The organism is Desulfosporosinus shakirovi, assembly GCF_020595055.1.
In the GTDB taxonomy this organism is placed as follows: Bacteria; Bacillota; Desulfitobacteriia; order Desulfitobacteriales; family Desulfitobacteriaceae; genus Desulfosporosinus; species Desulfosporosinus shakirovi.
The window spans coordinates 1-57,671 of the sequence record NZ_JAJDOO010000020.1 but is presented as its reverse complement, the minus strand read 5'-3'; the positions used below and the strand labels follow the sequence as shown (position 1 = coordinate 57,671).

At 42.2% G+C, this 57,671-nt stretch carries 51 protein-coding genes and 1 pseudogene (1 of these 52 running past the window's edge); 9 read left to right on the top strand and 43 right to left on the bottom strand.

What is annotated here, in order from left to right; translation table 11 throughout:
* Positions 1–384 carry the beginning of an acyl-CoA dehydrogenase family protein gene (locus tag LJE72_RS16640; RefSeq protein WP_229248963.1) on the bottom strand. The gene continues 774 nt to the left of window position 1, outside the view, so 384 of the gene's 1,158 nt are visible here — the first part of the coding sequence; its start codon is at positions 382–384; its stop codon lies off the left edge, out of view.
* Between the two features lie 492 nt (positions 385–876).
* Here LJE72_RS16640 and LJE72_RS16635 point away from each other — a divergent pair, with 492 nt between their 5' ends.
* Complete coding sequence (locus LJE72_RS16635; protein ID WP_229248962.1) at positions 877–1,680, top strand: biotin--[acetyl-CoA-carboxylase] ligase; 804 nt, start codon at positions 877–879, stop codon at positions 1,678–1,680.
* A gap of 154 nt (positions 1,681–1,834) precedes the next feature.
* The gene (locus LJE72_RS16630; protein ID WP_229248959.1) at positions 1,835–3,937 is read left to right on the top strand and encodes a sigma 54-interacting transcriptional regulator; all 2,103 of its coding nucleotides are present in this window, start codon (positions 1,835–1,837) and stop codon (positions 3,935–3,937) included.
* 161 nt (positions 3,938–4,098) lie between these two features.
* Here LJE72_RS16630 and LJE72_RS16625 read toward each other — a convergent pair whose 3' ends face one another.
* The 9 genes from LJE72_RS16625 to LJE72_RS16585 form a co-directional block, all read right to left on the bottom strand.
* A complete protein-coding gene (locus tag LJE72_RS16625) occupies positions 4,099–6,117 on the bottom strand; it encodes a methyl-accepting chemotaxis protein (RefSeq protein ID WP_229248957.1) in 2,019 nt (672 codons plus the stop codon).
* 573 nt (positions 6,118–6,690) lie between these two features.
* Positions 6,691–7,470 (bottom strand): energy-coupling factor transporter transmembrane component T family protein, encoded by a 780-nt coding sequence (locus LJE72_RS16620; protein ID WP_229248956.1) that lies wholly within the window; start codon positions 7,468–7,470, stop codon positions 6,691–6,693.
* On the bottom strand, positions 7,463–8,338 hold the full coding sequence (locus LJE72_RS16615) for an energy-coupling factor transporter ATPase (RefSeq protein WP_229248954.1): 876 nt from the start codon (positions 8,336–8,338) through the stop codon (positions 7,463–7,465). Before LJE72_RS16615 ends, LJE72_RS16620 begins: the two co-directional genes overlap by 8 nt.
* 16 nt (positions 8,339–8,354) lie before the next feature.
* Positions 8,355–8,891 (bottom strand): biotin transporter BioY, encoded by a 537-nt coding sequence (locus LJE72_RS16610; RefSeq protein WP_229248953.1) that lies wholly within the window; start codon positions 8,889–8,891, stop codon positions 8,355–8,357.
* A 249-nt stretch (positions 8,892–9,140) separates the two neighbouring features.
* Positions 9,141–10,124 (bottom strand): biotin--[acetyl-CoA-carboxylase] ligase, encoded by a 984-nt coding sequence (locus tag LJE72_RS16605; protein WP_229248952.1) that lies wholly within the window; start codon positions 10,122–10,124, stop codon positions 9,141–9,143.
* An 87-nt stretch (positions 10,125–10,211) separates the two neighbouring features.
* A complete protein-coding gene (locus tag LJE72_RS16600; RefSeq protein ID WP_229248951.1) occupies positions 10,212–10,610 on the bottom strand; it encodes a PaaI family thioesterase in 399 nt (132 codons plus the stop codon).
* A gap of 182 nt (positions 10,611–10,792) precedes the next feature.
* Positions 10,793–11,611, bottom strand: a complete 819-nt coding sequence (locus LJE72_RS16595; RefSeq protein ID WP_229248950.1) for an EFR1 family ferrodoxin — start codon at positions 11,609–11,611, stop codon at positions 10,793–10,795.
* Between the two features lie 19 nt (positions 11,612–11,630).
* On the bottom strand, positions 11,631–13,712 hold the full coding sequence (locus LJE72_RS16590) for a sigma-54-dependent Fis family transcriptional regulator (protein WP_229249002.1): 2,082 nt from the start codon (positions 13,710–13,712) through the stop codon (positions 11,631–11,633).
* A 35-nt stretch (positions 13,713–13,747) separates the two neighbouring features.
* A complete protein-coding gene (locus tag LJE72_RS16585) occupies positions 13,748–14,623 on the bottom strand; it encodes an enoyl-CoA hydratase/isomerase family protein (RefSeq protein ID WP_229248949.1) in 876 nt (291 codons plus the stop codon).
* Positions 14,624–15,592: 969 nt separating this feature from the next.
* Between LJE72_RS16585 and LJE72_RS16580 the strand changes: the two genes are divergently transcribed.
* The 4 genes from LJE72_RS16580 (at position 15,593) to LJE72_RS16565 (ending at position 19,416) form a co-directional block, all read left to right on the top strand.
* A complete protein-coding gene (locus LJE72_RS16580) occupies positions 15,593–16,894 on the top strand; it encodes an SLC13 family permease (protein WP_229248948.1) in 1,302 nt (433 codons plus the stop codon).
* Between the two features lie 173 nt (positions 16,895–17,067).
* Positions 17,068–18,027, top strand: coding sequence for a CoA transferase subunit A (locus LJE72_RS16575; protein ID WP_229248946.1), 960 nt, complete (start codon positions 17,068–17,070; stop codon positions 18,025–18,027).
* Between the two features lie 6 nt (positions 18,028–18,033).
* Positions 18,034–18,798 carry a CoA-transferase subunit beta gene (locus LJE72_RS16570; protein ID WP_229248944.1) on the top strand — a complete coding sequence of 255 codons (765 nt, stop codon included), beginning with the start codon at positions 18,034–18,036 and terminating at the stop codon, positions 18,796–18,798.
* Positions 18,799–19,056: 258 nt separating this feature from the next.
* Complete coding sequence (locus LJE72_RS16565) at positions 19,057–19,416, top strand: hypothetical protein (protein ID WP_229248942.1); 360 nt, start codon at positions 19,057–19,059, stop codon at positions 19,414–19,416.
* A 245-nt stretch (positions 19,417–19,661) separates the two neighbouring features.
* Here the strand turns inward: LJE72_RS16565 and LJE72_RS16560 are convergent, their stop codons facing one another.
* The 12 genes from LJE72_RS16560 to LJE72_RS16505 all read right to left on the bottom strand — a co-directional run bounded on the left by LJE72_RS16560 (position 19,662) and on the right by LJE72_RS16505 (position 32,705).
* Positions 19,662–19,919, bottom strand: coding sequence for a hypothetical protein (locus tag LJE72_RS16560; RefSeq protein WP_229248940.1), 258 nt, complete (start codon positions 19,917–19,919; stop codon positions 19,662–19,664).
* Positions 19,920–20,289: 370 nt separating this feature from the next.
* Positions 20,290–21,774 (bottom strand): stage IV sporulation protein A, encoded by a 1,485-nt coding sequence (spoIVA, locus tag LJE72_RS16555; protein ID WP_229248938.1) that lies wholly within the window; start codon positions 21,772–21,774, stop codon positions 20,290–20,292.
* Between the two features lie 231 nt (positions 21,775–22,005).
* A complete protein-coding gene (locus LJE72_RS16550; protein ID WP_229248937.1) occupies positions 22,006–23,019 on the bottom strand; it encodes an NAD(P)H-dependent glycerol-3-phosphate dehydrogenase in 1,014 nt (337 codons plus the stop codon).
* Positions 23,020–23,138: 119 nt separating this feature from the next.
* The gene (gene plsY / locus LJE72_RS16545; RefSeq protein ID WP_229248936.1) at positions 23,139–23,726 is read right to left on the bottom strand and encodes a glycerol-3-phosphate 1-O-acyltransferase PlsY; all 588 of its coding nucleotides are present in this window, start codon (positions 23,724–23,726) and stop codon (positions 23,139–23,141) included.
* A gap of 3 nt (positions 23,727–23,729) precedes the next feature.
* Positions 23,730–25,061, bottom strand: coding sequence for a ribosome biogenesis GTPase Der (gene der / locus LJE72_RS16540; RefSeq protein ID WP_229248935.1), 1,332 nt, complete (start codon positions 25,059–25,061; stop codon positions 23,730–23,732).
* Complete coding sequence (locus LJE72_RS16535) at positions 25,054–26,385, bottom strand: DUF512 domain-containing protein (protein ID WP_229248934.1); 1,332 nt, start codon at positions 26,383–26,385, stop codon at positions 25,054–25,056. The genes der and LJE72_RS16535 overlap by 8 nt, the downstream gene beginning before the upstream one ends.
* Before the next feature lie 114 nt (positions 26,386–26,499).
* Positions 26,500–27,129: a hypothetical protein gene (locus tag LJE72_RS16530; protein WP_229248933.1), complete on the bottom strand. Its 630-nt coding sequence runs from the start codon at positions 27,127–27,129 to the stop codon at positions 26,500–26,502.
* Positions 27,130–27,179: 50 nt separating this feature from the next.
* Positions 27,180–28,334: a putative lipid II flippase FtsW gene (ftsW, locus tag LJE72_RS16525; RefSeq protein WP_229248932.1), complete on the bottom strand. Its 1,155-nt coding sequence runs from the start codon at positions 28,332–28,334 to the stop codon at positions 27,180–27,182.
* Positions 28,335–28,603: 269 nt separating this feature from the next.
* Positions 28,604–30,595 carry a bifunctional 4-hydroxy-3-methylbut-2-enyl diphosphate reductase/30S ribosomal protein S1 gene (locus LJE72_RS16520; RefSeq protein ID WP_229248930.1) on the bottom strand — a complete coding sequence of 664 codons (1,992 nt, stop codon included), beginning with the start codon at positions 30,593–30,595 and terminating at the stop codon, positions 28,604–28,606.
* A gap of 90 nt (positions 30,596–30,685) precedes the next feature.
* The gene (locus LJE72_RS16515; protein WP_229248927.1) at positions 30,686–31,282 is read right to left on the bottom strand and encodes a lysophospholipid acyltransferase family protein; all 597 of its coding nucleotides are present in this window, start codon (positions 31,280–31,282) and stop codon (positions 30,686–30,688) included.
* Positions 31,269–31,964 carry a (d)CMP kinase gene (gene cmk / locus LJE72_RS16510; RefSeq protein ID WP_229248925.1) on the bottom strand — a complete coding sequence of 232 codons (696 nt, stop codon included), beginning with the start codon at positions 31,962–31,964 and terminating at the stop codon, positions 31,269–31,271. The genes LJE72_RS16515 and cmk overlap by 14 nt, the downstream gene beginning before the upstream one ends.
* Positions 31,965–31,979: 15 nt before the next feature.
* Entirely contained in the window at positions 31,980–32,705 is a 726-nt protein-coding gene (locus LJE72_RS16505) for a CPBP family intramembrane glutamic endopeptidase (RefSeq protein ID WP_229248923.1), read from the bottom strand.
* 83 nt (positions 32,706–32,788) lie between these two features.
* Between LJE72_RS16505 and LJE72_RS26785 the strand changes: the two are divergent.
* Positions 32,789–33,016 (top strand): annotated as a pseudogene (locus tag LJE72_RS26785) (hypothetical protein); the annotation flags it as partial.
* 184 nt (positions 33,017–33,200) lie between these two features.
* Here LJE72_RS26785 and LJE72_RS16495 read toward each other — a convergent pair.
* Positions 33,201–33,863, bottom strand: coding sequence for an HAD hydrolase-like protein (locus tag LJE72_RS16495; protein WP_229248922.1), 663 nt, complete (start codon positions 33,861–33,863; stop codon positions 33,201–33,203).
* Positions 33,864–33,950: 87 nt separating this feature from the next.
* Here LJE72_RS16495 and LJE72_RS16490 point away from each other — a divergent pair, with 87 nt between their 5' ends.
* The gene (locus LJE72_RS16490; protein ID WP_229248920.1) at positions 33,951–34,148 is read left to right on the top strand and encodes a hypothetical protein; all 198 of its coding nucleotides are present in this window, start codon (positions 33,951–33,953) and stop codon (positions 34,146–34,148) included.
* Between the two features lie 560 nt (positions 34,149–34,708).
* Here LJE72_RS16490 and ftsH read toward each other — a convergent pair.
* Both ftsH and LJE72_RS16480 read right to left on the bottom strand, forming a co-directional pair.
* The gene (gene ftsH / locus LJE72_RS16485; protein WP_229248918.1) at positions 34,709–36,523 is read right to left on the bottom strand and encodes an ATP-dependent zinc metalloprotease FtsH; all 1,815 of its coding nucleotides are present in this window, start codon (positions 36,521–36,523) and stop codon (positions 34,709–34,711) included.
* Between the two features lie 7 nt (positions 36,524–36,530).
* Entirely contained in the window at positions 36,531–36,995 is a 465-nt protein-coding gene (locus LJE72_RS16480; RefSeq protein WP_229248916.1) for a MarR family winged helix-turn-helix transcriptional regulator, read from the bottom strand.
* Positions 36,996–37,233: 238 nt separating this feature from the next.
* Here LJE72_RS16480 and cls point away from each other — a divergent pair, with 238 nt between their 5' ends.
* Positions 37,234–38,769: a cardiolipin synthase gene (gene cls / locus LJE72_RS16475; RefSeq protein WP_229248914.1), complete on the top strand. Its 1,536-nt coding sequence runs from the start codon at positions 37,234–37,236 to the stop codon at positions 38,767–38,769.
* A gap of 86 nt (positions 38,770–38,855) precedes the next feature.
* Here the strand turns inward: cls and LJE72_RS16470 are convergent, their stop codons facing one another.
* The 18 genes from LJE72_RS16470 to LJE72_RS16385 all read right to left on the bottom strand — a co-directional run.
* Complete coding sequence (locus LJE72_RS16470; RefSeq protein WP_229248912.1) at positions 38,856–39,176, bottom strand: AzlD domain-containing protein; 321 nt, start codon at positions 39,174–39,176, stop codon at positions 38,856–38,858.
* Between the two features lie 30 nt (positions 39,177–39,206).
* Entirely contained in the window at positions 39,207–39,956 is a 750-nt protein-coding gene (locus LJE72_RS16465) for an AzlC family ABC transporter permease (protein ID WP_229248910.1), read from the bottom strand.
* 4 nt (positions 39,957–39,960) lie between these two features.
* The gene (gene aroA, locus LJE72_RS16460; protein WP_229248908.1) at positions 39,961–41,247 is read right to left on the bottom strand and encodes a 3-phosphoshikimate 1-carboxyvinyltransferase; all 1,287 of its coding nucleotides are present in this window, start codon (positions 41,245–41,247) and stop codon (positions 39,961–39,963) included.
* Between the two features lie 46 nt (positions 41,248–41,293).
* Positions 41,294–42,190: a prephenate dehydrogenase gene (locus tag LJE72_RS16455; RefSeq protein WP_229249000.1), complete on the bottom strand. Its 897-nt coding sequence runs from the start codon at positions 42,188–42,190 to the stop codon at positions 41,294–41,296.
* A gap of 13 nt (positions 42,191–42,203) precedes the next feature.
* Positions 42,204–43,241, bottom strand: coding sequence for a 3-deoxy-7-phosphoheptulonate synthase (gene aroF / locus LJE72_RS16450; protein WP_229248907.1), 1,038 nt, complete (start codon positions 43,239–43,241; stop codon positions 42,204–42,206).
* A gap of 560 nt (positions 43,242–43,801) precedes the next feature.
* Entirely contained in the window at positions 43,802–45,229 is a 1,428-nt protein-coding gene (locus LJE72_RS16445; protein ID WP_229248906.1) for a 4-hydroxyphenylacetate 3-hydroxylase family protein, read from the bottom strand.
* Positions 45,216–46,079, bottom strand: coding sequence for a 3-hydroxyacyl-CoA dehydrogenase family protein (locus LJE72_RS16440; RefSeq protein ID WP_229248905.1), 864 nt, complete (start codon positions 46,077–46,079; stop codon positions 45,216–45,218). The genes LJE72_RS16445 and LJE72_RS16440 overlap by 14 nt, the downstream gene beginning before the upstream one ends.
* A gap of 135 nt (positions 46,080–46,214) precedes the next feature.
* The gene (locus LJE72_RS16435) at positions 46,215–47,042 is read right to left on the bottom strand and encodes an enoyl-CoA hydratase-related protein (protein ID WP_229248904.1); all 828 of its coding nucleotides are present in this window, start codon (positions 47,040–47,042) and stop codon (positions 46,215–46,217) included.
* A 76-nt stretch (positions 47,043–47,118) separates the two neighbouring features.
* Complete coding sequence (locus LJE72_RS16430) at positions 47,119–47,877, bottom strand: SDR family NAD(P)-dependent oxidoreductase (RefSeq protein WP_229248902.1); 759 nt, start codon at positions 47,875–47,877, stop codon at positions 47,119–47,121.
* Positions 47,878–48,010: 133 nt separating this feature from the next.
* Positions 48,011–48,790 carry an enoyl-CoA hydratase/isomerase family protein gene (locus LJE72_RS16425; RefSeq protein ID WP_229248901.1) on the bottom strand — a complete coding sequence of 260 codons (780 nt, stop codon included), beginning with the start codon at positions 48,788–48,790 and terminating at the stop codon, positions 48,011–48,013.
* A gap of 148 nt (positions 48,791–48,938) precedes the next feature.
* A complete protein-coding gene (locus LJE72_RS16420; protein WP_229248899.1) occupies positions 48,939–49,721 on the bottom strand; it encodes an enoyl-CoA hydratase/isomerase family protein in 783 nt (260 codons plus the stop codon).
* A 320-nt stretch (positions 49,722–50,041) separates the two neighbouring features.
* Positions 50,042–52,120 carry a sigma 54-interacting transcriptional regulator gene (locus tag LJE72_RS16415; RefSeq protein ID WP_229248898.1) on the bottom strand — a complete coding sequence of 693 codons (2,079 nt, stop codon included), beginning with the start codon at positions 52,118–52,120 and terminating at the stop codon, positions 50,042–50,044.
* A gap of 289 nt (positions 52,121–52,409) precedes the next feature.
* Positions 52,410–53,264, bottom strand: a complete 855-nt coding sequence (locus tag LJE72_RS16410; protein ID WP_229248897.1) for an amidohydrolase family protein — start codon at positions 53,262–53,264, stop codon at positions 52,410–52,412.
* Positions 53,265–53,430: 166 nt separating this feature from the next.
* Positions 53,431–54,732, bottom strand: coding sequence for an acetyl-CoA hydrolase/transferase family protein (locus tag LJE72_RS16405; protein ID WP_229248896.1), 1,302 nt, complete (start codon positions 54,730–54,732; stop codon positions 53,431–53,433).
* Positions 54,733–55,302: 570 nt separating this feature from the next.
* Positions 55,303–55,614 (bottom strand): hypothetical protein, encoded by a 312-nt coding sequence (locus LJE72_RS16400; RefSeq protein ID WP_229248895.1) that lies wholly within the window; start codon positions 55,612–55,614, stop codon positions 55,303–55,305.
* Entirely contained in the window at positions 55,592–56,029 is a 438-nt protein-coding gene (locus LJE72_RS16395) for an MBL fold metallo-hydrolase (protein ID WP_229248894.1), read from the bottom strand. Before LJE72_RS16395 ends, LJE72_RS16400 begins: the two co-directional genes overlap by 23 nt.
* A gap of 101 nt (positions 56,030–56,130) precedes the next feature.
* Positions 56,131–57,321, bottom strand: coding sequence for a thiolase family protein (locus LJE72_RS16390; protein ID WP_229248893.1), 1,191 nt, complete (start codon positions 57,319–57,321; stop codon positions 56,131–56,133).
* 169 nt (positions 57,322–57,490) lie between these two features.
* Positions 57,491–57,671 (bottom strand): hypothetical protein (locus tag LJE72_RS16385; RefSeq protein ID WP_229248892.1); only part of this gene is annotated, 181 nt, incomplete at its 5' end.

Sequence of the window (57,671 nt, the reverse complement as noted above, 5' to 3'; positions counted from 1 at the left end):
AGCTTCGGTTATAGCAAAGCTACCTACAAATGAACCATCTACCAGCCCTGGGATATACTTTTGCTTTTGCTCTTCAGTACCATACTGATTTATCGTCATAGCAGGCCCCCAGCAGTTGCCGCTGATTGCCAGTCTCCAAGAAGTATGAACCTTGCCTATTTCATATAGAGCTAGAACGCCCTCCATCCAACCCATGCCATTTCCGCCGTACTCCTCTGGTATACTCCAACCCAACAGACCTAAATCACCCAATTTGCTCAGTATCTCTCTGCGGTAGTAGTGGTTTTCTTCATCCTCTTCGACAAAAGGAGCTATTTCCTTTTGAGCAAAGTTACGAGCCATATCTTGTATCATTTGCTGATCTTCCGTTAATCCGAAATCCATTATTTCCTCACTCCCTAGTTATTATTTATTTCACTTTAGTTATGCAATTTCCAGACGTAACGCAGTAATTATTATTATATGATAATGTTTCTTACTACATCCACCTCCGCCTATTTGTTATTTGCGTTTGCCTTATAACTTTTTCATAAACATCCATAAAGACACCTGCGTCACTGCGTCCCAATGATTTAGTAAACAAGTACAGTCCTGTTTCTACATAAAATAATGCAATAATTGTGCCAAATATGATTAACCTCATTAGATATTCGATAAATCCCCTTGCCTATGTGGAAATTCAATATTTATTATTGATTTTCTTTGGTTGAAATTCAAAATCTATTCTGTAAATTGTATGGTTAAGTGGACATCTTTTTCCGGTTTTACGAACACATTTGCTTCAATGTTACAGACTTGACAGTTTGACGCAAGCGTAAGAAGGTGATATTTTAATTTCAATTACTATGCGCAGCCAAGAAGGAGGATCTAGTTTTTATGGTACATAAATCTATTGGCAAAGAGGTTTGCTCACGACATAAGCACTTTAGCCTGCTAGGCAAGGAAATATATTATTATCGGGAGTTAACTTCAACCAACAGTATTGCAAGACAAATGGCCATATCCGGCGCTACCGATGGCAGCGTAGTTATGAGCAGATCCCAGTCCTCCGGCCATGGCAGAATGCAACGCCAGTGGCACTGCCCACCTGGTAAGGGACTTTTGTTGTCCATGATTTTGAGACCCCAAATCAGCGTGCAATTTGTACCTCAACTTACCCTATTAACCGCAGTGGTTGTTGCTGAAACTATAAAAATAGTTACCGGCTGTGCAGCTGGAATCAAATGGCCTAACGATATTTTCATAAACGGCAAAAAAGTCTGCGGCATACTTGCCGAGAGCAATTTTTCCAAATCCAATTTTGAGTACGTAATCATAGGCCTAGGGATAAATGTGAATTTGGAAACCATTCATCTCCCATCCGATTGCCAGGAAACCAGCACTTCACTAAGCATAGAACTGGGCCAAAACGTTTCTCGCTTTAAACTGCTTAAACAGTTTATTATTAGCTGGGACGAACATTTCCAGGGCTTTGTAAGAGCTGGGCATCCTTATCTTCGCAACAAGTGGATTAAGAACAATGTCACCTTAGGAAGAAACGTAACTGTTAACAAAGGAAACTATTCCATCCACGGATCAGCCGAAGATGTCAGTGAAAAGGGAGGACTCATAGTGCGTTTATCAGATGGATCGCTGCAGGAATTCCTGGCTGAAGATGTTAGTATAAGAAGAAGATTTTAATTGTCTTCCCTAATAGAAGGTAAATACGACCTTAGTAACAGTTGCAGAAAATACATTTTACAATACTGGATTCTATAGTATAATTTAATTATTCAGAAGAATATGACTGTAAAATTTAAGTATTCTGAAAAGGCAACGGGAGGAGAATAGCATAATGGTGGTTCCTGAAAACTTAAACTACACTTCATGGCTAACCGTTAAGCAGATGATGAATAAACATTTTATTGTTATTCATCCAAGTGATTCTCTGCGAACTGTAGTCCAATATTACCAGGATTCTAGGCTGGATACTCTTCCAGTCGTTGATACAGACGAGAAGTTAATTGGGGTCTTTCCCAAAAAAAGGTTATATAAGGCACTGCTGGATGGTTCGTGCCTCGATGATCCTTGCACTCCTTACATAGTTAATGAACCAATTTCTGTACCATGCGACCTGTGCTATGATGAAATATCAATGGTGGTGCGCTCCAGCCAAAGCCTGGTTGATTATGTAGTTGTTGTTGATCAACAAGGTTCGCCAGTTGGAATGATTGGAACGGCAGAATATCTTAGGGGAAGTCAGAAATTGATTATGACATCTAACGTTCTGCTTGAGTCTATCTTCAACGCAAATTATGAAGGCATCATTGTTATTGACAATAACGGGAAAATATTGCGGATCAATCCTGTCGCTGAAACGATGTTCGGACTAAACTCTGCCGAGATCAAGGGTTTACACTTGGAATTTGTGTTGCCTGATCTTAAGATATTCAGTAATCGCAGCCGGGGAATAAAGCAGATAATACAGACCCTTCCAGTCATTGTTAGCCAAATGCCGATTATTGCAGATGATGTTCAGATTGGCACAAAAATTGCTTTTATTGATATCTCGGATATGGAAGAAATGGCCCGAGAACTGGAAATCGTTAAAGACTTGCAGACCAGTCTTGACGGAGTCCTTAATGCTTCTTCTGACGGTGTTTTTGTTTCAGATATCTCAGGTTCTGTAAAATATGTTAATGAAAGTGGATGCCGACTCATTGCTGACAATGCTGAAGCAATGATTGGAATGCCTATCAAAAAACTTTTAACAAGCGGGGTTCCCGCTGAGGTAAGTAAAAACGGCATTGCCGAAGTAGAAATATGCTGTATTAACGATAGAAACTGCATTGTTTCACATATACCCATTAACGAGGTTATTTATGATGAAACTCAGACCGTAGGTGTCGTTAGTACTGTCTATCTTGATGATAACAGACTCACTGAAGAAATAGCCCGAAAATGGCTCTCTTTAAGACAACAAGTCCAATATTATCGCGATGAACTTGAGAAGCGCGGAAATAGCTTTGATAATCTGGTATCCAAAAACTCCGGCTTTATTAAAATGAAAAAGGACGCCCATCGGATTGCTCGCAGCAGTTCAACAGTTCTACTAACCGGTGAAAGTGGAGTAGGTAAAGGCATGTTTGCTCATGCCATCCACGCCGCCAGTCCCCGAGCAAATCAACCATTTGTTAAAGTTAATTGTGCTGCCATTCCAGAATCTCTCTTAGAATCCGAACTCTTTGGCTACGCCCCTGGTTCTTTTACAGGGGCCTCCCGAAAAGGTAAAATCGGGTATTTTACCCAAGCCCATGAGGGAACTGTTTTCCTCGATGAAATTGGAGATATGCCTCTGTCTATACAAGTTAAGATATTACAGGTTTTACAGGATAAAGAATTTATGCGAGTGGGTGGAGTCAGGACTCAGAAGGTGGACGTTCGAATTATAGCCGCCACAAATAAGGATTTGCGAGAAGCGATAAATAAAGGAGCTTTTCGAGAAGATCTTTTTTATCGTCTAAATGTAATTCAGTTTAATTTGCCTCCACTTCGGGAACGTTCCGAAGACATATTGCCTTTGACTCAGGTTTTCATTCAAAAATACAATGAAATTTTAGGATCCAATGTTGTTGGCATAACACAAGCCGCCAAAGATGCTTTACTAATTCACTCTTGGCCCGGGAATATCCGGGAACTTGAAAATACCATTGAGAGAGCTGCAAATTACGTTTTGGAGGGCGAAATCGATATAGAACACCTCTCTGCCCAGATCTTTCAATTCGGCCAGCAACCCTATGAACCATCCTCCTATCGCTCAATATTAAGCGATGTTGATAAGGAAATGCTTTTGGTAGCTCTAAAAAAGGCTAAGGGCAATAAGAGTGCCGCCGCCCGCCTCCTTAAAATGAGCCGATCCGCATTTTATGAAAAGCTAGGCAAATATAATCTATCTTAAATGGTAAAACGCCAAAAACATCCCGATATTATGGGACGTTTTTGGCGTTTTATTCATACTAACCTCCATAGACCCCACGCTAATCATTGTTTTCATCCTATCTACCAATAATAGGATGATCCGCTATTAATCAATAATCACTGTGGGATGAGACCAGCTCATCACAATATCTTAAACTGCTTCACCAGTTCGGCCATCTTAACCGCTTCTTCGGCCAACTGAGCTGCCGCATTATTGACTTCCATTACGGATTTACTGGTGTGCTCGATACTACTGGCGATTTCCTGGGATCCAGCGGCGCTTTCAGTGATGGTCGTAGCAATTGATTCCATCGCTTTACTGATTTCTTCGACTGAAGCCAAAACTTGTGCAGATGTTTTGGCCGTATCATGAGATAAATTTAAGAATTGCTTAGCATCCTGTTGGTACTGCTTACTGACCCCAATCATTAAATCATACCCTTCGGTAACGTCTTTGTTGATAAATTCAAGCAGGCCCTCAGAGTTAGTAATTAAGTCGTTAATCGCCAACTTGACCTTCCCTGTGAAGTCATAGATGTTCTTAACCGTGTCAGAGGATTCCGCTGCCAATTTCCGGACTTCGTCAGCAACTACTGCAAATCCTTTGCCCTGCTCACCTGCACGGGCCGCTTCAATAGCAGCATTTAGTGCCAGAAGATTGGTCTGTTCGGCAATTCCTGAAATAGAATCCGTTAGAATGACAATTTCCTCGACTATCGCGGCTTCCTCAATAGCTTTAAGGACTTTTCCTTTTATGTCTCCATAGATGTTATTGGTGTTATCCTTATCTGTCTGAATCCTCTTAGCGAGTACTATAGCGCGCTCGTCGCTCTCTTTGGCTTGTTGGGCTCCTGACCGGGCTTCGGCAACCACTATCGAAACCGATGCGGACATCTCCTGACTAGAAGCGGATACTTCTTCCGTTGAAGCAGAAACTGTCTGGAGACCAATGGAGATCTGATGGGTGGATGCCGACACTTGCTGCACGGTTACTGTTGCCGATTGGGTAGCCAAGTTCATGGCCTGAGTTGATTTCAGCAGGTGCTGGGAAGTATCCCTCAGTTGACCAAGTATGTCATTAAAGTTCGTTAATATCTTGTAAAAACCTCTGGTCAGAGCTCCGATTTCATCGCCCCTGACCATAGAGGAATCCTCTACCTTAATGCTGAAGTCACCCTCAGCAATCCGGTCGCAGTATTCTGCAACTAGCATAATTGGGCGACCAAGATAACGTCCCACAATCAAACCGACCAGTATGCAGAGAATAATAAAAACCAGGGTAATTAAGATCGATCCATTACGCAGGGATTTTAGGGCCGCCAGGGCTTCTTCCTCCGGTTGGACCACCCCTATCGACCAGGTAGTCCCTGGAACTGATGCATAGCCAACCAACTCTCTAACCCCATTGTATACATAACTGCCACAGCCATTCTGACCAGTTGTCATTTTCTTTTCAATTTCCGCAAGGGAGGCCAATGCCGGGTCTTCCTTCGCGGCTTCCATAGTGTTTACCATCGACTTAACCTGTTCTTCGTTGGGGTGGGCGATGGTTAACCCTGTACTGCTAATCATATACCCGTAACCCTTTTCCCCTATCTTTATTACAGAAGCGATTTTACTTAATGCTGTATTGTCTGACCTACCTGTCAAGACGCCCACAACGTTTCCCTGGTCGTCTTTAATTGGGACTGCCGCCATGATAACAATCGATTTGTCTACATTACTGACTGTTGGGTCGGAAACGGAGGATCTTCCAGACATAGCATCCTTATAATACTGTCGTTGAGAGACGTCAGCAGTTCGGCCGTCAGACTGCTGTAATTTACCTTCAGGGGTAACGATCCCTAAAGCCTGAAAGCCCATTTCATTAGCTTCAGGTTGAAGTATCGGCAGTTGCCTCCGCCAGTCCATGCTGGTGATATGATCGATTCTAGATAGGGCCTCCATAGGTTGAAGCATTGCTTTAATACTGATTTTCACTTCTTCTGCTGCGTCTGCTGCTTTCATTGACAATGTGTTGTTTACTGCTTCTGTTAATGCTTTTGTCGACGAACGATAAGCCATAAAACTCAAAGCAGAACAAGTGACCAGTGACAAAACAAAAAACATAATCATAATCTGGGTACCGATTTTAAATTTCTGCAAAACGGAAAATTTCAAAGTAAAATTCGCCTCCTAGTAAATTCTTAACATCGTATATTTTTATAATTTCTTTGACTGCGAGAAGTTTACATAAATCGTTTAACACCTGAAGCTTATCTTTTGTAGTTGAGTCAATTTCACAATTTTTGCTTGCGGAGGTTAGTCTTCAGAATTTGGCTAATATCTTTTTTGGCTTGTGGTCTTAACCAAGCTGGTTTTATTCTTTCTTCACCTCCTGAAATATTCATTTTCTTGCCAATATTCTTGTCAACTTTTAATGCAATCTACATGCCAATAATCAATCTGTAGATTAGGAATGCTTTAAGCAAAAATATAGAGTATAAAATCAACAAATTATTTGCTGATTTTATACTCTATATTTATCGCTTCAAAGAAGATTCCCGTTTTTTGTAAATTGGTATTCCTTTTCTGCTTCGGTGACGAAAGCCTCCAGTGGAGGGTTTGGCCGAGCCGCCTTCCCAATAGGAAAACACTAAGCGGCGAAGGAGGCAGAGTCCATCTAGAGCGCAAATGTATTCGTCTGCGGATATGCGCTTTGGCATAAGCCTATCCTCAGCACAATAGTATTCGTTATTCATATACAACCACTATCAATAATATGAGAATCGCCGCTACTAAGCAATAATCCCTCCGAGATAAGACCAGCTCTCGAAGGTAGGTGCGGTGGCCTTGCTGATATCCTCGGGCTTCCATGGCATCCACCAGCTCATCGCAACGGCGAAAAACATTTATGGCCAAAGGCACTGCCAGATAACGAATCGCCCTAATCTTCCCACTCAAATGTCGAGGATTGAAATTAGCGCCTCGAGCCAATTGAGCTTGGCTGACACAATTCATTTCATCTAGTAACGTGGGCATAAACCTTAAGGCCAAAGATAGTAACATAGCTATATCATGAGACGATATTCCGATAATTCTAATGGGCCGCAGCAGTCGTTCCATCCCCATAGTAATTTCAGATTGAGTAGCAGTCATGGTCAAGATAGATGCCGCCACCACCAGCAGCAGAAACTTCCAAACCTGTAGAATCCCGAAGTTCAACCCCTCGTAACTGATTTGCACCGGACCAATAGGAAACGCTGGAATCGGGCGCCCGGGCGTAAAAAATATATAAAGCAAAAATAGACAAAAAAAGAAAGGCAGTACTGGTCGCAAAGTTTTTAGCACCGATCCCCAAGATAGACGAGCAAGCAGCGTGATGGCCAAGGCCATGGCACTGGCTGCTATGAGACCAACAAAATTTACGTGTAGAATTATTATACTAAGAGCTATCACTGCAATAAGTTTAACCCGGGGGTCCAGTCTATGAACGGGTGATTCTTGATAAACATATTGTCCGAGCTTATACATGTTCATCCGCCTTTTGGGGCAAATAGGCCTTACTTGAACTCCTCAGTCTCGCCAGGAGGGCAGTTATTTCCTCAACCGCATCCTCAATTGTAAAAATACTGGTACTCAGATCTTCTCCCCCCTTCTTCAGTTGCCACATCAATTCGGAGATATGAGGTGGGGCTAGGCCCAGCGTCTTAAGCCACTCCACCCTGCTCAATATTTCGCCCGGGTTTCCATCAGCAATCAATTTGCCCTGATCCATCACCAGCACCCGCTCCGCTAAGGCGGCCTCCTCCATGCTGTGGGTCACATGTATTATGCCCAGCCCCTGGCAGTTCAATTTTTTCAGTAAGGTAAGTACCCTCTTTTTGCCTTCAGGATCAAGAGAGGCGGTAGGCTCGTCGAGTACAATAATTTTCGGTTCCATGGCCAGCAGACCAGCCAAAGCCAGAAGTTGTTTCTGTCCACCAGAAAGGGTATGAGGAGGGCGGGTTCGCAGCCCTGTCATGCCAACCATGTCGAGGGCCCGTTCTACTCTCCTGCATACTTCCACCGACGATAACCTGAGATTACCAGGACCAAAGGCCACATCTTCTTCCACGCTCATACCTACGATCTGATTATCGGCATTCTGAAAAGCCATACCCACCCTGCGCCGAATTTCTAGAAGGCTTTTCGAGTCGCGAGTATTTAACTCATCAACCTGAACTTCACCGACAGAAGGAATTAGTAAGCCATTTAAATGCCGAATAAGGGTAGTCTTGCCACAACCGTTGGAGCCGATAAGAGCAATATACTCACCTTCAGCTATATGTAGATTAAGGTCTTCGAGGACCGGTGAGTCACCCTTTTCATAAGCATAAGTCAGATTATGAACCCTGATCATATTTTTAATGGTCCCCCTAGATTTGAATTTTATTACGTAATTTAAGGGCGATCAAGGTCGCCGCCACCAGCTTGAGCAGGTCACCAATCAAAAAAGGAGCTACACCTGCGAGTAGTGCTTTTGGTATGGATAAGTGCGCCACTAGTGATAGCTGTGCGACTCCCAAGGTATAAATCACCAAATTACCCACGATCAGAGACAGACTTATCCACGCAAAGCCAGGTGCCTTCCTGACTTCCACAATTTTTCCGATAATGTAAGCTGCTACAATAAATCCGATAAGGTATCCACCCGTGGGGCCCATTAGCGTCCCAAGACCAGCTTTACCACCAGCAAAGACTGGCAGCCCAATTACACCCAAAAGGACATAGACAATCTGACTCAATGCACCCGTGTATCCACCCAAAAGGACACCGGCTAAGCCTGTAAAAAGAGTTTGCAGAGTAATGGGCAGTGGTTGCAGGGGGATGACTATTAAGGAACCGATAGCAGTCAAGGCTCCAAACATGGCGGCATAGACCATACGCCGCAAGGAATTTTGAGTTTTAATCATCTGTTTTTATCTCCCTCTTCCTATTTTTAATTCTACAGATAAGATTCTTAGAAGCTCTAGCATTCCGTTATCATGTACCCGTTAAAACGAGAGGGGACTTGCGACAGGAAACCTTCCCTGTCGCAAGTCCCCTTAAACTCTTTCAAGTCTTTAGTTCCGGGCAACGGTGCATCTGAAATTATTATAATATTTTCCAATCGTATTGTCAACCAAATATTCTTTATTAAGTTGACAATACTTCTGTCGAAATTACAAGGGCAAAATTGTTATCTCCCCAGAAATTATAGTGTGGACAACGCCCGACTGGTCACGAAGCAGGAGAAATCCATTATCATCTATATCGACAGCCTTACCCATGAGGAAGCCATTGATCATGTCCAACCTTAGTTCTTGCCCGATTACCACTGACAGGCTTTTGCCCTTTTGAAGGATTCCCTCAAAACTACCTGCCAGTAAATCGAAATAACGGCTTTCCAAGCGTGCAAGTAGACCTTGCAGTACCTTGACTCGGGAAACGGGGCGTGCATCTTCGACATGGGCGGAGGTAGCAATAGTACGAAAGTCACTAGGAAAGTCCTGAAGCTCATTGTTTATATTCAGTCCTATACCAACCACGATGTATTCGATGCCATCCATGTCGGTTACTACTTCTGACAGTATACCAGCTACTTTCTTGCCCTTTATTAATATGTCATTAGGCCACTTAATACGGGCTGACAAGTTTAATTCCTCTTCCAAGCTTTCCGCCACTGCCACTGCAGTTAAGAGAGAAATTCTCGAAATTTCTTTTAAAGGCAAGATCGGTCGCAGAATTACCGACATATATATCCCCTTACCACTCGGCGAGTACCAACTCCGTCCGCGGCGTCCCCTACCCGCCGTCTGCATATCCGCCACTACAACTGTGCCCTCTGGGTATCCCGCAGATGCAAGGGCTCGGGCTCGGGTATTAGTCGAATCAATTTCTTGGTAATATAAATAGTTGGTCTGACCAAACACTTCACAAGTTAGTCTGGGGCACACTTCTTCAGGCGACAGGATATCTGGAGGAGAACTAAGCCTGTATCCCTTTTTAGGGGATGAGTCCACTTCATATCCCTCGGCTAGTAGAGCTTTGATCTGATTCCAGACCGTTGTCCGAGAAACATTGAGGCTTTCACTCAACGTTTCTCCTGAAAGCCATTCTCCAGCTTTCTCCTTTAACGCCTGCAACACTGCCTCACGCAAAGTCATTATTAACATCCCCTTAAATTGTATAAAAGTGACAGAGGGAAGTCACTTGTCCCCTTGTCACTTCCATCACACAGTACCGCTGATGTGTTAACGAACCATTTGATAGACCATAAATGTAGCGGTACCTATGGCCAGTTTTTTGCCTGCATCATCCTTAATCTCACCTTGGGCAACCACAATTTTTTTGCCTTTTTGAATAACCATGCCTTCACCCCAGAGAGTGCCTTCGCTTATTGGACGCAAATAGTTTATTTTAATTTCCACAGTCGAAGCGCCTTCTCCAGGGTCTAATTGTTGGTTGACCGCCACAGCAATAGCTGAATCGATCAAAGCTGCAATAACCCCTCCATGCAGATTTCCATAAAACTGTTTCAAGTTCTCATTGACCGGTAATTGTATTCGAGTTTTTCCATCAACACCAACAACAGTTGTCATGCCAATATGTTTCCAGAAGTTACCTGATTCCAGGTCGGCAACTTGCACCACTATGTATCATCTCCTAATATAACTTTTTAAATTCATATAACAGTCTCTAGCATTATCATCTTGACTATGATTCTGGCCTGCTTTGCTTGTGACACCTCTATCATTACTATGAACACTTCACAGTAGGGTATATCTTACAAATACTCCATTTGGGTCAGTCCATCTCTTGCATTAAAGATACTTTAAACAAATAATTCAGGTTCGCTTCGAGAAGCAAACTCAATTTCCAACTCATATTTATGTCTTAAATAATCTTCATTATCATAAAATTTTGCTTGAGAAGGACATTTTTTAATACAAGCACCACATTTAATACAAATTCCATTTAATTTAGAAACATCTTCATAATCAATGGAGCCCATAGGACAGACATCAACGCAAAGTTTACAATCAGTACAACTACTATTTGTTTTTGGAGCAACCTTTCTAATGTCAACAGGGCTGCCATCTTTATTTTTAGGCATATAATATTTTCGATAAGGCGTATTTCCCTTTACATTAACAATTATAAAATCATCTTCATTTGTTATTTTTGCATATATTTGATTAGCAAAATAACATGCTATTGACATATCTTTTTCATCGGGTCTATCTTTGGCCAGAATTTTCGAAAATGAGTGTTCCCCAATAAACGCACCAGCGGCAATAACTTTAAAACCGTTAAGTTCCAGGATATCTTTTAGTTCTATTAATGCATCGTCATAATTTCTGTTTCCATATACAACTACAGGAATGGCTAATGCATTATTACCACTAATAGAGTTTAAATATTTTAATAGTACATTAGGAACTCTTCCCGCATAGACTGGAACTCCTAAAATAACGATATCTTCTTTTGTAAAAGACACTGGTTCTTCTCTAACACCAGGCAGAGTAAAATCAATATTATTTACAGTTCTTCCCTTGCCAAGGTTCTCTGATATTTTCTCTGCAATTGTGGATACTATTCTTTTAGTAGTATCCGTGGCACTAAAATACATGGCATTAATTTTCTTAACCATAACTTGACCTCCTCTTTCATTAACCTCCATGGTTATTTTTCAATTTCTGCAGCTTTCGTACTACCGTGGACTGATTAACGCCTAAAGCCTCAGCAGCTTTAACTGTAGTTCCGTGAAGTTTCATAGCTAAACTGAGAAGTTGTTGTTCTAAATCAATAATGGCTTCCTTAAGTGGAACAACTCCGGTCACTGTGACTGTCTTAAGAGGGCTCTGTTCCTTTTCATAAAGTACCTCATCGACTTCTTCGGCAGAGATAACCTTTTCATTTGCTGTAACTGCCAGCCTCTCAACCACATTCGCCATCTCTCGAACATTTCCCAGCCAAGGATAATCTAATATTAACTGAACAGCTTCCGGAGAAAAAACCTTCTCAAACCCATGACGCTTATTATTTTGCTCTAGGTTAAAAAGAACAAGGGGAATAAGGTCCTCTTTCCGCTCTCTTAGAGCAGGAACTTTAATGGGCACGATATTTAGAGTATAGAAAAGATCTGAGCGAAAGAGTCCTTTTTCAACTAACTTTTTTAAAGGTTTCTCCGTGCCCGACAAAATTCTAATATCTATGGATTTCCTATCCTTTTCACCGGTTGCCTGCAACATCTTATCTTGAAGAACACGCACAAGACGCCCTTGTAAGTTTAGGGGCATGTTACCTATATTCTCTAAGTAAACACTCCCTTGGTTAGCTAATTCTAACCCCCCTGGTTTTCCGATATTTCTGCCATTAAAGGTCCCTTCACCAAATAGCTCAATTTCCAAAAGATGTTCTGGAACTGAACCACAATTAATTTTGTAAAAAGGCCCTTTGCTTCGTTTGCTTTGGAAATGTATCGATCTGGCAATTTCCTCCTTTCCTACCCCTTGTTCTCCGACTAGTACCACCGGCGAGTCGACTTGACTTACCCTATACGCCAGATCCAAAACATTGTTCATGATAATGGAACAGTATCTCAATTCAGTACCGATTTCTTTATGATTCCGCATCAAAGCGATCTGCGACTCATATTTTTCAGAAAGTTGTTTACTCTCTTCAAGTGCTTCCCGCAAAAATTCTAACTCAGTCATATCTCTTATATTAATAACAATCTTTACAATTTCCTCTTCTTCACTAAAGACCGGGTTAGCTGTGATAACCAGTGAATGTTTAGTAAAAGGCCTTTCTAAGATACTGATAAAGCCGCCCTGTTTCTTAACTAACTGTATGATGTTGTTTTTAAAGATGCCTTTATCCACAAGCTCTTTAAAGGGTCTTCCCACTAACCTTTCCCATGGAGCTTCTAGTATCCTCCCCACTGCAGGATTGCAGCGAAGAATATCACCCTGTCCGTTACAAATGATTAGCCCATCATAAGAGGAGGCAATAATTGTCTGGAGTTCTTCATTGAGTTGCTTTACACTTTGCAGTTCCTGTAAAACCTTTTCTATCTCAGAAACATCTTGGAAAACTCCTACAGCTCCTACTACTTCTCCATCTTTCATAATTGGTGTCCGATTGGAGATATACAGTCTGCGACCCACTTGAAATTTCGCCCCATATTCAGGTATTCCGTTACGAAGGACCTCCAGGAGGCCTGTAGGGATAATAATATCGTTTAAAAAACGTCCGACAGCTTCCTCTTTAGTTGTACGGGTTGGTTTTTCTGCCGCTGGGTTGAGGGATGTAATAATTCCCTGTTTATTGATCGATAAAATACCATTATGCGCCGAGTTAAAGACCGCCTCTAGCTCTTGACTGCGTGATCGAACCTCCAGAAAATACCCTTGTAATAAGGAATATTTAGATACTATGCCAATAAGTTCTTCCATGTTATTTAACACCGGGTATATATCAAAAGGTAAATTCCAAACATCCTCTAATAACGCATCTTCATTTAAGGGGAGGAAGCGATTCGTAAGGTAATCTGCGGCCTTATCTCCGGCAACATAGTTTTCTATACCTTTTTCTATAATCTGGTTTTTAGTGACCATACCTAGCAGATAACCTTGTTCATTAAGAAAGGGCAAGCCAGCAACTTCTTTTTCTATCATTATAGTCATCGCGTCCCCGATAGTATGATAGTTATAGAGACATATGGAAAGTCGTGACATTACTTGCCCCACACTCAACAAACTATTTCCCTCCAACCTAGATGAATTTATTGGCCGGTAAAAATCGGTTTACGCTTTTCAATAATGGCATTTAATCCCTCTTTATGATCGGACATCTCGGATACAATAGCCATTTGTGAAGAAATCAGATCTAAAGCTGTCCGCAAATCGTTAGTTCGTTGTGCCGAATAAACTGCCCGCTTAATCATTTGAACGCATACCGGAGGAGAGTCGGCAATTTTTCTTGCCAACTCTAAAGTGGCCTGTTCTAATTCCAGAGCAGGAACCACTTTGTTAATCATACCTATTTCTTTAGCCTCATGAGCAGAAATATAATCTCCCGTCCATAAGATTTCTAAAGCTTTTGCAATTCCAACTAAACGCGGTAAATAGAAAGCACCACCATCACCAGGCACGATTCCTGCTTTCACATAACCTGCAGAAAGTTGAACATCTTCTGCGGCTACCCTAATATCGCACATTAACGCCATATCAAGGCCTGCCCCTATTGCGATTCCATTAATACCACAAATAACAGGCTTATCCATCATTTCTAAAGTTAGAGCAATTTTATGAATATGGTTTGTCAAAGCTCGTTTACGGTCAATGGCTTTATCACCCCAGGCTTCACTCTGATCATCACAGCCGACAAATCCTTTTCCTTTTAACATAGCTTCAACGTCACCGCCGGTTGAAAAAGCCTTGCCCTTGGCAGTCACTACGATAACCCTTATATTAGGATCTTCTTGAGCATCCTGTAGTGCTTCAGCCCATTTTCGAATCATTGGTAAGGAAAAGGCATTATATTTCTCTGGTCTGTTCAGGATGATCCTTGCCAAAAAGCCATCTTTTTGATAAAGCAAATGGTTATTGTTGTCCTCTTGAGGGGTTTTTATGAACTTCAAACATTCTCGTCTTGCCATCGCTTTACACTCCTCAATATTTTTTTGCTCTATAGAATATTATGCTAAATTGCATTATTAAGCAATTTGGCATATCCAAGATAGCTTAATCGCTATTAATTACTTGATATCTCTGATATCAAGTAATTTCTTTGCATTTAGAATACCCAAGCGATCCCTTGCGTTTATGCATATTAAGTAGCTTCCTACCCCTTAGGATATACCACTTCAATATAATTTACAATATTTTCGATGCCCATTCGCAGAAATTTTTCACAATTCAAATTACTTCCGTGGTAGCCATTTATCCACAGGAATTTAATTTTCTATCCATAATGGTGTTTCATGAAGCTCAACAAATACTGGGACACTCGGCCGTCATGGTGCCCTGCTATATCCTTGCGGCGCTCCATTCTAGAACGTCCTATTCGGGCCATGGAAAGCCTATCTCTGCAACGCAACAATGGTTACCGCCTTAGCCGAACCTCTTCGTATAAAGCCTATTTATAGAATCATAAAATTTCTGTATACGTTGTACATTGTTGCTTAGAAATGTGTACTGAAAACACAACAGTTATCAGTTTTTCTTACCTAAAACGGTTAATATGTATTAAATTGGTAAGTTGTTTCAAGATAAATAAAAAATAAAGCGTAAAATTATCAAAATTATCAGATTAGTTAGAAATTACATTTAAATTTGATTTTTAATTACTATCTAATACCTAGAAGGTGCATTACACCAAAAAATAAAATTTAACAAAATATTTATAATAATCAAAATATCTACTATAATAGTAATTAATGATTGATATAATGTTAACTTAATTAGAAATGTTAAGGGCCAACTCAAAATACTAATTTAGGCTGGCATAAATTTTGCATTAATACAGAATATTCCTAAGAATAAATAATTTAGCTTCAGGAGGTGAAGGGCAATAAGGTAAGCTCAGGTTTAGATCATAAAACTACATAATATGAGGAGGAGTATTGATGAGTCCTGCTATAATAGCTCTGATTATTTTAGGCATAGTTGTTTTCTTTTATGTTACAGAATGGCTTCCAATTGCTGTAACTACAGTATTGGGCTGTCTGGCCTTGGTTTGGCTGCAGGTTGCTAAATTTAGTGTAGCCTTCTCGGGATTTGCCGCAGATACACTTTGGTTGGTTATCGGTATGGTTATGGTTGGTGCAGCCTTGTTTGAAACTGGCCTGGCTAATGAAATGGGTCGTAGTATCATTAAATTCATTGGCGCATCAGAGAAGAAAATTATCTTAATTGTTTATCCTCTGGCCATGCTTATGTCCGCTTTTCTGAACAACACTTCAACCACAGCAACGTTTACGCCTATAATTCAAGCAATTTCCGCTAAATCAAATGGTCTGGTTAGCTCCAAAAAATTGCTCATGCCCCTTGCTTTCGCGGCTACCACTGGTGGTATGTTAACACTAGTAGGTTCTACTCCACCCGTAATCGTTCATGGCTTAATGATCAGTTTAAAACTACCTACGTTTGGCTTTTTTGAATGGGGCTATGTCGGTCTGCCTGTATGTGTTGCGCTTATTCTTTACACCATGACGATAGGTCAAACCTTGGCTAAGAAGATGTGGAAAAACGAAATAGAAGAGGAAGCTAAAGCTCAGATAGATGTAGTCATTGAACATGTAGAACGTCCAAAAAACAAGATGTGGCTGGCAGGAGGAGTTTTAGCTTTTTGTATTCTTGGATTTATATTACAGCCTCAATTTGAAACTAACAAGTCGTTTAGCTTCACTCTTGGCACTGTCGCTATTACAGGTGCTATGTTAACCGTTGTTCTCCGCACTATGTCAATTAAGAGATTGTATGAATTAACTGACTGGAATACCTTCTTCGTTTTAGGGGGGGCTATCGGTTTTGCTGCCGGATTAGATAAGAGCGGCGCTGGAAAATTAATTGCAGATACCGCTATTTACTATGTTGGAGATCAAAGTCCATTCGTTATCTTTGCTACCTTCTGTTTGGTAGGGGTTCTCTTAACCCAGATGATGTCTAATACTGCTACAACTGCTATGATGGCTCCTATTGGTATATTTGTTGCTAATGGTATGGGATTTAGCCCACTGCCATTGTTGATGGGGCTGGCCACAGTTTGTGCTGCAGCTTATATGACTCCCGTTGGCACTCCGCCTAACACAATTGTACTAGGACCAGGTAACTACAAATTTACAGATTACATGAAAATGGGAGGTATTTTTCAAGTCGTTAGTTTTATCATAATAATTCTGGTTGTACCGATGATCTGGCCTTTATAAAAGTAAAATTAAAAATCGAGCATATAAACTAGGTAGCTAGGTAAACAAACCGGGATAGTTAAGTTTGTTTACCTAGCTCTAATAAGACGAACGTACACTAGGGGCAATGTCTGATCCTGAATGAATAGATTAATTAACGAAAGAGCTAGTTTACGTAGATTGGAGTGAGTTCTATGAGTAGCAAAGTGATGACAATGCAGGAAGCAGTGAGTAAATATATCCACGATGGAGATCACATTGCGCTAGGCGGATTCGTAACTAACAAAAAACCGTATGCAGCAGTGCATGAGATTATAAGACAGGGAATTAAAAATCTGTATCTAGAGGGCGGGCCTGGTGGAGGAGATACTGACATGCTTATCGGAGCAGGTTGTGTCAAGGTGCTTTTTAATTCCTATATGGCCAATTCAGGTTTTACCCAAGTGAGTCGTCGTTTCCGCAAGCATGTAGAGGAAGGTAAGATTCTCTGGGAAGATTACTCCTTGGATGTACAACCAATGATGTACCATGCCGCAGCTTTGGGTTTGCCCTATATCGCTGTCAAAAACATGCTGGGATCGAGCTTAATAGAAGAGTGGGGTATTCCTGAAGAAGTTTATAAGAGCGATTCAAAACTTCCAGCATTCAAATTGAAAGTCGTAGAAAACCCGTTTAATCCCGATGAGAAAGTATGTTTATTGCCCACTCCTAAAATCGATGTCGGAATTATTCATGTTCAACAGGCGGCCCCTGATGGGACCTGTAGAATTGATGGCCCTATCTTCCTCGATACCGATGTGGCCATGGCTGCCACCCATTGTATTGTTACCTGTGAGCAAATCGTGCATCCGGATGAATTGCGCAATGAACCTTGGAGAAATCAGCTGCCAAATGTAATACCCGATGCGGTGGTTGAAGTACCCCATGGTGCCCATCCGAGTCAGTGTACTAATTATTATGACTATGATGCCATGTACCTACGTATGTATGACAAGGTTAGCGCCGATGATGACCTATTTAAAGAATTCCTTGACGAATGGATTCGTGGAACGAAAAACCATCAAGAATATTTGGATAAGCTTGGTGCAAGCCGTTTACTGGGGCTAAAGGTTAAGAATGGATTTAACTATGTACCTGGATTGAAGAGGAGATGATAAGTCGTGGCAGAGTATTCCAGTAGTCAAATGATGGCGGTAGCTATGGCACGCCAAGTAAAAGATGGATCTACCATTATTGTTGGGACAGGGCTACCACTGGTAGCTGCCAGTTTGGCTAAGAACAGTACTGCTCCTAATGTACGCCTTTGCTTTGAAACAGGAATGATCGATGGATGCCCCATTGAGGTACCTACCAGTGTAAGTGATATGAGAATATCCTACAATGCTTCCGCTTTATGGCCTCAATTTCGTTATTTTGGTTTTCAGGCCAATGCATATAAGAAAAAAACAATTGATATAGGGTTCCTCGGTGGTGCACAGATAGATGCATATGGTAACCTCAACTCTACTTGCATCGGAGATTATTGGCATCCTAAGACTAGATTCACAGGTAGTGGCGGAGCTAACGGAATTGCTACAAATTGTAATACGGTCATTATGATGAAGCATCAAAAACGGCGTTTTTGTGAAAAAGTTGATTATTTAACCAGCCCAGGGTGGATAGATGGACCGGATGGTCGTAAGAAGTCAGGTCTGCCAGAAGTCGGACCACAAGCCGTGGTTACAGAGCTAGGAATTATGCGCTTTGACCAAAACACTAAGCTAATGTATTTGGCTGAATATTTCCAGGGAATTACCCCGCAGCAGATTCAAGAAAATACCGGTTTCGAAATGGATTTAAGCAGAGCTGTGGAAGCCGATCCTCCCAGTCAGGAGATCCTGGATATTCTATTGAATAAAGTAGATCCTCAGCGTTTAATGGTTTAAAGGCAGGCCCGTTCTAAAGGTCAAATGACGCATTGATGATGAAATATTATCCTTTAGGAGTTAATCTAATCCAAAATCAATTTGTCATGCACATCAATTTATAACTCTAAAAGCAATTAAATCATAGGGATGTTTATTTAAATACATTTCGAAAGAGATACTTAATCATTTATAAAACTAATAGGGCGAGCTGTTAATAATAGCCCGCTTTATTTTTTATAATATATATTCAAATTCCTATTGGAGGGATGGTAATTAATGGATAGCGAAACGAAAAAATATATAACCGTGATAGTTCTTGCAATATTATTAATAATATTAGTTAGATTTGCTATTCCATTTAAAATAATACGTGTAATTCGCAAAAGTGAATATGTACGTGATAACCTGAATAATAAAAATGTTAGAAATTACATTAGCTTTTTGGGGAAAAGTATGCTTATTAATGCACCCGAGGTAGGGCAAGCGTTGCGTGAAACTCAATTAGTGGTAAATGAGGCCATGCATATAGATGGCAGGTTAAAGTTAGCTCTCTATCAAGTTCTTATGCGTAAACGAATTATGGGTGTACAAGAAATTAACCCTATCTACTTGGATAAGGATGGCAATAGAATATAATTTTAAAAAATGGATCGAGAAATATTCTAGTATTAACCTGCCGATCTCTTGAGCCAAGAACATCAAAGACATAGTGAACCAGAGGTCTCGACAAAAAAATAACCGATTTATTTGAACTCCCTAAGGAGTCACAATAAATCGGATGCCGCCTTTCGCTTTGTCCAGCTTTTTTAACTATGTTTTCTTTATTGCTCGTCCTGATCAGGGAGCGTTTTAAGAATCGATCTGCCGATTTCTTTTCTGCTTCAATCTAATTGATAACAGTAATTCATTAAGTTAACTCTAAATTTTTGGGCACCTGTTCCGAGAATAAACATTTCCCGATCAAATTTTATACTGTTCGCAAAGTTTTTAAGTAACTCTATCTGCTCTGGATCAGACTCTAATGCGTTAATTGTAAGAAGGGATTCTAATGACTGTCTAATCCGCTTTTCCTGACCTTTTTGGAGTGACTCTACTAATGCTTGAAGAGCACCTGATTTATCTTTTGAAAATACTTCCATGCATAACACCTCCCTCTATATGTTATTTATCGCTCATTTCTCAATAATTCTTAGTATTTAATATTTGGATCAAACCTCCTGATCAGTAGCCTTTGAAAAGAATAAAATTACAGGATAGTACATTGAGTGTTCCTTTTCAAAGAACATTTTACCAATTACCTAAAAGCTCCTTTCCTATTATTCTATCCAGAAGTAAGAAAGAAATCAACGAATAATAATTTTAATATTTAGAAATTTTAGTCTATTCAGGTATATAGTTAAGCACTATAGAAAAAAGAACGTTGGATACGCACACTACACTGTGCATGCTTTCCATACGTTCTCTTCAAATAGTATGCCGTTTTCTAACATCTTCAATATTGAACCTTAGTTAAATGATTATGCAGATCAGGCCTCCGCTGCCATCATTAACAATCCGTTGCAAGGTGTCTTGGAGCTTGTTCTGAGCGTTTTCCGGCATCCGATAAAGTTTATTTTGGATGCCTTCACGGACTAAGTCATGCAGTGATTTACCAAAAATATTCGATTCCCAGACTTTCTTGGGATCACTTTCAAACTCATCCAGCATGTACTTCACGAGCTCTTCCGCTTGCTTTTCTGTACCAATCAAAGGCGTAATTTCGGTTGTAACATCTGCTCTTATAATATGCAACGATGGAGCGCTCGCTTTGAGTTTGATTCCATAATGTCCGCCTTGCTTCACTAGTTCAGGCTCATCAAGGAACATTTCTTCTAGTTGTGGTGTAACCACACCATATCCGTTAATTCGAACTTCCTCTATAGCCTGGGACAGTTTATCCCATTCCTTCTTACCTTTACTATAGTCTAAAACTAAACGAAGTAAGGAATGATCGCCTTCAATTTCAATCCCTGTAAGATCTTGCAGGACAGTTTTAAAAAGCCCGTCAACAGCAGTTATTTCTACATTGGCAATACCAGTGCCTAAGTTCATCTCTTTGAGGAGAACATCTTGGGCGTATTGGCAATCAGACAAGGCGTCTAAGGCCTGGTCGATATCTCTCAGACGTCTTACTCCGTCAATTGCTTTGCGGACTGTATCCTCAAAAGCAGCTCTAACTGCATGAGAGGGGTCAAGTTCCTCAACCCATTTTGGAAGGTCAATGTTTACTTCAGCTACAGGGAATTCATAAAGCACTTCTTCCAAAATCTGTGTTATATCTTCTTGGGTCATCTCAAGGCAATTCACCGGAATAACAGGTATTGCATATCTTTCCTCTAAGGAACGGCTTAATTCCAGTGTGTTTTCGGCATAGGGACGAGTCGTATTCAGTACTACCACAAACGGTTTTCCTAGTTGACGAAGCTCAGTAATTACTCGTTCTTCGGCATCTAGATATGCTTCTCTGGGGATATCAGTGATTGATCCATCGGTAGTTATTACAACTCCGATCGTTGCATGATCTGAAATTACTTTACGTGTTCCCATTTCAGCTGCATCTTGGAAAGACATAGGCTCGTCGCTCCATGATGTTTTCATCATGCGCGGCTCTTCGCCGTCTTCTGCATCATACCCCAAAGCACCTTCCACACTGTATCCTACACAGTCAACCAATCGCACATTCATGTGAATCGAGTCCCGTACAACGATTTCCACCGATTCTGATGGAATAAACTTAGGTTCCGTCGTCGTGATTGTTCTTCCAGTCCCGCTTTGAGGAAGCTCATCCTTAGCCCGCTCCCGCTCAAAGGCATCTTGGATGTTGGGCAAGACCAAGAGGTCCATGAATCGTTTGATAAAGGTGGACTTTCCCGTACGGACTGGCCCAACGACACCGAGGTAGATATCGCCTCCTGTTCGTTCTGCGATATCCCTGAAAATGTCTAGTTTTTCCATTGTTAATTTCCCTCCCTTTTGAGTGCTGTCCCAAAATTTGGGGAAGGGCCTCCACCTTATCTCCCCTTCCACCTCCCAGTAACACGTGGATTCCAATAACTGGACTAGCACATTAAGCAGTATAAGTATATTGGCTGTTTGGGGCAAATATGACAATACAACAAAAAACGCAGAAAAGGCCTTTAAACAACCTCTTCTACGTCTATGTTCCTAATCACTAAAATATGTATATTATCTTAACCAGCTCATCTCGACAACTTCTTCAAGTTCGTGACGTTTACCGCGCAACATCAAGTCTGCAACGGCAATTTTCGGATCGGCATTTTCAAATAAAACTTTATAGGCCTGCTCCGTAATCGGCATAGGGATATTTTTCTCAATTCCAAGAAAGTGGGCTATACGAGTCGCTCTTACTCCTTCAACGACCATTCCAACTTCTCTTAGCACAGTTTCTAAAGGCTTGCCTTGACCGAGAGCGACTCCGGCTCGACGATTACGGCTATGAAGACTGGTACAAGTCACAATAAGGTCACCAACACCTGATAATCCGGCAAAGGTCAGCGGATTCCCTCCCAAGGCTACACCTAAACGGGCAATCTCTGCTAATCCTCTGGTCATCAGAGCCGCTTTTGTATTGTCTCCAAACCCTAACCCCTCAGCAATACCTGTGCACAAAGCAATAACATTTTTTAAAGCCCCGCCAAGTTCAACTCCGATAACATCCGGATTGGTATAGACTCTAAACTTGGGAGTCATCATCATGTCTTGAACAGTTTTCGCAGTCTCTACATCAGAGGCAACTACAACAGTCGTCGGCATATCCCTGCCGACCTCTTCAGCGTGGCTGGGACCAGACAAAACAGCCACCGGATTGTTAGGCAACTCCTCAATCAATACTTCGGAGAGGCGGCAATGTGTTCCTTCTTCCATCCCTTTAGCTGTATTGACAACAATACAGCCTCCCCTCAAGTATGGATTTATCAAACGAGCAACTTCTCGAACACTATGAGATGGAACACTCAGAACAACCAGATCTGCGTTTAAAAAAGAGAGATCTGTTGTAGGGAAAATTCCTTGAGGGAGGACAACACCTGGTAAATATCGCTTATTTTCCTGTTGATTTCTCATGTTTTCCATTTCATCTGCATGGCGGCCAACAAGCACAACCTGATGACCGGCCTTCGCCAAAAGAACTGCTAACGCACTTCCCCAACTTCCAGCCCCATAAACTGCAATCTTAGGCATTTACTTCCCCCCGTATCCATAGTTGATATTCGATATTAGAAGTTTGTGGTTCGCTCAAACTCAATCTCAATCTTTTTGTTATTCAAGCTTTCGGGACTTCTTCGGACCTCAGTCTACGCTTATTTCTTATCCCCAAATCGAGGTTCTGTTCCATTCAGAACACGTTGAATATTAGCCCGATGAAGAACTAGTACTGCCAAGACAGCGACCACGGCAAAAACTCGATATTCAAACGGTTCTGGAAGAACAAAAACCATGATTAGAACCGTAAGAGCACCCGTAACCGAACCCATAGAAACATAACGTGTCAACCATACTACCAGTATAAACACGGAGATTGCTATTAATGTGACTTTCCACATCAAAACGGTAATGATTCCGAATCCGGCTGCCACGCCTTTCCCACTGGGCCGAAAGCCAAAAAAGGGATTCCAGCTATGACTTGCCATTGCTAATAATCCGCCGATAATACCTCCCCAGGGCCCAAAAGCCCATAGACCAAGGTAGGCAGACAATGCCCCTTTCATGAAATCCCCTAAGAGCACCATGATTCCCAGTTTCACTCCTAAAAGGCGAAAGGCATTTGTTGTGCCAATATTTCCGCTACCATGCTGACGTACGTCAATCCCTTTAAACAAGCCCGCTAAATAGGCAAAAGGAATGGCACCCAAGCAATACGCCAAGATAAAAATAAGGTAACGTGACATGGCCTACTCCTTCTCTTCATCTTTTTGTCGAATTACAATTCGGATGGGAGTACCCTCAAATCCAAAGTGCTTTCGCATCTGATTCTCCAAATATCGTTTATAGGAAAAGTGCATAAGTTCCGGATCATTAACAAAGAAAACAAAGGTCGGCGGCTTAACTCCCACTTGAGTCAGGTACCTCACCTTTAAGCGTCGTCCCTTATCTGACGGAGGCGGATTAGAATGAATCCATTCTCTCAGTAAGGTGTTCAAAGTCGCAGTAGTCACACGAGTAGAATTTTGCTCGACCACGAAATCCACAAGTTCCAGGATTTTATTAACCCGTTGTCCGGTTTTAGCAGAGATAAACATGGTCGGCGCATATTGCATAAACCCTAATTCTTCTCGTATCGTCTTTTCAAATTTGTTGATCGTCTTTTCATCCTTTTCAACGAGGTCCCATTTGTTGACGACTAGAATAATGGCTTTACCCGCCTCATCTGCATAGCCGGCAATCTTTTTATCTTGCTCCGTAACCCCATCTATGGCATCTATAAGCATTAGGATTGCATCTGAGCGATCAACTGCGCGAAGGGAACGTACTACACTATATTGCTCTGTTAGTTCGTCTATGCGTGATTTACGCCGCATTCCAGCCGTATCGATAAGTATATAATGTTTGCCTTCGTGTTCAAAAGAAGTGTCTATCGCATCCCGAGTGGTTCCCGGAACATTACTGACAATGACGCGCTCTTTTCCCAGCATCATGTTGACCAAAGAGGATTTTCCGACATTTGGACGTCCAATAACAGAAATGCGAATGACGTCCGGATCGTATTCTTCCTCATCATCCTCGGGAAAATTTGAAATTACTAAGTCAAGCAGGTCGCCGGTATTCATGCCATGAACCGCAGAAATCGGAATTGCTTCACCCAACCCCAAACTTAAGAAGTCATATAACTGGCCTTCTGCCTTAGCAAAATCTTCCACTTTATTCGCAGCAAGCAAGATTGGTTTACCCGAGCGACGTAACGTGCGGGCAATTAAATCATCATCTGGCGTAGGAGAAATTTGGGAATCTACAACGAATATCACGACATCCGCTTCCTCCATGGCAATTTCTGCCTGCCTTCTCATCTGTGAAGAAATCGGTGTCCCTTCATCTTTAAATTCGATGCCTCCCGTATCAATTAAAGCAAACTTTCGTCCCAGCCATTCCGCATCGCGATAAAGGCGGTCCCTGGTTACTCCCGGCATATTTTCAACAATAGCTACCAGTCCGCCCGTAATGCGGTTGAACAATGTAGATTTTCCTACATTTGGCCGACCCACTATAGCTACAACAGGTTTACTCAAAGCGTTCCACCTCCAATGAATATCCACTCACATGTTCTAAAAATGCAAGTCCATCGTTCTCAACAATCCTTGCCTTGCCATTAACCTTCTGTTCTAACCATTCCACACTCATATCATCAAGAAAGATATCTTCATCCGCTTTGAGCATTGTACGCGGAATAAGAAACTCTTCCCCTTGCAGATCTCCTAATTGCCGGGCGATATCCCGGGCGGTCAGCAGTCCTGCAGCAGTCACCGATAAGCCAAAAAAATCATTTTGTATCACATGCATCGTCAGTGTTAAGCCACTGATTCGATCCATCAAACGATTAATCCAAAATTCAAAAAGATCATGGACTGCTGTTCCGGTTATAAGGTGCACACAGCGTTTTGAGACCTCATGCGGAAGCAAGCTCCAACCGGCTTCAATCTCTGTGATAAATTTCCGAGCCATACCTACGCCGTTTTCTAATTGTGGAAAGTCATCGTATACTGCTGACTCTGGAAATTCTCTCCCGGCAAGCACATAAAATTCATCTGAAAAGTACACGAGGTGCCGACCTGTCTGGGTAAAGAAGTCCTTCTGCCACTTCTCGGCTTGATCCAGAATTTGACGTGCTTCATCAGCTGAAAAGCCTCGCAACGAGGTAAGCTTTTCACGATAGCGAGTCAATCCCACGGGTACGACTGCAATTGATTGCACCGACGGATAAAGCTCAGCTAACCGTTCAATGGTTTCTTTCAACACGTCCCCATCGTTGTGTTCAGGAATCAAGACAATCTGAGTATGTACTGCGATTCCAGCCTCTGCAAAGCGTTTAAATTGCTCAGGCAGTTTTCCCGCATGGGGATTTTTCATGAGTTTAGTTCGCACTTCTGGGTTCCAAGCATGAACTGAAACATACATCGGAGTCAAATGTAAAGATGTAATTCTGGATAAGTCCTCCTCACTTAAATTCGACAAGGTTATAAAACTTCCTTGAGTAAGGGATAAGCGATAATCATCATCTTTATCATAAAGAGAAGGGCGCATTCCTTTAGGCATCTGAGCTACGAAACAAAAGGAACAATTGTTAACGCATTTTTTCAGACCCTCGGCACTTACTGTCTCAACCTCTAAGCCTAAGAACTCCCCTGGTCCCTTCTCAATATCAAGCTCCCAAAGTTCACCATCTTCCTTTTCGATAAGCAACATGAATTCCTCTTCCGAGATGCCAAATTGAAAGTCAATAATATCATTAAGTTCTTCTTCGTTTACGGCCAGAACGCGATCTCCAACCTTAATTTCCATTTCTTCAGCGATACTCCCTGAATGGACCGCTGCAACTACAAGCCCTTTAGGCAAAACATTTCATCCTCCTGACATTCCAGATCAAGAGCCTATCATCTCAGCCTTAATCGTTTACAAGTATACTACAAGTGAACACGTTCAGCTATAGCTGAGCATCTGAGACTTCTGCTATCGAAGCTTACTCTCCTCCGAGGGTTCATAGGTTCCCGAGCTTTTTGACGGTATTAGATCAGCTTCCGTTCTCCCCAACTCCCTCTCGGTATAATACTGCCACCCTAGAGCTAAGGCTGCCCAAGCAGTAAATAGTCCCACTCCAAAATTCCAAGTAAATTCATTAGGCAAGGCGATATACCTTATAATACCGTCGTAGGTAAAACGGACAAAGGCTTGGTTCAGAAGCGCACTTCCAGTTAAAGCAGCGGCTGTTCCCCAAAAGGACTTAGCACTCAACCATGCTACTAAAACCAACGCAATCGCAAAAAACCACTCTCCATAGGGAAATACTCCTGGTTCATTGACAAAAAACAGAGTCTCTACTCCAACGATTAAACTGGTGAAAAACAGCGGCAAAAGCCAGCGTTCAGCTTGTCGCATTGACCAAACCCAAAATACCAACATAACCGCAAGACGTGCAAAATGCCAGTGCCAAGGCATAGTGACAGCAATGGATATCTCAGCCCATTTTCCTATAAGCCAAGCAATTGTCAACAAGAGAAAAAATCGTCTAGAGGCTTTTTTCTCCGCCCAAGTTAAAAGTGTTAAGAACAGAATTACCCATTCTCCATAAGGAAAAAGCATATTACCCCTCCTAAACCTGCCTTTTCATATTATTCCCGTTTAGAGAGGGTTTACACAGAAATATTAGAGAGGTTCTTTTCAAGTGACCCCTTAGTAACAATTTTTCGGTATCTAGAGAGGTTTAAGATCAGACCAAGTTTTACTAAAGTTATCACGAGAGAGGCCCCGCCATAAGAAATCAGAGGCAACGTAATCCCGGTTACCGGTAACACGCCGGTAACAACTGCCAAGTTGATAGTCGTCTGGATCGCCAAAGAGGATGTTATTCCATAGCCTAATAACCTGCCAAAACGATCAGGGCATTCACTTATAACATGATAAGCCCGAGCATATAAGGATACAAAGAGAAATAATAAGAACATCGTACCTATTAACCCTAATTCTTCGCCAACGATAGCAAAAATGGTGTCTGTATGATTTTCGGGTAAAAAACCATACTTTTGCAAACTTCGTCCTAACCCAACTCCAAACAAGCCCCCTGAACCAAAGGCGATCTCGGCATTTGTAATTTGATATCCTTTATTCATCGCATCTTTCCAAGGGTCTAACCAAACTAAAATCCGTTCCCATTGATACTTCGTATTATAGATGAAATATAGGAGCGGCAGTCCCAGAGTCGGCACCGCCGCAACGAACCAGCTTGTCGGCAGTTCCGTCTGTAAGAGCATCACTGCGCAGGTTAGAGCAATAACCATAGTTGTCCCTAAATCCGGCTGTTTATAAACAAGACCCAAGATAAGGACAGTGGAAGGTATGAGGATGCCTAATGGAATACGCCACTCGCACCCTCTTTGGATTGGATAACGATCAAGGATATGTGCATAAAAAAGAACCATGGCGAGTTTTGCAATTTCTGAAGGTTGGATTGTGATTCCCGCAATTGTGATCCAACGGGCCGAACCGCCAGCTACTTCGCCTGCATCCGTAAAAAGAATTGCAATAAGCAAAGCCATACTAACCATGACCCCAATTCCAGCGAAGCGCCGCAGAATCGAATACGGGATCTTTATAGCTATAATGGCAAAAACAGAACCAACGAGCGTCCACTTCATTTGCTGAGAAAAGTAGTGATATGAGTTCTGAGTTGCATTGAAACCTCGCACCGCCCCAGCACTTAATACCATAATTAAGCCAAAGGCCAAAATTGCCAGTGTAAGATACAATATCGGAAAATCGATAGGCAACTTCGGTTGTCGTTTAGCCATCTGAATCTCCTTCCTTCTAAACTTAATCCAGGTCAGCACAATCTTATATCAACAAAGACACGTTCCTCCGGATATGCCAGTAAAATGACTTCCTGTGTCAAGAAACAGGAAGTCATTTTTTAAAATGCACGGATGCAGTGGCATCTCATACAAAGAGGTTGATACGAGCATCGCCACCGCCTCGAACAAGGATGTTCGAGGATAGAGCATCAACAAGGGATAGCTTGAGGCCGTTTATAGAGATTACCGTAACAGCAAGCGCTAATTAATTAAGAATCTTGGCTTTCTGTTTGAAGTTCTTTTCCTAGGGCATCACCAATCGTAAATGGTTTGATTTCGGATTGTAAATCTAAAGCTTGTTGATCATTTTCCTTAGCAGCGTCTGTGATCCCCTCGCGAATACTCAGACCTATTCGCTTTTCCTCCGGCTTACAGTCCATGACCTTAGCAGACACCATATCCCCAACTTTAACCACATCTTCTACTTTATTAACATGATGATCAGCTAATTGAGAAATATGAACCAACCCATCCACGCCGTCTCCAAGCCCCACAAATGCACCGAAGGGAGTAATACGAACAACTTTGCCATTGACTGTTGACCCAACGGGATAGTTTTTAGCTGCCTGAAGCCAAGGACTTTCTTTAAGTTGTTTTAGCCCTAAGGACACTTTCCCAGCTTGTTGGTCAAGCTTTAAGACTTGGACTTCCACTTCATCTCCAATATTAAGCATGTCCGAAGGATGCTTAATTCGAGTATAGGCTAAGTCAGAAATATGAAGCAGCCCATCAATCCCACCGATGTCAACGAACACACCGAAGTCAGCCATCCGTTTGACCGTCCCGCTCACTACGTCCCCCTCTTTAAGGGATTCAAGCAACTGTGTGCGCTTAACCCCTCGCTCTTCTTCTAGAATTACCTTTTGTGAAAGAACCACTTTACGCTTTGATGGATCATAATCAATCATACGTAAGCGAAGAGTCTGACCCATGAATTGATTGAGGTCTTCGACATATCCCAGTTGAATTTGGGATGCGGGAACAAAACCGCGCAACCCTACATCTACTACTAAACCACCCTTTACCACCTCAACAACTTCTGCCTGAATCTCTTCTTTACTTTCTGCAATTTTCTCTAAGTGATCCTTAGCACCTTCTTCATCCGCTTTTCGTTTAGACAGGACTGTATGACCTTCCTCATTTTCCACACGAATAACCACAGCGCTGATTTGATCTCCAATCGCCACCGCTTCCTCAGGGCGGGTTTTCCTTGCCACTGACAGCTCGCCAAGTGGAATGACTCCCTCACATTTCCATCCAATATCAACAAAAATCTCTTCTCTGGTAATTTTCACCACTGTACCGGTAACCCTCGTGCCGGGATGGAGCTCCGGACAATTATCTATCCAACTCGACATTTCCATTTCTTGCTCATTCATTTCAGACATTTTCTTGAAAACCTCCTCGATTATCCAATCTGGGGTAGAAGCCCCTGCAGTCAAGCCCGCATTATTAGCATCCTCAAACCAAACATTTTCTAATTCATCCGCGGTTTCAATCAGGTATGTTTTTGTGCGTTCTGCACAGATGCTCGCCAGTTTTCGGGTATTAGCGCTATTTCGTCCGCCGACAACCACCATAACATCCACCGCTTCTGCTAATTCTCGGGCAACTTTTTGACGTTCTGCCGTGGCATTACAGATTGTATTATGGACGATCAAATCGCCAGTATGATTTCTAAGTTCAGCGACAATTCCTGCAAAATTTTCTGCCAGTTGCGTTGTTTGAGCTAAAACTGCCAGATGAGGATAAAACGGAAGCTCTTTAGCTTCCTCGACCGTCTGAATAGGTATGGCCTCTTCTCCGGCCCAGCCAAGGATTCCCTGTACCTCAGGATGAAGTTTGTCTCCCATGACAATAACTTGTTGCCCCATCTGAGCTGACTCAGCAGCCAATCGTTGGGCTTTCTGAACAAAGGGACATGTAGCGTCAACCACTTGGACCCCCTTGCTTTCAGCCCCTTGATAAACACTCGGTGCCACACCATGTGACCTTATAATCAAGGCTTGTTGGCTTGTCAGCTCGTCCAAATCCTCAACAACTTGAATACCGCGTTCTGATAAGCGTTTCACAACCTGTTGGTTGTGAATGAGCGGTCCAAGTGATACAGCCTGTGACGTTTCCGCTGTCCGTTCAGCCATTTCAAGGGCGCGCTTTACGCCAAAGCAAAATCCAGCCTTTGTTGCGCGTTTGACTTTCAAACCAAGAACCTCCCTAAAAATCGTAAAGAACTAATTCTCTATTACGCACTAAAAATCCTGCTAAGTGAGGTTAGTTTTAATCCTTACCATCTATTTTGCTTCAGGCAATTCGATCATCGCCTGCATTATCCTCTCGGCAATCCATTCTCGACGGTTTTCCACTCCTTCCGGAACCTTCAACATCTGAGCACTCAACGGTTTCCCTATAACAACAGTAATTTTTCCCCAGTCTTTTGTAAACATTTGGCGAGTTCCGCTCACCTTTACAGGGACAACAGACGCTTGGCTTTTTTCCATTAAAAGAACCATTCCCGGCATACCCTTCTGAATCTCTCCAGTCTTTGATCGTGTTCCTTCCGGAAACAGTCCTAATACGCCTCCTCCTTTTAAGATTTTCAAAGATTGACGAATGGCATTCATATCCCCTTGCCCTCTTTTTACAGGAAATGCACCCAGCTTAGAGAAAATAGTCCCTAAAATAGGTATGGAAAATAACTCCTCTTTAGCCATAAAGGAGGCCTGACGAGGAATACTGCAGGCAGCAACAACAGGATCCCACATACTAACATGGTTAATTGCCAAAATAACGGGGCCTTCCTTAGGCATATTGTCCGCACCTTGCACTTTCCATCCCATTAACCGAAATTGCAGTCGAAACATCCTCTTGGCAAAACTATATAACGTCATTGCTCAACCCCCCCTGCACCAACGCTAGAATCTTTGAAACTAACTCTTCTATACTTAACCCCGTCGTATCAAGGATGATCGCATCCTTGGCGGGCTTTAGCGGAGAAATTTCTCGCTCTGTATCAAGGCGGTCACGTTCAGCCATATCTACGGCAACCTCTTGGTACGTCACATCTTTTCCCCCCTTTTGGAGTTCCATCCACCGACGCCTTGCCCTCTCTTCAGGAGTTGCTGTTAAAAAAAGTTTAAAATCCGCATCCGGCAAAACATAAGTACCAATATCACGACCATCCATAACTACGCCACCGCGTTCAGCTTCTATACGTTGAAGTTCCACTAAACGTTCTCTAACCCCAGGATAGGCTGCCACGATAGAAACAGCACGTGATACTTCGGGGCAACGAATTTCCTGAGTAACATCCTCTCCGTCACACCAAACAATCCTTTTATCCGAATGATCAAAAACAACCACTGTACTTTTAGCAATTCGGCTTACCATAAATTCATCATCTATTGAGGCTCTGTTTTTAAGGGCTTTATAAGCAATTACTCGATACATCGCCCCTGTATCTACATAAAAAAGTCCCAATTGTTTAGCTGCGATCTTGGCAATAGTACTTTTTCCCGCACCGGCAGGGCCATCAATCGCAATTTGCAATGCCTGTTGTTGCCTTCTCTTCATCCCGTCTGCTCCTTTTTATTCAATCAATACACTAGCCGCGATTAGGGTAGCAACTATGTTATTTAACGCATGCAGTCCAATCGAAGGATAGAGAGATTTGTATTTATCATAAAGATATACAAGAATCATGCCTAAAACAAAGCGTGGAAGAAATCCATAGGCCTGGAAATGAAGAGCGGAAAAGATCGCGGCACTAATTACCGCTGCCGTCCACTTTCCAAAGTACGCTTGTAAGCTTCCAAAAATAACTCCTCTAAATAGTGTTTCTTCCACAACGGGAGCTAATACACCTGCTAAGAGCAAATTCAGAATCAAGGTATACCATGAGACCTGTCCTAACAGCTTGGAGTATACATCTGTTTCCGGAGGAGTAAAGCCATAGTTAAAAAGAGCTATAGCATAACATATATTTACGACCCAAGTCAGTGCATATAATCCTAAGACCCTAGAGATGATCATACTCACTTGCACCCCCTGCCAACCAAAATCTGCCCAGGTCCAATGACGGGCTTTTTTTAGTGTCCAGATCAAAAGGGCAAATGACACCTGAGTCATAAAAGCATTAAGATACATTAAAACACGTTCATGGGGCCACTGCTCCAGTAACCAGAACGTTCCAAAAGCCAAGGTTATATATATGCCCACGACCCCGCCTAAAACCAAAGCCAGATCTACCCAATTCAATCTTCGACCCCTAGGCGGAAGCTCAATGTTATCTAAATTCAGATCAGTTTTTTCCATTACTCACTCTCCTTCTTCCATTCTAAAGTCGACACATATTTCTCCCGTTTTTTTCCCAGACTAAACTAAAAGGAGGAACTTTTATGAAATCATCGGATATAACCTTACAAATATATCACCATCATCTTAAAATCCCCATAGAATCCTATTTCAATACAGTAACTGATTTTATAGATCCCTGGGATGAGGGTGCTTATCAGTTTGTGGTTCACCAATACCTAGAAAAAGCAAAAGACAATGGTATCGTAGGAATGGTACGACAAGAAAGAGACGAAAATTATGTCTATCTAGACGCTGCAGTCCGGTATCCGCAGGCCATGGACGGCCAAGTGTCCCTGGAGTCCACGGATGGCGGGAAGGGACCGCAGACCATGGACGGTCAAGTGTCCCTGGAGTCCATGGATGGCGGGAAGGGACCGCAGGCCATGGACGACCAAGTGTCCCTGGAGTCCATGGTCTCCAGGGACTTCTGGGGTAATATGTAAATCACCAAATTTATATAAAATCATTTAGCAGTAACTTACCTAAGCCCTCGACACTTGGAACAATAAAATCGGGATTTGCAGCTTGAAGTTCATCGACCGTCCCATACCCATATCCTACAGCGATAACATCTATTTGGTTAGCCCTGGCTCCATGAACATCATATTTACGATCTCCTATCATCACAGTTTTAGACAACGAACTCCCAGGTACCTTTTTCAAAACTTCTTCAATGACCGTTTCTTTCTCTGCAAATCGACCATTTAACTCACTTCCCATAATAACATCAAAATACTCTTCGAGTAAAAAATGTTGAAGAATTTTCTCTGCAAAGACCCTGGGCTTCGATGTCGCCAACAAATGCTTGCAACCCTTTTTCTTTAATTCTAACAATAATTCAGGAATTCCCGGATAAACTATATTTTCATAGAGCCCTATTTCTCGAAAACGCTCCCGATAAATTATGATCGCTTGGTTCAATAAAGTTTCATCCGTGGTTTGAATCAAAGTCTTAAAGCTCTCTTTTAATGGTGGTCCAATGATCCAGTCGAGGTCATCCGCTTCAGGGATAGGATAATCTAACCGACTTAGAGCATATTGAACTGAGCGAGTAATTCCTTTTTTAGAATCTGTCAAAGTTCCATCTAAATCCCACAACAAAATATCGTAACGCATGTACACCCCTCCAACTCTATTTCCCAATATTTCCTCGGATGAATCTAACCAATAGCGGCAATTCTAATCAAAAGGAGGGATTTAAAAATGTTTTTTCATCAAAAACACTATCATACCCATGGGATGTTTTTTTTGCTTAGTCTTATTGTCGCCTTTTTGCTCGGACGAAAATCTGAAAGGTATGGTTTCACGATTGTATCTCGAGGATGTGGCTGCTATGAGGATGTCGACGATGAGATGGATATGATGGACAATCCCACGCCCACCAATACCTATCCTCAATAACTAAATTTGTATTTCTTTATTCCATTTGAAATTTAATCCAGTGTAACACTTCACTGCATCAAGCTAACGGAAACTCCGAGATTGATCTCGGAGTTTTCTACTTACATCATACCAATAAACCGTATTCGGTCAATAACTCTTCTCATGCAAGTTATACTCAAAGGATTTCAACTCAATATCTTAAAATGCAATCAAGAAAAAAATCATTAATTAGACGTTCTGATATCAGACCGTAAATGATGTTCAATGGGCTCAGTCCGGAAAAATTATCTGCGCTATTGGTACGTATGGGAGTCCGCTGTCTAAAACCTCAATCAATTGTAACATGTAACAAGGTGTTTCTTCCAAAGAAACATTGGTAATCTTCATTCGACTATCCCTAACGAGTGCTAAAAACCCACAAAAGTTTTTGTTTCTTCTGTGGGTTTTTAATTCATTTTATCAAATTCCAAGAACATATTCACTTCTATAAGTGGGTGTTCCTTATTTTACTTCATAGAGTCACACACACCGAAGTCTCGATGTTCAGCTTTAGCTAAACGAGTTCACTATCGTCGAAATCAGGACAGTATCGCCATGAATTCATCACCCGTAATGGTTTCCTTATTCATTAAAAAGCGAGCCAGTTCATGCAACTTATCAGTATTCTCTTTTAGAATTGAGATTGCCTTTTCATGGGCAGTTTTAATGATAGCAAGAACCTCCTCATCGATTTTGGCCGCCGTTTGGGAAGAACAAGTAAGGGAAGTATCGCCACCTAGATATGGGTTATTCACTGTTTCTAAAGCCATCATATCAAAGTTTTTACTCATGCCGAACCGTGTAACCATTGACCGCGCAATCTTAGTGGCTTGTTCAATGTCATTGGAAGCCCCGGTTGTAAAGGTACCGAATATCAGTTCTTCCGCTGCTCGGCCTCCTGTAAAGGTGGCAATCTTGTTAAAAGCCTCTTCCTTGTTCATCAGTACTCTCTCGCCTTCCTCCACCTGCATGGTGTAGCCAAGTGCACCCGAGGTTCTTGGAATGATGGTAATCTTATGCACCGGTGCAGAATCAGTTTGCTTCGCTGCTACCAGAGCATGTCCTATTTCGTGATAAGCAATAATCTCTTTTTCCTTGTGAGAGATCACAGCGCCCTTGCGTTCGTAACCCGCAATAACAACTTCAACAGATTCTTCTAAGTCCTCTTGTTTGACACGGGTTCTGCCGTATTTTACTGCGCGCAACGCCCCTTCATTGATGATATTAGCAAGATCAGCGCCCGAAGCACCTGAGGTTGCTCGTGCTATAGCCTTATAGTCAATCGTCTCATCCATCTTAATCGTCTGAGCATGAACCTTTAAAATTGCCTCCCGACCTGCGAGGTCAGGAAGGTCCACTGGGATTCGACGGTCAAATCTGCCTGGACGAAGCAGGGCATTGTCTAAAGTTTCGGGACGATTAGTGGCGGCAAGTATAACGACGCCTTTTTTACCATCAAAGCCGTCCATCTCGGTAAGCAGCTGGTTCAGGGTCTGTTCACGTTCATCGTTTCCTCCGAACCCGCCGTTCCCTCGTTTTTTGCCGATCGTATCAATTTCGTCAATGAAAATAATGCAGGGGGCTTTTTCGTTGGCTTGCTTAAATAGATCTCGCACTTTTGCTGCACCCATACCCACAAACATCTCAACAAACTCTGAACCTGAAATCGAGAAAAAGGGAACCTTTGCTTCTCCGGCGACTGCTTTTGCCAGTAAAGTTTTACCCGTCCCAGGAGGGCCTACAAGCAAAGCTCCCTTGGGCAGATTCGCACCAATTTCAGCATACCTTTTTGGATTGTGAAGAAAATCGACAATCTCAGCAAGCGCTTCTTTCGATTCATTCTGTCCTGCCACATCGGCAAAGGTTTTTCCGGTCTGTGCCTGAACATAGATCTTGGCGTTGCTTTTACCGAAGGTCATAGCATTCATGCCGCCCATCCGTTTTTGCATCTGCCTTGCCAACAATTGCCCAATTCCAATAAACAAAATCAAGGGCAAAATCCATGTTAAAAGAAAATTTATCAACGGGGAATTTTCTTTGGGAATAACCTGAGAAAATTTCACACCTGCATCATGAAGTCTATTGACCAGATCCGGATCATTCATCGCTCCTGTAGCATAGACGATTTCCTCACCCGACTCATTCTTAGCAATAAAACCAATCTGATTATCCTGAATTTCCACTTCAAGCACAGATCCTTTTTCTACTTGTGTTAAAAAGTTGCCATAGTCCACTTGAGTGACCTTTTGCTTCATCAGCTCGGGGAAAACCAAAGCATTCAGTAACAAAAGAATAACCATCGCAACTAAAGAATAATAAATCAAGGGTTTCTTGGGGGGGTTTTTTTCATCCATTATATTCTCACTCCATTGTTTTATCTGGTATAAATTTACTCATTTCCATTAGAAAAGAACTAACTCTTCCCATACATTCGAAGATAGTCTGAAATTCTTCCTTATCCTTGTTTTTTAGAAAAGCCCCGTATTTTTGCTCAAGAACATCCTCAATCTTTTTAATTGTCTCTTCTCCAACTTCAGTAAGCGCCAATTGAACATACCGCTCATCCTCAGGATTTCGAATGCGTCTTAAAAAGCCAGCCTTTTCAAGCTTCTTGAACATGGAAGAAGCATTCCCTCCTGTGATTCCAACGATTGCACCCAAGCTCCCGATCGTGTGAGGGCCTCCTTCCTTGATTTCAACAAGAATGCGCGTCTGCATTATTGTTAAGCCATATTCCTCAACAATAGGCCGGAAAGCGTTTGCCATACACTCCGAGATAGTTCGTAAAAAGTCCCATATTTCATTTTCAAATACCATGCCTTTCATCTTCGGCCTCCACTTATACAATACAATATATTTACAGTATATATAATATAAGTTATACTTTATTTAGTCAATAGTTAAAAACTGGGTCTATTCGCTCTTGGATTAGGTTTTCTTAACATCAACGCACGCCCTGATGCCTTAATTCAGTAAATGCATCAAAAAACCCTGTTGATCTCTGAGTTAGAGAGCGGTATCCTAAGTCGAGAGCATGTTGTTAGAAATTTGAGGTGTGAAGGGTATGAAGAAGTTATTCAAGCTTCTATTCAATAGGATCTTTTTAGTTGGTTTGCCTATCTTGATCCAAATATTTGCTTTAGTGATGTTCGTTTTAAGATTTAGCAGCTACTTTGTTTATTTTTATGCCTTTTGTACATTGCTTAGTGTAGTAGCCGTACTGAGGATATTAAGCGGCAAGACCAATCCCGCCTATAAAATTGCCTGGATTGTTCCTATTATGCTATTCCCGATTTTCGGCGGATTGTTTTACCTGATGTTTGGAAAAAATAAATTAAGCAAGCGATCTAAACGAAAAATGCGTGTGATTCAAGAAAAGATGACTGAACTGCTAGGCCAAAATGAGACAGTTATTAAGGAAATTCAAACTCGCGATTTGAGTGCAGCAAATCAGTCGCGCTATATCGAAAACTATTCCTTTTGTCCTGTCTATCAAAACACAATTTCGGAGTATCTTACACCAGGCGAAAGAATGTATAACCGTTTATTAAAGGAACTGCAAAAAGCTGAGCGATATATCTTTTTAGAATACTTCATTATTGAAGAGGGCCTCATGTGGAATTCCATTTTGGATATTCTCGCAGAAAAAGCAAATCAAGGCGTCGATGTCCGAGTGATATATGATGATGTCGGCTGTCTTTTCACACTGCCTTATCGTTATGATAAACAACTTGAAAAAATGGGAATCAAATGCTGTGTGTTTAATCCCTTTATCCCAATTCTGTCGGCGCGCATGAACAACCGTGACCATCGCAAAATTGCAGTTATTGATGGCTATACCGCCTTTACTGGTGGCATAAATCTCGCAGATGAGTATATTAATTCTTATGTGAAACACGGGCACTGGAAAGACTCTGCTATTATCATTCAGGGGGAAGCCGTTTGGAGCTTCACTGTCATGTTTTTATCTCTTTGGAGTCAACAGAAAAAAACAAATGAGGACTATGAGCAATACAGACCTGTCGCCGATCCCGAAAAGGTTTTTGTTTCTGACGGATATGTTCAGCCTTTTGGCGACAGCCCCTTAGATGATGAATCATTAGGAGAAACAGTTTATCTGAATCTTATCAGCACAGCTGAGCGTTACGTATACATCAATTCTCCCTATCTCATTCTCGACAATATGATGATGACCACCCTCTGCTCCGCTGCTAAGCGAAATGTGGATGTCCGAATCATTACTCCACATATCACTGACAAATGGTATGTCCATGCTGTGACCCGTTCAAACTATGATGCCCTTGTGGAAAGCGGGGTAAAAATCTACGAATACACCCCCGGCTTTCTGCATGCTAAAACTCTTACAGTAGATGACAAGTTAGCAGTTGTTGGTACAATAAATTTGGACTACCGCAGTTTATACCTGCATTTCGAGTGTGGTGTCTGGCTCTATCAGACACAAAGTGTTTTAGAAGTTACAGCGGACTTTCTTAAGACCTTGCAACAATGCCAACCCGTCACAGAGGAGGACTGTCTGTCTGTCAAATGGTATAAACGGCTGAGCCGCTCTATTCTTCGTGTTTTCGCACCGCTAATGTAGAAAAAGTTATAACCGTGCTGCAAAACAACAGTACGGTTATAACTTTAGATAGAATTTTCCCCAATTGCTTAGAGAATAACTTTAAGTTACAATAGTAATTTATCCAATCCCCAGAACACGGTCATCCCAAAGAGAATTCCTAAAAAAAGATTTGGAACGAATCTGGAAAAAAGAAATGTCAAAATCCCCGCCCAAAGAAAAGGATTTTTTATTATGACGATTGTTCCGTTAGGTGTCACCAACTCCGGAACAACTAAAGCTGCAAGTAAGGCAATCGGAACAAGCTCTATGAAATCTCGGGCAAAGCCTTTAATATTCTCCCCTTTAAACAGAAGAAATGGCAAAACACGCGAACCATAGGTGACTATAGTCATTAATAAGATGGTTTCCAGCAGTTGGAATGACATGACTACCTTCCCTTCTCTAGTTAGAGCAGCTTAGCTGCTCTTTTGGCTGTTTGATCCGACTCTGTGAGAGCCTTTCCATCCGCGCCACCATGCCCCGATCCCTGCCGCAAGGATCACACTTATAATCAAATAGATTTTTCCAGGAATGAGCAACTTCAAAACAACCGCCAGAACTGCTGCCACAAGATACGTCATATAGTTTTTACGAGTCAGAGACATCGTCGTCAAAATAATAAATAAAGCTAAGAGTGCGAATTGAAAACCAGAGAACTGAACAGGCAGCCACTTCCCAATCAGACCACCTAAAATCGTTAGACTTACCCAAGTGACGAAAGCCCCTGAGTTAATACCCAACATGACTCGCCGACGGTTTTCTTCCCCTTCAACATCCTTCAAAACCTTTGTATTGAGCACGAATGATTCATCTGTGAGTCCTTGGGCTAAACCCAAAGACCACGGAAGTGTCCTTTCTGGGAAAAAAGGAACAACCGATAAGCTCATCAGAAAATGACGAATATTTACAATCAGGGTGGTAACACCAATTATCAAAGGGGTGGCCCCTTGATGGATCATTTCAATGGCAATAAACTGTGAAGCACCTGCGTAGACAAAGAAAGACATCAGTCCGGCTTCCCAAAAGGTTAAGCCGAACTGCGTCGCTAAAATACCAAACGTTATAGCTACTGGGGCATATCCAATGGCAATCGTCAGAGATTGGCTTAAGCCGTAAAGAAATCCCTTTTCAATACTGGGATTAAATTCACTTTCTTTATTAGACATTAAATCATCCAGCTACTTTCTTAATCACTGCCAAAAAGTCAGGGAAGGATACATCAGCGGCAGCCATATCCTCTACACTAACCCCTTCTTTCGACAGCATACCGGCTATGGCCCACGCCATCGCCAAGCGATGATCTCCAAGACTATTCGCTTGTCCACCGTACAATGAAGTCTGACCTTGGATCCTCAAGCCATCCGGCAGTTCCTCTACTTTGGCACCCAAGGCGTTTAATCCCCTAACGACGGTACTTATTCGATCAGTTTCTTTAACTCTTAGTTCTGCAGCATCCCGAATAACAGTTTCCCCTTCAGCCAAGCAAGCGGCTACGGCCAGGATAGGGATTTCATCTATCAGCCGCGGAATCATGTCCCCAGCAATTTCGATCCCTTTAAGTTTCGCAGGGCGAACACGTATGGTAGCTCTAGGCTCACCACAAACTTCTTCGACATTGGACAATTCAATATCCGCACCCATGGCCTTTAATACCTCCAAGATTCCTGTACGAGTAGGATTTATACCGACATCCGGCAGGATGATCTCACCTTGCCCAACTAAACTCCCTAAGACAAGGAAGAAGGCAGCCGATGAAATATCTCCCGGCACAGAAACAGCTTGGCCGGTTAAGCGCCCGCCCCCTTGGACCCTAACTACAGTCTGATCACTCTGAACATTCACACCGAATCCTCTAAGCATACGTTCAGTGTGATCTCTGGAAAGTGCAGGTTCCTCTACGCTTGTTTCTCCGCCTGCTCTTAATCCAGCTAGAAGGATAGCGGATTTGATTTGGGCAGAAGCAACGGGGGTTCTAAAGCTTTGCCCTTGTAACTGACCACCCATCATAGTCAGAGGAGCCAAGTTACCTTCCCTTCGTCCCATAATCCGAGCACCCATCTGTTTAAGAGGGTCTGTGACTCGACGCATGGGCCGTGACCGAAGGGACTCGTCTCCGTTCATTGTGACGGTAAAAGGACTGCCAGCCAGGGCCCCAAGCATTAGTCTCAAAGTCGTCCCCGAGTTACCGGCATCAAGAACGTCTATTGGCTCTTGCCAGGCATCCATGCCCTCACTGCGAATCCAAACTTCTTTCTCCTGTCTTTCCCAGGGAACTCCAAGTTGTTTTAAACACCGAAGCGTACTCAAACAGTCCTGGCCCAAAAGAAAATTGGATATATGGGTTTCTCCATAGGCCATTCCACCAAAAAGTGCCGCCCTATGAGAGATTGACTTATCGCCAGGAACTCTAATTTCACCGTTCAAATCCGTGACAGGTTTAATAAAGACGCCTCGCATAGAAATTGACCCCCTAAAGTAGTTATATTACTAACACAGACTTAAATCAATTTATCCCTGCCCTTACCTTATGTGCCTTCCGAAATGCATCAGCAATCATCTCTCCATCCCTCTCCTGAAGGCACTCCCTTAATTCCTTGATTTTTTGTTCCCACAGGTCAAGCCCCCCTAAAATTGCCTCAGCATTTCGCACCATGATTTCCTTCCACATTTCAGGAGAACTATCTGCAATACGCGTTAATTCCCTGAAACTCCGACCAGCTAAGGCCAAGGCTGATCCCCCTTCTTTGCACGCATCCTGCGTTGCCAAAGTTAAGGCTACCGCCAATAAATGGGGAATATGACTAACCATTGCCACTTCTGCATCATGGCGGACAGGATCTCGAAAAATGACCTTAGCTCCAAACTCCTGTACAGTTTCCACGAGTTTTTGAACCACTTGATGTGGACAATCCTCTGCCGGAGTTAAGACGTAGGGATACCCTCGAAAAAGGTCTGCATTAGCAGCACCAAAACCGGATTGTTCTGAGCCTGTCATAGGATGACCGCCTACAAAATGGAAGCCTCTAACATCCATTTTAGAATCAATCATCGATTTGTGGCAAATTTCTCCCTTTATACTTCCTACATCTGTCACGATCGTCCCCTTGGTAATTTTTCCTGATAATTGGTCAAGACCCTTGGCCAACTCTTGCAGAGGAAGTGCTAAAACGATTAAATCGACGTCTAAGAATTTAGGCATAGATGTCCAACCTGTTTGGAGCCACCCTCTCCCCACAGCTTCATCGATACTGGCCTTATTTGACTCAACTGCAAAAACTTCCCAGCCGGCCCTATGCAAAGCTCCTGCCCAAGACCCGCCAATCAGACCTAAACCGAGGATGCAAGCCCTCGGTATCCGAAGGCCCGACCAACCCGGTGTTAAATCCACTTCACTGTCCATTGATATTAAAGCTTCATTTAACACACTTACTCACTTCCCCCAACTCTCGATCTAAGGCAGAAGCAAGCCTTGCTAAATCAGCCATCATAACTTGAAACCTTTCAGGGTTTAAAGATTGTTTTCCGTCTGAAACGGCCTTTTCCGGATGAGGATGAACTTCAACAATCAAACCATCTGCTCCTGCAGCAAGGGCAGCTTTAGCCATAGGATGGACTAAATGCCATTTTCCGGTCCCATGACTGGGGTCAATAATGACCGGTAAATGCGACAGGGCATGCAAAGCAGGAACCATACTCAAATCAAGAGTATTTCTAGTATAACTTTCAAAGGTTCGAATCCCCCGCTCACAGAACATGACTTGATAATTTCCGCCATCCATAATGTATTCTGCCGCCATCATCCATTCTTCCAATGTTGCAGATGGCCCTCTTTTAAGAAGAACAGGTTTCCCACACTTGGCCGCTTCTTTGAGGAGGATAAAGTTCTGCATGTTCCGAGCACCAATTTGGAGTACATCAGCATATTCAGCCACCAGAGCAACATCTCGGGCATCAATAACCTCAGTAATCACCAATAGGCCGGTTTGCTCTCGAGCTTCTGCCAAATAGCGCAATCCTTCTTCTTCCAGCCCTTGAAAGGAATAAGGCGAAGTGCGCGGTTTGAAAGCCCCACCACGCAAGAAGGTCGCACCTGCTTCGCGCACAGCATGTGCTGTTTCCAAAATCTGAGCTCTGCTTTCAACTGCACAAGGCCCAGCCATGACGTGGACCCTGTTGCCGCCAATTTCCTGGTCTCCAATGCGGATAATACTATCTGCAGGGTGAAACTCCCTGCTAACCAGTTTATACGGTGCCAGAATAGGCACAACTTTTTCTACCCATGGCAGTGCTTCTAAATCGAGAGCTTCAAGTCGTGTGCGATCCCCGATTGCCCCCATAATTGTTCTTTCCACCCCTTGGGAAAGGTGAATTTTGAATCCCTCTTCCGTTAAGCGTGTGGAAACCTCTTCAATCTGTTCTGCCGTTGAACCCATTTTCATAACTACAATCATTTCCCCGACCCCTTTCTACCATCCTACATTACATTTTCTTCTTGTTTTACATTATTATGCATTGAGCTAGCCCTTTGAGCTAAGTCAAATCTTGACTGTTATCCCCTCAAGCCCCACGAGTCATTTTAGATATACAAAAAAGCACCCTGAATAGAGGGTGCCTTAATTCCAACTCGCGCCCATCCTACTATCCTACCTATCTTCATCATCTTCGACGAGCCCTTCACGCGAAGCCCTCGCCGGAAACCCCAGACCGCCATTCTACACAAGCTTTGCCAAACAAAGCTTCCCAAACATCCTGAAATTCAAGATTAACGCTATCTTACCACAGAAAGGCCCCTCCTCACAACCCCTAATACCACAAAAATCGACGACCAATTAATCCAATGGGGAGGCTCACACTTTACAAGTTGAGAGGCACTTATTTCTCGAGTGAATTAAAGGATACTTCGTTTCACCCTCAAAGGTAATTACAGGTTCATCATCGAAAACAGAAGTGGGACCAAACGGCAGGTGGAGCTATTTAGCTCCACCTGCCGTTTAGCCCCTTGCCCTTGTCCCTAATCCTTGATGCCCGCTAAATATTTAACAACATTTTTACGGGCCTGTATGTCGTATTTACTCATGATAGCTATCTTCTCCATGACCGGAGAACCGCCGCCATGAATACCGCTGATTCCTGTTGCAGCCCCTGTCGAGGACGCAATCAGATTTTCAACTAAACGATACGCCCTGTGCTGATTCTCAGCACAGACATCAGATTTACGCATAATATATTTTTCCAAATCGTCTTTAGTATCCGGGCCGTAAAAATCTTCTTCAAAAGGCAACGTGGCTGCCAGTCCCCCAGCAATATCTGCCAGAGTTTCGAACTCGTGATATATATTGACTCCAGCATGGTAACGTCCGACATTCGTGAAAACAACATCGGGGGCAAACGTTCCGGATGCACTTTTAAATCCCTTAACCGAGGCGGCAATTCCAGCGCCATAAACCAACTCGCCTACGGTAATTAATTCAGCCAGTTTATCCCGAACATGCGAGGCTTTACCTATGCCGTTATACTCCGCCATCAGAGCAGTTGCTCCGAGGAAAATATCTGACAAGGCTGGTTTACAACCAGTATAGCTATGCCGATGATAAGTGGCAAACTGAGAAGCTAATTGTCCGGCAAATTCTGTTTCCCCGTTCATGAACACTCGTTCCCATGGAACAAAGACATTGTCAAAAACAGTAAGTGCATGCATGGTTCCATAGTCTTCAATCGGAGCTTTAAGATGCTTTCGTTTCCGGTGATTATGGGGAAGGCTGATCAACTTGATTCCGGGTGCATCAGCTTGAATCGCAAAGGCGACTGCCCAATCCCCTTCTTCTTTGGTTAACGCTCTTGTAGGGATAACTATTAGTTCATCAGCATAGGCTGCAATAGAGTTATGGGCTTTAGCCCCCCGTACCACAATTCCGTCCTCTCGTCTTTCTACAATGTGCAGGTACAGATCCGGATCAGCTTGTTGATGCGGTCTTAGATTTCGGTCACCCTTTACATCTGATTGCGCAGCATTTCCTACCAAGTCATTATCCTGGAAGAAACGCAAATACTTTAGAAAGCGCTCATGATAGTCAGTACCTTTAGCGTTGTCAATGTCCTTAGTAACCAAGGAAAGACCGTTCATAGCGTCAATTCCCATGCAACGTTGGATACAACGTCCACATACTAAGCACAATTTCCGAGTCATTTCCTGTTTTTTAAGCAAATCATCGGTGGATTGATGCATATGTGTAAAACGGTTGATTTTCTCTCCACTCAAATGAGATGTGGTAGTTAAGAGATCAGTGTATTCCTGATCATCCACTAAATCATAGGTTAACGCAAGAGTTCTGATCCCCGGCTCAAAATCCGGATGATCGCGACCAACTAATTTTCCATTCATATACACATTAGGACGCATGGAAAGAATTTTTTCGCGATACTCTTTACTTGTTCTCATATTTGAAAACCCCTTCGCCTATTTTACGTCCAAGTAAACCGGCATCCACATACTTCTTCATTAATGGACAAGGTCTGAAGCGTTCTCCCAAGGTCTTGTGTAAATACTCAAGGACCTTATATCGAGTATCCAGTCCGACCATGTCACTCATTTCCAAGGGCCCCATAGGCAGGTTAAGACCTATTTTGGCAGCCTTATCAATATCCTCTGCCGAGGCAACCCCTTCCATCAACATATAAAATGCTTCATTCCCCAGTAAGACGTTTAAACGGCTCGTAGCAAACCCAGCGGCATCATTAACAATCACAGTTTGTTTACCCATCTGCTCAGCAGCGGTTATTATTGCTTGGACCGTCTCATCACTTGTTTTCAGCCCTTTTACAATTTCAACCAATTTCATTTTTGGAACAGGATTAAAGAAGTGCATTCCTATTACCAACTCAGCATTCTTTGCGAAAGACCCAATTGCAGTAACACTTAGAGACGAGGTATTGGTCGCTATTATAGTTCCTTCGGGGCACATTACGTTTAATTGTTTAAGGATTTCTCCTTTCATGTCAATATTTTCTGCTATAGTTTCAATAACAAGATCTGCATCCTTGACGGCAGTCTCTAAATCATTCGATACTTTCATCCGCGCCAGACAACTATCCATGGTCTCTTGGGTTACTTTACCAATTTTCACGCCAGTTTGAAGGTTTTTCTGAACGTAAGCTTTGCCCTGTTCCAACGCTTCCTGTCTTCTCCCGTAAAGTGTTACATTATACCCACCGACTAAACCCGCATAGACAATTCCGGTTCCCATTATCCCACTGCCAACAACAGCAATATTTTTAATCTCTTTTGACAAAATCTTCGCCTCCCCTATCGCATTAATTTTTACCCACATTCTTTCTAAAAATCACGGGGGTTAACAGTCGCTGCCAAAATGTGCCTGAACCCATTTTGGCAGAATACTTTCTGGTATTGTCTGACTCTCTTTGTTTTATTCGGCATTCTTTCTGAATTGGCGCCAATTTGGTTTTCTTTTTTCTTTGAATGCGTTAAATCCTTCATGGACTTGATCTGAACCCCAGATGTAACTTAGGTAAACTGAGCCGGCCATTAAGGAAGGATACATCATATCTGATTCGAAATTCAAGGAAACTTTGGCTATCCGAATCGATTGCGGGCTGCGATCGAGGATGGTATCACACCATTTTTGAGTTTCGGTATACAAATCTGCGTAAGGAACTACTTTGTTAACCAAACCCATTTCTAAAGCTTCTTGCGCGGTATAGATATTACACATCATAATCATTTCGCGTGCTTTTTTCTCACCCACGATCCGCGGTAACATCTGCGTTGCTCCCCATACTGGGCAAGCTCCTACTTTCGGTCCGGCTTGACCAAATTTTGCATGTTCAGCGGCAATCGTCATATCGCAGAATATATTCAATTCGTTACCGCCACCGATGCAATAACCATTAGCGGCCAAAATGATCGGAACTCTCATATTGCGCATAATCGTGGACATCTTCATCAAGGCATTGTTCCAAACCTGACCGGTTACATGATCAAGGGCATTCATCATGTCAATATCTCCACCGGCATTAAACACTCTTTCGCCAGCAGCTGTTAAGACGCATACTCCAATGGTCTGATCTCTTTCTACATCTTCAAAAGCGGCAGTCAATTCAAGTACCAAGTCATAAGTTAATATATTCATGATTTCCGGACGATTAATAGTTATCCAAGCTGACCCGTCTCTTTTCTCATACAATATTTCTAAAAATTCTCTGTCTAGTGGTACATACTTCACGCTTGCTTTCATTGTTAATTTCCTCCCTTAATTTTGGTTTATTGCAGAATTTTATTTTGAAATATACAATTTTATAGGTTACATCTTATTAAGAATGCATGGTCAATCCGCCACTGACGCTAAGGGTTTGCCCAGTAATATATTCAGCATCATCTGAGGCAAAAAACAGAACCGCATTAGCTATATCTTTAGGTTCACCTAGGCGACGCAAAGGAATGGCTCTTTTGACTGCTTCCATCAACTTAGGATTCTCGGCACTAACCTCTGCCAAAAATGGTGTGTCACTAGGACCAGGGGATACACAGTTAACATTGACTTTATAACGAGCCATTTCCCGTGCCAGAGTTTTGGTAAAGGTAATTACCCCGCCCTTCGCGGCAGAATAAACAGACTCACCTGTTGAACCTACCCGTCCGGCATCGGAAGACACATTGACAATTTTGCCATAGTTATTTTGCATCATGTTATCAACAACTGCTCGACAGCAGATGATTGGTCCTTTTAGGTTAATTGCAATGACTTTATCCCATAACTCTTCATCCCCAGTAACAAATGGTTTGACCTTATTCCAGCCAACGTTATTAACTAGAATGTCGATCTTACCATACTTTTCGATCACCTTAGCGACCATGTCATTGACTTCTGCACTTTTAGTGATGTCAACTTTAGCCGCCATGGCCTTGCCGCCCATAGCTTCAATCTCTTTGACTACTGCTTCAGCGCTTTTGACGTCAACATCAACTACAACCACTGTGCCGCCCTGCTCAGCCAGACCTAAAGCAATTCCACGGCCAATCCCTCGCCCAGACCCTGTAACAACCCCTACTCTGCCAGCAAATTTCATCATATTTCCTCCTAGATTTTTTATTTAACTTAAATTAGTTGTTGCACTGCCTGTAATCTTGGTCAGTTGAACTAAATTAAGCTTAAACCCCAGATCCCCTGATAAGCTTCTGAGTATTTATGCTATCTTTATAAACTTATTTTCCTTGGAAATTCGGTTTCCGTTTTTCTAGAAAAGCCGTCATGCCCTCAGTACGATCACTTGTTCCGTTCAAAAAAGCTTGACTTAATTTTTCTAGGGCTAACCCTGTAGGGAAATCAGTGGCCATTCCCATGTCAATTACCTTTTTAGCCATTCGTATAGCAAGCGGTGCTTTAGCGGTAATTTTTTTTGCCATTTCAAATGATGCAACAAGCAACTGGTCGTGAGGGACAACTTTATTTACCAGCCCAATTCGTTCTGCTTCAACAGCATCAATGACTTCCCCGGTAAAAATCAGTTCTTTAGCCTTCCCTTTGCCGACCAAACGTGGCAGACGCTGGGTTCCACCACCACCTGGCAGAATTCCAACGGTCGGTTCGACAAGTCCAAACTTACCTCCCTCGCTTGAAACTCTAAGGTCACAAGCCATGGCAAGCTCACACCCTCCTCCCAAGGCAAAACCATTAACAGCAGCGATGATTGGTTTTATCGTATTTTCTAATTCTGTCAAAACTCCTTGTACTCCAGGTTCTAGCGCTTCAATAGATGGCCGTTCCAAAAGCCATCTAAGATCTGCCCCAGCCGCAAAAGCCTTGTCTCCTGCTCCCGTAATAATGACTACTTTAACTGATTCATCATTATTTATCTCTTTGGCTAGCTGCCCAATGTCCTCCCATGTTTCCCAATTAAGAGCATTTCTTACTTCCGCTCGATTAATAGTCACCAGTAAAATGCCTTCTCTGTTCTCCAAAATAAGATTACGGTAAGTCCCCAATTTGTATCCACCCCTTTGAACCTCATTCAAATACTCTTACACTCCGCCTCCGCCAAGACGTGTTCCTTATGGGACAGGGTATTGACAAAACCCAATCCTCAGCACGATAGTATTTATTAAGGTTGCACATTTTGCTGAAACGAGTTTACTAACCTTTAAACTCCGGAGCCCTTTTGGCAAAGAAAGCATCTACGCCTTCGATAAAGTCGGCTGTACCGAAATTAGAAGCGCTCTCTACCGCCTCTAATTGCATACCCTCTTTAAGAGGTAAATCTAACCCTTGATTTATACACCTTTTTGTCATAGCTACAGCTATAGGACCTCTGCTTGCAATTTGTTTAGCCAAAGCTTTTGCGGCGTTAAGAACCTCACCTACAGGCACTACTTGATTGACAAAACCAACTTTTTCAGCTTCCTCAGCTTTCATCTTCCGGCCTGTAAAGAGTAGTTCCTTAGCTTTAGCAACTGGAATTTGCCGCGGTAATCTTTGAGTACCCCCACCTGCAGCTATAAGGCTTAAGTTTACTTCGGGGCAACTGAAACTTGCACTCGTGTCCGAGATTACAATGTCACAAGCCATTGCAATTTCAAAGCCGCCGCCAACAGCCAGTCCACTGACCGCACAAATCACAGGTCTATAAAAATTGGCAATCTTAGTAAAGGTATCTTGAAAACGCAAATTCGTCACCAGTCCCGTTTCAGGTGTTTCAGCTCTTAAACTGTCGATATCTGCCCCTGCCACAAATACTTTTTTACCGCCTCCGGTAATTATCACAACCAGAACCTTAGGTTCCCTAGCCAGATTATCAAAAATTGATTGGAACTCCATTAAAGCTTGCGGATTTAAAGCATTAACAGGTGGTCGATCAATTGTCACCACTGCCATATTTTCCTCTATCTGGCATTTAACAAATTCATTCCCTTTATCCACTATTTAAGCCTCCTTGACTTTAACTCAAAATAATTGAGGGCAGAGTATGCGTACTTCCTTCACTCCCTTATCAAGATATCCTGAGTCTCATCTGTGATCATTATGAACAAATAAGTCAATCTGTGATTTTATTCTGAACTGACACACTTATCTGAATATTATTGCAATATCTGTGCCAACCCTATATTTAGAAATATATAATAGCCTTAGCCTTCGCAAGTCAGTAATTCTTGCTGAGACTAAGGCTAATCTTGCCAACAAAAATGTACGAGAACCATACACTTGTATGTTTCTCGTACAACACAATAAAGCCTATTATTCTATGAACTTCTAGGATCGACTAAAATATCAGGCATTTGTGAAAGCTTTTCATACAATTTCGACCTGCTTATACCGAGCAACCTCGCCGCCTTAGACTTGTTGCCATTAGCCTCAGTCAAGGCAGTTTGAATTGCTACTTGCTCTATGTTGGCCAGGCTCTGACCTATTAAACTCAAACCTGCTATCCCGCTAAATTTCTCTGTTTGAATGATTTCCTCAGGTAAATCTTGAAGATCTATTAAGCCATATTCTACATAATTCAATATTCTTTCAACCACATTTTCTAACTCCCTGATGTTACCTGGCCAATTGTAATGATCGAAAACTTCTAAGGCTGCTTCAGTGATCCCATCCACTCGTTTATTAAATGATTTGTTATATTTACTTATAAAATAATCTGCCAGAATTGGAATATCCTCTTTTCGCTCACGCAAAGGGGGTATCACTAAATCAATCACATTTAACCTGTAATACAAATCTTCCCTGAATTTCCCTTCAGCGACAAGACGTTTTAAATCCTTATTCGTAGCGGCAATAATTCTTACATCAACTTTACGAGTCTTAACATCACCTACTCGCTCAACTTCCTTTTCTTGAATGACTCTTAATAACTTACTTTGCAGTAAATATGGCATATCTCCAATTTCATCAAGAAAAATAGTACCTCCACTTGCTAACTCAAATTTGCCCGGTTTACCCTGTTTGCGCGCACCGGTAAAAGCTCCGTCCTCATACCCAAACAATTCTGATTCCGCCAGGTCACCGGGAATGGCCGAACAGTTAACCTTTATAAAAGGTTCTTTACGTCGATCAGAGGCATTATGAATGGAATGAGCAAACAGTTCTTTCCCAGTACCGCTTTCACCGGTAATAAGAATAGTCGAGTTTCCCCGTGCTACTTTAAGTGCCTGAGTTTTTAGCTTAGCAGTGCGCTTGTTACTGCAAATAATATTGCCGATTGTATAACTTGTTCCATTTACCTTAAACAGCTCATCCTTGTAATAGTTTAGTTGCATATTTATCCGATTCACCTGTTGCATTACATCTGCTAATTGATCTAAATCCTCATATATCTTGACCACTGTTCCCTTAATTTTGCTCTCTTTTGTAAAGGGCAAAGTTGAGATGACACAGGGTTTTGTATCGATTTCTAATACTTGTAAAGGGGAATGGTTGTCCGTTAGAGGGACAAATTTATTGATATTTTGTCCAATGATCTTTTCCTTTGACTTACCAACTCTCTTACAGAAGTTAGCATTTGCCATGTTGAGCCGACCTTGTTCATCTAATACCGCTACCCCTTCATAAGCAACCTCTAAAACTGTCTCCAGAGTCGTCTTGAGTTCCTTGACAATTTTTAATTCATGGGCAATTCCTTCAACATCCGTCAAGTCTTGTAAAACAAAGGTTGCCCCCTTTATTATTGTATTTTGATAGATGGGGACAGCAGTAGCGATCAATTTTAGCGCTTGATATTCAATCTTATGAGGCATAATCCAAGCCCCTTCAACAACAGGTACAAAATCATCTTTTAGATCGCTAAGAAATTCGCCGATATATTTACCTACTCGGATCCCTTGTAAGATATTCTTGGCGTATTGATTCGCTAAGGTGATAAACCCTTTATCATCCGTTGCAATAATTCCTGCAGGGACATTCTCTATAACACTGGACAATTCATTATATAAATACTCCGTTTGATCTAAGAGTTCGTTAACCGCACCTGCTTGGGTAATCGCACCAATTGGTTCGTTGGCCATATTAACAACAGGAGTTTGTCCAACTCGAACTGTATGCAACCAATGGGTCAATTCTTTCAAGTTATTAAAGGATTTGTCTTCCCGAAAATATGCAACCTCCCGGATGTAGTACGCTTCTATTGGAGTATCAATACTTAAATCATTCAATAAGCAACTAAATAGAGTCGACAATGAAAAATAGCCAATGAGTTGTCCAACTTCATCAACGACAGGTACTCCAAGAAGTTTAGAAGTTTTAAGCAGTTCCATCACTTTACGTATGCTGTCTTGGGGACGTAATTGATCCCTGTTAGGGAGCATAATGTCACGAACCTTCATGGAACATCTCCCCTTACTGATATTTTTAGGCTGTTAGAATTTTCCTCACATTTATTTTATCACACATGGATAGGGGTGTAATCAGAATATTTGGTCTAAACAAAGGAATATGCTTAAACTAGTTATCTTAATGTTCAAATCCTAATAGATCAAATCACAACGAATATACTCACAAGACATGATTAAAACCTGCATTTACCTATAACATGCCCTTAAAATGTTATAGGTAAATACAGGTTTTTTCGGAAACATTATCGCTTGTCGCCAAGTGAAGTATGGTCTTACCAATTTACAGTCGCAACAACCTAGCAGCATTTCCACCAAGAATGTTTCCCACCCCCTCCGCGGGGAGTGCTAATTTACTAATAGCTTCCATGTTGCTCTTAATCCCTCTCATGCCCGGCCAATCGCTGCCAAAAATGACTTTATCCGTGTTGCGAGCCAGTTCAGGAAAATAAGTCAGCAATTTGCCAGGAGGAAGACCCGCAAGCTCCATATAGAGATTTGAGTGAAGTTTGGAGAGAAAGAAAGCCTTTTCGTACCAGAACCCGCGACCCGAGTGGGCCATAACCAGGTTTAAATTCGGGAAATCTCCTGCTACATCATCCAAGTGCAGGGGATCTCCATACTTCATACGAGAGCCCTTAAAGACTGAGGAGCCGGTATGAATCAGGACGGGAATGCCTAAATCTTGAGCGGCTTGATAGAGGGGGTACATTCTCTGGTCGTTGAGGTAATAATGTTGGTAGGTGGGATATAATTTCAATCCCCGGAAACCCTCATCTTCAACCTTGTGGCGCAGTTCATCTCCCAAGTTAGTAAAAATATGAGGATTAATATCACAAAACGGTATTAACTTCGATCTGCCCCGGCAAAAGTCTCTTACTTGCTCATTAGTACAGATCCCCGTGGTAATATAACTTAATTCTGCCAGCACGCAGGCATAATCAACCCCTTCTGACGATAACAAGCCTTCAAAAGCTCCTGGGTCGTTATAACTATTAATATAGTCTTCGTACCCTTGGGAATGAACTTGTTTGATCCAATCAGTCACCCACGGATGGGAATAAGTGTATAACCCCATATGCACATGAAAATCTATGCGAGGTTTGGGGGATTTTTTGTCAGTGAATTCTAAGGTCATTTGTTCCATCTCCTTTCACCCTACCGGTGTACCTAAATTGGATACTTAACAGAAAAATGAAATTTACGATAACTCTAATTACTCAGGTCCGCTGTATTTAAACACACAAAATGGGGTACCGAGTACCCCCTGAATGGACGCGGTTGTGTGTTTTAGAAAGTGGAAATTACAATAGATTCATCTTTCGCGCTTCCATCGTTAATTCTGCTCGAAAATCGGGGTGAGCTATGGAGATTAATTCCTGCGCCCGTTGTTTTCTGCTCTTCCCGCGAAGTTTGGCTACACCATACTCAGTTACAACATACATAACATCGTTCTTTGTTGTAGTTACTGCAGAACCGGGGGACAAAGTCGGAACGATACGTGAAATCGTATTTTTACTAGCTGTTGATGGAAGAGTTATAAAAGATCTTCCTCCCTCTGATCGGGCGCAAGCTTGCGCAAAATCTGCCTGTCCTCCAGTTCCGCTAAAAGGATTAACTCCCATGGTTTCTGAATTGCATTGTCCCAGAAAATCGATCTGAATCGAACCATTAATACTAACTAGATTATTATTTTTTCCGGCAAGATAAGGATCATTGGTGAAGTCTACAGGGTGCATCTCGACCATAGGATTATGATCCATCATGCCAAATAGTTTTCGGGTGCCTTGTCCTAGAGTACAAATCATCTTACCTGGCAGATAGTTTTTTTTGCGGCCTGTGATTGCACCAGCATTAAATAAATTTAGAATGCAATCCGTCATCACTTCTGTATGAATGCCAAGGTCATGTCGGTTTTGCAGTTGCGTGATCACAACATCAGGAATGCTCCCCAGTCCAATTTGAAGGGTATCTCCATCTTTAATAAATTCAGCTACGTATTCTCCAATAGCTTTCTCGACTGGGGTTATTGTACGAGCAATTGGAATTTCAAATAATGGAAATTGACTTTCTATCACTGCAGAAACCTGAGAAATGTGAACTTTATTGTTTCCATATACGTATGGCACCTCAGGACTTACTTCTACAATCACTTCCCTTGCCTTGGAAATTGCTGCCACGGAATAATCCGCTCCTACCCCTAAAGAAAAGTAACCGAAACTATCCATAGGGGAAACCATAGAAGCCGCTACATCAACTTTAATATGATCATCCCTAATTAACTTTGGAACACTGTAAAAGTTATTAGGAATAACCTCTGCCCAGCCTTCTTCAGCACCTTTTCGAGACGCAACGCCTACAAACAGAGCTACGTGACGAACGTTCTCCGCTGTTTCGGGATCATAGTAACCATATTTCCTTTGAGCAAACATTTGCATTACTTTGACATCATGATAGTTGCGGCGTTGTTCTGATAAGGCGGTTAAAACTGTCGGTGGTTCGCCAATTCCCAAAGGTAAACATATCCAATCTCCATCCTTGATTAGTTTAATCGCTTCGTAAGCATCGCGTTTTTTGCTGTTGTAAAGTTCTTGAATTCGATTCATAATTTCAAAATTTCCTCCTCTTAAATATATGAAAATTCAGTTTTTCTTTGAAAAACCTTATCTATCCACCTGTCAATAATGAAGACATAGTAATCTCTTCATCTCAATCATGGGCTTAATTTCAATGATCTTGCCGAAACAGTATTCCAAACACCCGCGATCCTCGCATTTGAAGCATATACCATAGTATCAATCTTAATAATTCACCCTTGATCCTATCCTCATATCTGTGTTTAAGCTATCTTTCACCTCTTTCACCTGACAGTTAAGTCATGATCTATGAATCATAAAATTATCAGTATATTTTTAATATTTAAATATATTTGCAATTCCGGTGCCATTTTACTACTCTCAAATCACACAAATAATGATTTGTTAATCTTTGCTGTCTAATCGTCGAATATCCCCCGTCAACGGTTCAATGTCTACAGCATCAAAGAGGACAATGATAAACGCCATTGCGAATTTGCAGTGGGTTTATCATCGTCCTCTTAAAAGTCTGCATAAATCAGAGTTTTACCGAATCATACCTGCATCATAATAATGCAAATACGACTCGGTTTTTGCCGCTTACTGAACTTCCCAATAAACGATTCCTGCATTATGCCTGGTTCGAACACAATTTAGAACTCTTAGCCAACCCAAATGCCCCAGCGTCACAGAAAGTGCCAACCAAGTATGATACCGCCCGCCGTTGCTGGGAAACAATTTGTTAGTTTCAGAAAATGTACTCAAGCCATAAGCGCCAAGAATCCCAAGGACTTGTTCACTGCGTTTAGCCATACGGGAAAACTGGCGATCAATGGCTGAGTCAATTGATAAGATTGGTTTACCATGACCTGGATAAGCTTTAGAAGCCCTAAGCAGGCGAATCCTTGTCATAGACTCCTGCAATCTTACCAAGCTTAAGTCCCTCTGACTCCCCTTCAAGATCAAAAATGGGGTTTGGAGTAATTTCCGGAAGCAGTGTATCACCAGTAAACACTGCGCTATTTTCTACAAGTTGAAAACAACAACTGCGATCAGCAGGATGAACCCAAACCAAGGCACCTGAACGCTCCACAATTTGCGCTACAAACCCAAAATGATCATAGTGCCCATGTGTTACCAAAATATGCTCAATATTATCCCAGCGGACTTCAGCTTTCTTAAGAGTAGCTTCGAGGGCATCCAGTGCCTGTGGTGAATTTGGACCTGCATCCACTAGAATTGATTTTTTATTTTCATGTTCTATCAAGTAGGCATTTGCGTTGTATCCGATATCTGGCATTGGTATTTTATACTCATAGATCTGCATCCCATTGCTCCCCAATCGTACGTTTGATTAAAAACCAGAGAAGCATTGCCGCGAGCAACGCGGTAATGCTTCTCTCAGCAAGTATTATCTTTAGTTCTATTTTAGTACAGAGCTTCAATAATAGTAGCCATCCCTTGTCCACCGCCAATACAAAGGGTAACCATACCATAGCGACCCTTTCGTCTGCGCAGCTCATGAAGAAGAGTCGTCATTAAGCGGGCTCCAGTTGCTCCAATCGGATGACCCAAAGCAATTGCTCCACCATTGACATTTGTTTTCTCCATATCTAAACCAAGCTCCCGAATAACGGCTAAGGATTGTGAAGCAAAAGCCTCATTTAATTCGATCAAGTCAATATTTTCTAAAGTTAGTCCAGCTTGTTCTAATGCCTTGCGCACAGCCGGTACCGGACCAATCCCCATAATGTTTGGAGAGACTCCAGTCAATGTATCTGTAACAATCCTAGCCAACGGTTTAATTCCCTGTTCCTTGGCTTTATCAGCAGACATTAAAACTATTGCCGAAGCAGCATCATTTCGACCACAGGAATTACCGGCAGTAACAGACCCGCCTTTCTTAAACACTGGTTTTAGTGATGCAATTTTTTCCAGTGACGTATCCTTTGGCCCTTCGTCTGTATCGAAAATAACTGTGCCTTTACGAGATTTAATTTCAACCGGTACAATCTCATCTTTGAAAACTCCAGATCGCAAGGCTTTTTGACATCTTTGCTGACTATGAAAAGCAAATTGATCTTGATCTTCTCTAGAAACATTAAATTGTTCGGCCACATTTTCGGCTGTATCGCCCATCGAAACAACACCATAGATCGAAGCGGGTTGTCCTCCAGGTCCAGCTTCTGTTAGAGAATCAACTAAAACTCCATCACCTGCACCATATCCATAGCGAGCGTTTTTGAGATAAAAGGGCGCACGACTCAGACTCTCAGTACCCCCGGCTACTACTACGTCCGCTCTTCCAGTCTGTATTTCTTGGGTTCCATTGCTGATAGCTTTTAAACTGGCAGCACATTGACAATGTACTGTATAGGCAGAGGCTTCTTCTGGTATTCCTGCCAAAAGCGAGCAATTGCGAGCAATATTTGCTGCTTCAGTTGTTTGTCGTGACCAACCCATGATAACTGTTTCCACTAAATCAGGGCTCACTCCTGCCCGGGCAACTGCTTCTTTTACGGCCATGCCTCCCAGTTCTTGTGGAGTTATACCTTTGAGCGTCCCTCCAATAGTACCAACTGGAGTTCTTACAGCACTGACAATTACAACTTCTTTCATTTTGGTCCTCCTCTTTCTCTTAAAAATAATTATCAACTGCTCACTAACTTTTTCATTGCCTAAGTAAGGGATTTTTCTTTGCTCCCTCTGACAATAGTTTTCATTATTTCTTTGTCCTACTCTAACCCTATTTCATTTCATTCCTCCTTTGTTCTAAAATAATAACTACTTACTGAATAATGCAATTATTATGCCAATTTAATTCACCCTCGATGCCATAGAATCTGTAACCTATTTCGCTGGCGGGGACTCCAAAAAAGGCGAGGGAAACGTGAATGCTCTGGCTAAAACAAACGCTGCTTGCAGGGCCTCTGTCGGGCAAAGGGGAAAACACTCTTTGCAGTCCCAGC

Bases quoted from the DNA above. Each gene is read 5' to 3' on its own strand.
- LJE72_RS16470 (WP_229248912.1), bottom strand. From the start codon at position 39,176: ATGTCATTCCAACTGCTGGAAACCATCTTATTAATGACTATAGTCACC.
- plsY (WP_229248936.1), bottom strand. From the start codon at position 23,726: ATGTCACGTTACCTTATTTTTATCTTGGCGTATTGCTTGGGTGCCATT.
- cmk (WP_229248925.1), bottom strand. From the start codon at position 31,964: ATGAAGAGAAGGCAACAACAGGCATTGCAAATTGCGATTGATGGCCCT.
- LJE72_RS16495 (WP_229248922.1), bottom strand. From the start codon at position 33,863: ATGCGTTACGATATTTTGTTGTGGGATTTAGATGGAACTTTGACAGAT.
- LJE72_RS16585 (WP_229248949.1), bottom strand. From the start codon at position 14,623: ATGGCAAGACGAGAATGTTTGAAGTTCATAAAAACCCCTCAAGAGGAC.
- LJE72_RS16390 (WP_229248893.1), bottom strand. From the start codon at position 57,321: ATGAAAGAAGTTGTAATTGTCAGTGCTGTAAGAACTCCAGTTGGTACT.
- LJE72_RS16630 (WP_229248959.1), top strand. From the start codon at position 1,835: ATGGTGGTTCCTGAAAACTTAAACTACACTTCATGGCTAACCGTTAAG.
- aroA (WP_229248908.1), bottom strand. From the start codon at position 41,247: ATGCGAGGCGTCTTTATTAAACCTGTCACGGATTTGAACGGTGAAATT.
- LJE72_RS16505 (WP_229248923.1), bottom strand. From the start codon at position 32,705: ATGGAAAAAACTGATCTGAATTTAGATAACATTGAGCTTCCGCCTAGG.
- LJE72_RS16610 (WP_229248953.1), bottom strand. From the start codon at position 8,891: ATGATTAAAACTCAAAATTCCTTGCGGCGTATGGTCTATGCCGCCATG.
- LJE72_RS16445 (WP_229248906.1), bottom strand. From the start codon at position 45,229: ATGAGAACAAGTAAAGAGTATCGCGAAAAAATTCTTTCCATGCGTCCT.
- LJE72_RS16410 (WP_229248897.1), bottom strand. From the start codon at position 53,264: ATGACCTTAGAATTCACTGACAAAAAATCCCCCAAACCTCGCATAGAT.
- LJE72_RS16615 (WP_229248954.1), bottom strand. From the start codon at position 8,338: ATGATCAGGGTTCATAATCTGACTTATGCTTATGAAAAGGGTGACTCA.
- LJE72_RS16515 (WP_229248927.1), bottom strand. From the start codon at position 31,282: ATGACGTTATATAGTTTTGCCAAGAGGATGTTTCGACTGCAATTTCGG.
- LJE72_RS16435 (WP_229248904.1), bottom strand. From the start codon at position 47,042: ATGAAAGCAAGCGTGAAGTATGTACCACTAGACAGAGAATTTTTAGAA.
- LJE72_RS16465 (WP_229248910.1), bottom strand. From the start codon at position 39,956: ATGTCTAATAAAGAAAGTGAATTTAATCCCAGTATTGAAAAGGGATTT.
- LJE72_RS16395 (WP_229248894.1), bottom strand. From the start codon at position 56,029: ATGCAGATCTATGAGTATAAAATACCAATGCCAGATATCGGATACAAC.
- LJE72_RS16580 (WP_229248948.1), top strand. From the start codon at position 15,593: ATGAGTCCTGCTATAATAGCTCTGATTATTTTAGGCATAGTTGTTTTC.
- LJE72_RS16480 (WP_229248916.1), bottom strand. From the start codon at position 36,995: ATGAAAGGCATGGTATTTGAAAATGAAATATGGGACTTTTTACGAACT.
- LJE72_RS16400 (WP_229248895.1), bottom strand. From the start codon at position 55,614: ATGACAAGGATTCGCCTGCTTAGGGCTTCTAAAGCTTATCCAGGTCAT.
- LJE72_RS16455 (WP_229249000.1), bottom strand. From the start codon at position 42,190: ATGGACAGTGAAGTGGATTTAACACCGGGTTGGTCGGGCCTTCGGATA.
- spoIVA (WP_229248938.1), bottom strand. From the start codon at position 21,774: ATGGAAAAACTAGACATTTTCAGGGATATCGCAGAACGAACAGGAGGC.
- LJE72_RS16620 (WP_229248956.1), bottom strand. From the start codon at position 7,470: ATGTATAAGCTCGGACAATATGTTTATCAAGAATCACCCGTTCATAGA.
- LJE72_RS16530 (WP_229248933.1), bottom strand. From the start codon at position 27,129: ATGCTTTTTCCTTATGGAGAATGGGTAATTCTGTTCTTAACACTTTTA.
- LJE72_RS16560 (WP_229248940.1), bottom strand. From the start codon at position 19,919: ATGGAAGTATTTTCAAAAGATAAATCAGGTGCTCTTCAAGCATTAGTA.
- aroF (WP_229248907.1), bottom strand. From the start codon at position 43,241: ATGATTGTAGTTATGAAAATGGGTTCAACGGCAGAACAGATTGAAGAG.
- LJE72_RS16550 (WP_229248937.1), bottom strand. From the start codon at position 23,019: ATGCCTAAGATTGCAGTTTATGGGGCTGGAAGTTGGGGAAGTGCGTTA.
- LJE72_RS16595 (WP_229248950.1), bottom strand. From the start codon at position 11,611: ATGGTTAAGAAAATTAATGCCATGTATTTTAGTGCCACGGATACTACT.
- LJE72_RS16490 (WP_229248920.1), top strand. From the start codon at position 33,951: ATGTTTTTTCATCAAAAACACTATCATACCCATGGGATGTTTTTTTTG.
- LJE72_RS16575 (WP_229248946.1), top strand. From the start codon at position 17,068: ATGAGTAGCAAAGTGATGACAATGCAGGAAGCAGTGAGTAAATATATC.
- cls (WP_229248914.1), top strand. From the start codon at position 37,234: ATGAAGAAGTTATTCAAGCTTCTATTCAATAGGATCTTTTTAGTTGGT.
- LJE72_RS16405 (WP_229248896.1), bottom strand. From the start codon at position 54,732: ATGAATCGAATTCAAGAACTTTACAACAGCAAAAAACGCGATGCTTAC.
- LJE72_RS16430 (WP_229248902.1), bottom strand. From the start codon at position 47,877: ATGATGAAATTTGCTGGCAGAGTAGGGGTTGTTACAGGGTCTGGGCGA.
- ftsH (WP_229248918.1), bottom strand. From the start codon at position 36,523: ATGGATGAAAAAAACCCCCCCAAGAAACCCTTGATTTATTATTCTTTA.
- ftsW (WP_229248932.1), bottom strand. From the start codon at position 28,334: ATGGCTAAACGACAACCGAAGTTGCCTATCGATTTTCCGATATTGTAT.
- LJE72_RS16415 (WP_229248898.1), bottom strand. From the start codon at position 52,120: ATGAAGGTTCGTGACATTATGCTCCCTAACAGGGATCAATTACGTCCC.
- LJE72_RS16565 (WP_229248942.1), top strand. From the start codon at position 19,057: ATGGATAGCGAAACGAAAAAATATATAACCGTGATAGTTCTTGCAATA.
- LJE72_RS16605 (WP_229248952.1), bottom strand. From the start codon at position 10,124: ATGACTTTGCGTGAGGCAGTGTTGCAGGCGTTAAAGGAGAAAGCTGGA.
- LJE72_RS16635 (WP_229248962.1), top strand. From the start codon at position 877: ATGGTACATAAATCTATTGGCAAAGAGGTTTGCTCACGACATAAGCAC.